Below are 57671 nucleotides of genomic sequence, written 5' to 3' on the forward strand. Positions count from 1 at the left end.
CGCCGACCCAGCGCTGCTCCTCCGCCTCCGACATCCGGGCGGGGATGAGGACGATCGTGCGGTCGCCCTCGCGGTACGCGGAGACCGTTCTGCTGCGCCGGGCGCTTCTGCGGACCTCGACCGCACTCGTCACCGATGCGCGGGACTGGTGGGCGGCCGCGCTGCGCTGGTGGCGTCCGGCGCTGCGCACGGGGGTCTCCCCGGCGAGGCCGGGTGAAGAGTCGGCGGACACGCCATGACGTTACCCGCTGTCGGCGGGGGAAGTCCTGCCTCCCGGACGGTTCGGCGTTGATCCACTTCGCGGCGTGCACCATTTGAACGACTAATACCCCAGCCTGTGGATAACTTTCCGCACGTTTCTCCACCGCGTTGCATTCTGACAACGGATCCGGGCGCCGGCCGATACCGACCGGCGCAGCCCGACACCGACCGGGGAGAAGTCATGCATCCGATGTTGAAACCTGCGCTGCGCCGGGCCTGGCGCGGACGCAACACCGTGCAATTCGGTGTGACGCCCGCGCATGCTGTGACGCTGGGTCCGATGGATATCGCAACCGGGAGTTTTCTCGAACTGCTCGACGGAACACGCGGACTCCCGCTGCTGCGCGAAGAGGCCGGAGCACTGGATCTGTCGGACCGTCATGTGGACATCCTGGTATCACGCCTGACGGAGGCGGGGCTGCTCGACGACTTGAGTGCGGGCGGCCCGGAGGCCGACGCATTACGCCGGCGGGCAGAGACCCTGGAGCGGCAGCGCCCCGACGCCGCGTCACTTTCCGTCGTCCATCCGGAACCCGGGAGCGGGCTGCGCAGGCTCGCGGCCCGGCGCGCGATGCGGGTCCAGGTACGGGGCGCGGGCAGGGTCGGCGCCACGATCGCCGCGGTGCTGTCCGGGGCGGGAGTGGGCCGGGTCGAGGTGCTCGACGGTGGCCGCACCGAACCGTGGGACATCGCGCCCGGCGGTCTTCCCGCGGCGGCCGTCGGGGAGCGGCGGGATTCGGCGGCCCGGCAGCTGGTCCGCCGCTCCGCGGCCGGCGGACCTCCCCGGCCGGCGGAGGCAGCGGGCGCTCCCACGAGCGGCGAGCCCGCACTGTCCCTGATCGTGGTGTCTCCGCGGGACGGCCTCTCGGTCTACGCCCCCGATCCGGATACCGCCGCACCATGGATCTCCTCAGGTACGCCGCATCTCTACGCGGGAGTGATCGAAGCCACCGGCGTGGTCGGTCCTCTGGTACTGCCGGGCGGCACCGGCTGTGCGGGCTGTCTGGCACTGCACCGTGCGGACCGGGACCCGCAGTGGCCGCGCATGCTGGCGCAGTGGAGGTCCGGGCGTCGCAGTACGGTACCGGCCTGCGATCTGGGGCTGGCGACGGCGGTGGCCGGTCTCGCGGCAGCCCATGCGCTGTCCTTTCTCGACGGGGAGCTGCCCGCTGTCACCGGTGCCCGCTGGGAGGCCGCGCTGCCTCTGCTGGAGTGGCGGGCCGAACGGCTGGGCGCGCACCTCGACTGCTCCTGTGGTGCTGCCGGGCAGACTGAGGGGGAGCTCACCTCCACGGCCTGCCCGGCACAGGACACAATGGCGGGGTGACCGCCGCCGACGGAGCAGGGCCGAACACTCACGCGGCACGGCAGTCTGGGACTTGGAGGGGCACATGTCTGATCTTCCCCGGAAGGCGGTCACCCGTACCGCGAAGCTGGCCGCGCTGCCGCTCGGCTTCGCCGGGCGTGCCACGTGGGGCCTGGGCAAGCGGATAGGAGGTAGGTCCGCCGAGATCGTCGCCCGTGAGGTCCAACAGCGGACTGCGGATCAACTCTTCAAGGTTCTCGGCGAGTTGAAGGGCGGTGCGATGAAACTCGGGCAGGCGCTGTCCGTTTTCGAGTCGGCGCTGCCCGAAGATGTCGCGGGCCCGTACAGAGCGGCACTGACCAAGCTTCAGGAGGCCGCTCCGCCCATGCCGACCCGCACCGTCCACGGGGTGCTGGCCGAGCGGCTCGGTGAGGACTGGAGGGAGCTGTTCCTCGAATTCGAGGACCAGCCGTCTGCCGCCGCGTCGATCGGGCAGGTCCACCGCGCTGTGTGGCACGACGGACGCGACGTTGCCGTGAAGGTGCAGTATCCGGGCGCGGGTGAGGCACTGCTCTCGGATCTGACCCAGCTCAGCCGTTTCGCGAGGCTGCTCGGTCCGCTGATTCCCGGGATGGACATCAAGCCGCTCATCACGGAACTGCGGGACCGGGTCTCGGAGGAGCTGGACTACGCGCTGGAGGCTCAGGCCCAGCAGGAACACGCGGCAGAGTTCGAGGACGACCCCGATGTGGTGATCCCCGGAGTGGTGCACCAGTCCGAGCAGGTGCTCGTGACCGAGTGGATCGACGGGATCCCCCTGTCGGAAGTGATCGCCGACGGCACGCAGGAACAGAGGGACCGGGCAGGTCAGCTGCTCGCGCGCTTCCTCTTCTCGGGACCGGCACGCACCGGCCTGCTCCACGCCGACCCCCACCCGGGCAACTTCCGGCTGCTGCCTCCGCTTGGCGCGGAGGCGGAGGACGGGGCGGCGGAGGACGAGGCTGCCGAGGCGGGCAGCACCGACGGATATGGCGACCGGTGGAGGCTGGGGGTCCTGGACTTCGGAACGGTGGACCGGCTGCCGGGCGGACTGCCGCGGACCATCGGCGACTCGCTGCGGATGACACTGGACGGTGATGCCGAGGCCGTGTACCAACTGCTCCGTGAGGAGGGGTTCGTCAAGGACTCGATCGAACTCGCACCGGATGCCGTACTCGACTATCTCCTGCCGATCATCGAACCGGCGCTGGTGGACGAGTTCACCTTCACCCGCTCCTGGCTGCGGAGTCAGGCCGCCCGCATCGCCGACCCGCGCTCCCCCGCCCACCAGCTGGGGAAGCAGCTGAACCTTCCGCCGTCCTATCTCCTGATACACCGCGTCACACTGAGCACCATCGGCGTGTTGTGCCAGCTCGGTGCCACAGTGCGTCTGCGGGACGAACTGGAGTCGTGGCTGCCGGGGTTCCTCCTGGAGTACGAGCCGGATCGAGAGAGCGAGGACGACCAGGTGGGTGTGGACGACCAGGTGGGCGTGGACGATCAGGTCGGCTTGGACGACCCGGAGGGCGTGGACGACCAGGAGAGCGCAACGGTCGAGGTCCGGAGCCTTTCCTGACAACCGCGGTCTCCCCCGTCACCACCAGGCGGAGTCCAGTCGGCCCTCGATCGCCCGGATATGGGCGCGGGAACAGTCCTCGCAGAAGTACTGGCGTCTGCCGTTCTCCACGGAACAGATCCAGGTCACGGGCGCCGATTCGCCATCGGCGACGACGCCGCACCGGGCACATGACACCTGCCCGGCACCCGGCCGCGCCGGGCGATCAGTCTCCTCGTCCACCTCGCGACGATATCCCCGTCGGTCCGGCGGGCTCGACACAAACGCACCGCGGGGCCGGCCTGTTCGGACCGGCCCCGCGGAAGGGGTAGGAGGCTGCGCGAAGGGCAGAGCGGTTGCCCCCGCAGCCGTGCCGCCGTCCAGCGGCGGTCACATCATGCTGTCGGCGGCGCTGTTAGTGCATGACCGCCATGGCGAGCGCACGGCGGGCGCGCATCGAGGCACGCTCCGCCCGGCGCTGCATCCGCCGGGCGGCCACCAGGCGCACTGCCTGGCGATCCACCTCGGCTTCCCTCAGGCGGTCGTGCATATGCGCACGTGCCAGGGCTTCTGGGATGAGTTGCATTTCGCGGGTCCTGTTCTGACGCGAGTCGTTCGCGCCGATGATGGTGACGTCCGGGGTCGCGGAGCCGACGGGCTCCTTCGTGGGGGTGATCATTGGTGCCTGGTTTCGGGGGTCATGGGTCTGGGGACGGTCGATGGTTCCGATGCGCCTTGTTCGTGTGGGGGACATGACCCCCAGGCCGGCGGTCACGCCGCGACCGGGTTCTTGCGCGGACGGCCACGCGGACGCTTGCGGGCGACGACAACGCCCTGGACGAAGAGCTCGCCACCCCAGACGCCCCACGGCTCGCGACGCTCTTTGGCGCCGGCGAGGCAGGCCTCGACGAGCGGACAGGTCCGGCAGAGGGACTTGGCGTACTCGACGTCGGCCGGCGTCTCGGCGAAGAAGACCTCCGGGTCGTACGAACGGCAGGGGACGGGTACGCCGAGGTTCTCGATGGCGTCGTCGAGCGCGGTGAGCGCGGTGAGCGGGGTCAAGGTGGAGTCCTCCGTGAGGCCGGGCGGGGAGATCGTGTCGGAAGGCGGTACGGACGGGGCGTGCGTCTCGGTTTGCACGGTGGTGTTGTCCTCGTCTGGTCGTGCCGGCCTGTTGGCCGGTTGGCGGCTGGTACCAGGTACTGCTTGTCCCGAGGCTCCTTCGTCTCGTCTCATCCGTTCGGACAAAACAAAAGGGCCGCGGATCCCGAGTGGGGTTCCGCGGCCCTGAAGGCGCCGGCCTGATGCTGGATCAGGCTGGATCACTCCAGGGTTCAGGCCCACGGAAGGCCCACATCGTGTGGTGCTGTGTCGTCTGCTTCTTGGCTCCGGCACCGACGGCCGCAAAGGCATAGGCGCGAGCCTGTCCCTTCGCTACTGCTGCTGCCGGTGCCTCGGTCGGTCGCTCATTGCGCTCCCGAACGGGCAGGCTCGCCAGAGACAGAGGGCTGCCGACGGAGATGCCGGACACACCGGTGACACGAAGCGAAAGTTCCGAAGAGCAGGCGAAGCCGAGCGAGCAGGCGGAGGCGACCGACGGATCGGTCATTTTGATGGTGTTGATGATGCTGATCACAGGAATCGCCTCCTCTCGGCGTCTCAGGGGACCGGCCGGGGCCGGTCCTGCGTATTCGGATAAGTACAGCACGGAATCAGGGCTTCAGAGAAGTCGCTGTTCCCGTGGTTAAGAACCTATGGTGATGACTGCTGCGGGCGCAAACTATTTTTTCGACGAGTTTTTCTCACATGTCGTCGTCGCCCGCTCCTGACTCCGGTTCCAGCGTCCGACCTGCACAGATGGCGAGCACATCGGCTCCGAAGCGGGTCAGCTTCCGGTTGCCGACACCGGCGATGACGACGAGCTCGCCCTCGGTGTCCGGCACCGCCTCGGCGATCGCCATCAGCGTCTTGTCGGTGAACACGCAGTACGCGGGCTGGCCGATCTCCTTCGCCCGGTCCGCACGCCACTGCCTCAGCCGCTCGTACAGCCCCTCGTCCATGTCGGACGGGCAGTCCTCGCAGCGCATCAGCTTCATCTCGCCGGCTTCGGTGAGCGTCTTGCCGCAGACCCGGCACAGCACCGGCCCGCGGCGCCTGGGCCGGGCCGCCCCGGAACCGCCGCTGCCCGTGGCCGTACCCGTACCCGTACCTCGGTCGATGCCTCCGCCTCCCCCTGCGCCGCCCCGTGCGCCGAAGGCGGTCGAGCCGGGCCGCAGGCCGTTCAGGAAGCGCGTCGGCCGACGGCCGCCGCGACCGCCGGGCGAGCGGGACAGGGCCCAGGACAGCGAGAGGTGGAAGCGGGCCCGGGTGACACCGACGTACAGCAGCCGGCGTTCCTCCTCGACCTGCTCATCGGTCTTGGCGTACGCGATCGGCATCATGCCCTCGGTGAGCCCGACCAGGAAGGCCGCATCCCACTCCAGCCCCTTCGCCGAGTGCAGCGAAGCCAGCGTGACGCCCTGGACCGTGGGGGCGTGCTGGGCGGCGGCCCGTTCGTCGAGCTCCGCCACGAGGTCGGAGAGCGTCGCTCCCGGCTTGGCCTGTTCGAAGTCCTCGGCCAGACGCACCAGGGCGGCCAGCGACTCCCAGCGGTCCCGGACCGCACCCGAACCGTTGGGCGGTTTGGAGGTCCACCCCTTGGTGGAGAGCACCGCCCGCACCTCGGAGGGCAGTCCCTCGGCTCCGTCGAGCAAGGAGTCGTTGCCCCCGGCGCGGGCGGCGCCGCGCAGGGCGACGCCCGCTTCACGTACCTCCGCACGGTCGAAGAAGCGCTCGGCGCCGCGCAGCTGGTAGGGCACACCGGCGTCGGCGAGGGCCTGCTCATAGACCTCGGACTGGGAATTGACCCGGTACAGCACGGCGATCTCGCCGGCCGGAACACCCGCGGCGATCAGGTCACGGATACGCCGGGCGGTGCCCTCGGCCTCCGCGGGCTCGTCCGCGTACTCCGTGTAGGAGGGCTCGGGGCCCTTCTCGCGCTGCGACACCAGCTCCAGCCGGTGCTCTGCCGCCCTGCCGCTGGCCTGCCTCAGCAGTCCGTTGGCCAGATGGACGACCTGAGGCGTGGAGCGGTAGTCCCGCACCAGCTTGACCACCGTCGCGTTCGGGTGGCGGGTACGGAAGTTCAGCAGGTGGTCGGGGGTCGCCCCGGTGAAGGAGTAGATCGTCTGGCTGGCGTCACCGACGACGCACAGGTTGTCCCGGTCGCCGAGCCAGAGGTCGAGGAGCCGCTGCTGGAGCGGGCTGACGTCCTGGTACTCGTCGACGACGAAGTGCTGGTACTGGGTGCGCACGTGCTCGGCGATGTCGTGCCGGTCCTGAAGGATGCCGACGGTGAGAAGCAGCACATCCTCGAAGTCGATCACCGACCGGTCGCGCTTGAGCTGCTCGTACATCGCGTAGATCTGTGACAGCTCGGCAGGATCGCGCGGGGCGTCGCGCTGGGTCTTGGCGACCGCGGCCGGGTAGTCGGCGGGCACGGTCTGGGTGACCTTGGCCCACTCGATCTCGCTCGTGGCGTCCCGCAGCTCATTGCGGTCGAGCCGGACGCCGCAGCGCGCCGCTGCCTCGGCGACCAGCTGGACCTTGCGCTCCACCAGGCGCGGCAGCGCACCACCGACTGCTTTCGGCCAGAAGTACTGGAGCTGGCGCAGGGCGGCGGAGTGGAACGTCCGCGCCTGCACACCGGTCGCGCCGAGCTGGCGGAGCCTGCCCCGCATCTCGCCGGCGGCGCGGTTGGTGAAGGTGACGGCGAGCACGGTCGTCGGCTGGAGAATCCCGGCCCGCACCCCGTAGGCGATGCGATGCGTGATGGCTCGCGTCTTGCCCGTACCGGCTCCGGCCAGCACGCACACGGGTCCGGCGAGGGCCAGCGCGACCTCGCGCTGCTCCGGGTCGAGCCCGTCGAGGACGGCGTCCGCGGACTCGGGAACCTGCGGGAAAAGGGTGGAATGCGTTGCTGCTGTCACCCCGCCATGCTGCCAGGTCGCAGGGGGCGGGTGCGGAAGTTGTCCACAGGGGGTGCCGTTTGTCGTACTGATACGGGTGCGATCGCGGGAATGGCGGCCGGGTCCCGTACGTTCCCTGCATGCGGGAAGGTACGGGAACGTGTTCTTTCCGCCTTCCAGCGAGACGGACGAGACAAGGGAGCACCAGCGACATGCCGGGCACTGTGACGATGTACAGCACCACGTGGTGCGGCTACTGCCGCCGGCTCAAGGGCCAGATGGACCGCGAAGGCATCGCGTACACCGAGGTCAACATCGAGCTGGACCCCGATTCGGCAGCATTTGTCGAGAAGGCGAATGGCGGAAACCAGACAGTGCCGACCGTGCTCTTCCCCGACGGTTCGACGCTGACGAATCCCTCGCTGGCCCAGGTCAAGCAGGCACTCGCCGCAGCCTGATCTCTCTTGTGCGTACAGAGTGGCCCTCGCTCCGGCGGGGGCCTTCTGCATCATCTCGGACGGTCGGCGTACCGGTCGACGCGCGCCTGAGCCGTGACCGGCCGTGCCGTCGCACCTCACATACTTCCGTCGTGTCTCCCCTTGTCCGGGCAGGAGAGACGGCACGTCCCTGCGCACGTATCACGGGGTGCCGCACCCTGCCGCCGCACCCCGCCCGCGTACCCGCCGTCAGCCGGCGCTGCCCGGCCTCGGGAGCGGCTTGCCGTACCAGAGCTCGATCAGACGCGCCGCGATCGAGATGCCGAACGGGGGCAGGACCTCGCCCGATGCGAAGGCCGCTGTCAGGTCCTCGCGGGAGAACCAGCGGGCCTCCTCGATCTCCTCGCCGTCCACGTTGATCTCCGAGGAGGTGGCGCGTGCCATGAACCCGAGCATCAGGCTGGACGGGAACGGCCAGGGCTGGCTGGCGATGTACTCGACCTCGCCGACGGTGACGCCTGCCTCCTCGAACACCTCGCGGGCCACGGACTGCTCGATCGACTCGCCCGGCTCGACGAAGCCCGCGAGCGTGGAGAAGCGTCCCTCCGGCCAGTGCACCTGGCGGCCCAGCAGGGCGCGATCCTGGTCGTCGGTGACCAGCATGATCACCGCGGGGTCGGTGCGCGGGTAGTGCTCGGCGCCGCACGCCTGGCAGCGGCGGATGTGACCGGCTGCCGCGATGACGGTGCGCTCACCGCAGCGTGAGCAGAAGCGGTGCAGGCGCTGCCAGTTCTCCAGGGCCACGGCGTGCACCATGAGCCCGGCGTCCCGCGCGCCGAGGAGCAGCCCCGCCTCGCGCAGGCCCGCAGGGCGCGCGGACTGGTCCATGCGGCCCGGCAGGGAGTCCTTCTGGAGGGCGAAGTAGCGCACTCCCTCCTCGTCGGTGCCGAGGAAGTAGCGGTGGGTCTCGGTGAGCGGCGCCTCGAAGGACGGGGTCATGACGAGCTCGGTGCCGCCGTCCGGGGTGTCGTCGATCAGCGCCTGTCCGCCCGATACGACGAAGACTCTGGTCGTCGGGTGGCTCCAGGCTGCGGCGAGCCAGGCCTCGTCGAGACGGTGGTGCGCGGAGCGGTCGATGCCGCTGGGCGCGGTGAGGCCGATCGGACGGTCAGCGGTGGCGTTGTCGAAGGTGCTCACAGGTGCTTCCTACTCCCCCGGGGGTGGATCGGGTGATCAGAGATTCAGCGTGGTGCCGCGGCCAGTTCGCCCCACAGGTGGGCGGCGGTCTCCACGCCCTTGAGGAGGAGGTCGATCTCGACCTTCTCGTCGGGGCCGTGCCAGCCGTCGGACGGTACGGAGATGCCCAGGAAGAGGACGGGTGCGCCGAGTACGTCCTGCAGGTCGGCGGCGGGGCCCGAGCCTCCTTCGCGGGTGAAGAGGATCTTCTTCCCGAAGGCCCGTCCCATGGCACGGGCCACTGCCTGGAGTGCGGGGTGGTCCAGCGGGGTGAGGCAGGGGCGGGTGGCGGGGGCGAAGGTGATGCGGTGGCGGATGCCGGCCGGGATCTGTTCCTCGGCCCACTTGCGGACCGTGTGCTGAACGCGCTCCGGATCCTGGCCGGCGACGAGCCGGAAACTCAGCTTCACCAGGGCGGACGAGGGGATGACCGTCTTGCTGCCCGCTCCTTGGTAGCCGCCGCCGATGCCGTTGACCTCGGCGGTGGGACGGGCCCAGATGCGTTCCAGGGTGGTGTACCCGGCCTCGCCCGCGGTGGCCTGCGAAGCGGCGGTGCGCAGCCAGGTGGCCTCGTCGAAGGGCAGTTCGGCGAAGAGGGCCCGCTCGGTGTCGGTGAGTTCGGCGACGCCGTCGTAGAACCCGGGGACCGCGACCCGTCCCTGTGTGTCGTGGAGCGCGGCGACGAGGCGGGCCACGGCGGTCGCGGGGTTGGGTACGGCGCCGCCGAACGATCCGGAATGGATGTCCTGGCCCGGGCCGTGCAGCTCGATCTCGCACTCGGCGAGACCGCGCATTCCGGTGCAGACGGTCGGGGTGTCCTCGTCCCACATGCCGGTGTCGGAGACGATCACGACATCGGCGGCGAGGCGGCCGGCACGCTGTTCGGCCAGGGCGCGGAAGTGCGGGGAGCCGGACTCCTCCTCGCCCTCGACGAGGAGTTTGAGGTGCACGGCGGGGGTGGTGCGGCCGGTTGCCGCGAGGTGCGCCCTGACGCCGAGTGTGTGGAAGAACACCTGGCCCTTGTCGTCGGCCGCGCCACGTCCGTACATCCTGCCGTCGCGGATCACCGGTTCGAACGGGTCGGTGTGCCAGCCGTCCTCGCGGGCCGCGGGCTGTACGTCGTGGTGGCCGTAGACGAGGACGACCGGTGCGTCCGGGTCGTCGGAGGGCCACTCGGCGAAGACGGCCGGGGCGCCCGGCGTCTCCCAGATCTCGGTGACGGGGAACCCGGTCCGGGTGAGCTTGTCCCTGAGCCACTCGGCACTGCGCCGTACGTCTCCGTCGTGCTCCGGCTGTGCGGATACGGACGGGATGCGCAGCCACTCGGCGAGGTCGTCGAGGAAGGCTGTGCGGTGCTGCTCGGTGTACGTACGGACGGCGCTGTCCGGGGTGTCGCTCATGGTCCTGAGCCTAACGGCCCTGCGGAGGTGACTCGTCCAGCAGGAGCTGCTCCAGCTCTGCTCTGCCCGGCAGCCGGGCGGGGCTGACGGTCTCCCCGGTGCGCACGTACAGGAACGTCGCGGCGACGGCCTCCGGCGGAAGACCGTGCAGTTCCGCCCAGGCCAGGCGGTAGACGGCGAGCTGGAGGGGGTCGGCCGTGCGGTGGTGGCCGGTCTTCCAGTCGACGATCTCGTAGGTGTCGCCCGTGCGGTAGACCGCGTCGATCCGACCCCGGATCACCCGGCCGGCGAGGGTGATCTGGAACGGGGTCTCGACGCGGTACGGGGTGCGCCGGGCGTACGCGCTGCGCTCGAAGGCTTCCTTGAGGGCGGCGAGGTCGCGTTCGTCGGCGATCTCCGTGTCGTTGTCCTCGCCCCCGGGGAGCTCGTCGGGCCCGAGCATGGGCAGCGGCAGCTCTTCGAACCTGGACTCCACCCAGGCGTGGAAGCGGGTCCCCCGTCGGGCGGCGAGCTGTGGGGGCCTGGGCATGGGGCGGGCCAGTTCCCGCGCGAAGCTGTCGGGGTCGTCGGCCAGGTGCAGGAGCTGGGTGGCGGAGAGCGAGGCGGGTACGAGGACGTCCCGCACGGATGCGCGGGCACGGCGGAGTTCACCGGCGAGGGCGTCGAGATCGCGGTCCCAGGAGCCGAGGGTGCGCGATTCCTCCGGGGTGAGTTCCGCGTCCGCGGGGGTGCGGGCGGCGGGAACCTGGGGGGCGGCCGGGGCCTGCGACGGGGCCCCGCGGGAGGGCGCACCGTCGGGGAACGGGTCGCCGTACGGTGCGTCGGACTCGTCGTACAACTCATCCCCGTCGTCGTACGGAGGTTCCGGATCCTCGTCGTAGGGGGGCTCCTCGTAGGACAGCGCGGGGTCCTCCTCGTACACGTCCGGTACGGGGGTGGCGGCCAGGGCCTCCAGGTGGGCCAGCACCGTGTCCCTGGCGGCGCGACGGCGGGCCATGGACGCATCGTCCAGGGGGAGCGGCCAGGCCTGATCGGCGTCCTTCTCCTGGAGTGCCGGGTTCTCCTCGTCCTCCCCGGGCTCGTCGGCCCAGGCCTCGATCTCGCCGTACCCGGCGGCGCAGTGCTCGTACAGCGCCTCGAGGAAGGCGGACGGGCCGCGTGTCTTCTTCTGCGACGGGCCCCACCAGTGGCCGGAGCCCAGGAGCAGGCTGCGGGGGCGGGTGAAGGTGACGTAGCCGAGGCGGAGCTCCTCGGTGTGCTGGTGCTCCTTCATCTCCTCCTTGAACGCCTTGAGGCCCTTGGCGTCCCAGGAGTGGATGACCGGGAGGGTGGCCGCGTCGCCGCGCAGTGCGTGCGGCAGCACCTTGGACTGCGAGGTCCAGGCGTCCCGGGACTGTCCGCTGGGGAACTGACCGGTGACCAGCCCCGGCACGGCGACGACGTCCCATTCCAGGCCCTTGGACTTGTGCGCGGTGAGGACCTTGACGGTGTTCTCCCCGCCGGGCAGGGCGTTGTCCAGGCCCTTCTCGTACTGCGCGGCGGTGCGCAGGAACCCGAGGAAGGCGAGCAGGGAGGCCTCCCCGTCGACTGCCGCGAAGCCCGCGGCGACGTCCAGGAAGTTGGCGAGGGTCTCGCGGCGGCGGGCGGCGAGGGCGTGCGGCGACGCGGAGAGTTCCACTTCGAGCCCGGTGGTGCCGAGGACGCGGTGCAGTACGTCCATGAGGGGGTCGGCCAGTGAGCGGCGCAGGTCGCGCAGCTCGGTGGCGAGGCGGGCGAAACGGACGCGTGCCTCGGCCGAGAACGGCAGTCCGTCGTCCTCGGCCCCTCCGGACTCCAGGAAGGTGTCCAGGGCGTCGGCGAGCGAGATCACCTCGGCGGGGTCGATGCCTTCGACCGCTTCGGCGAGACGGCGGTCGGGGTCGAAGTCGTCGTCCTCGCCAAGAGAGGCACGGTGGACGAGGAGTCGGGCGCGGCGGCCGAGGAGTGCGAGGTCCCGGGCGCCGATCCGCCAGCGCGGCCCGATGAGCAGCCGGACCAGCGAGGCGTTGGCCCCGGGGTCCTGGAGGACCTCGCAGACGGCGACGAGGTCCGCGACCTCGGGGAGGTGCAGCAGCCCGGACAGACCGACGACCTCGACCGGGATGTCCCGGGCGACGAGGGCGGCCTGGATCAGGGGAAAGTCTCCGGCGGTCCGGCACAGGACGGCGATCTCCCCGGGTGCGGTGCCGGTCCGTACGAGGTGGGCGAGGGAGTCGCCGAGCCAGTCGATCTCTTCGGCGTGGGTGCGGAGCAGCGCGCATCGCACCATGCCGTCCCGCTCGGCTCCGGGCGCGGGCCGCAGGGCCTCCACGCCCTCGTGCATGGCGCGCAGGGGGTCGGCGAGGCCGTTGGCGAGGTGAAGGAGACGGCCGCCGCTGCGGCGGTTCTCGCTGAGGGAGTAGCGGGTGGCGGGGGTGCCGTCGGCGTGCGGGAAGTGGTGTGGGAAGTCGTCGAGGTTGGCGACGGAGGCGCCGCGCCAGCCGTAGATCGCCTGGCACGGATCTCCGACGGCGGTGACGGCGTGGCCTCCCGCGGCTTCGCCCGACCCGCCGAAGAGGCCGGCGAGCAGGAGGCGCTGGGCCACGGAGGTGTCCTGGTATTCGTCGAGCAGGACGACCCGGAACTCGTCGCGCAGGATGGCGCCGACCTCGGGGCGGGTCAGGGCCAGCTCGGCGGAGAGCGCGATCTGGTCGCCGAAGTCGAGGAGATCGCGGCTGCGTTTGGCCGCCCGGTAGCGCCGGGTCAGCTCGAGGAGCTCGCGGCGGGCCTCGGCCGCCTCGGGGATCTTGCGCAGCTCGGCGTTGGTGAGCCTGGCCGTTCCGAGCGTGTGGAGCAGCTCGGTGTCGTACTCCGCGAGCTGTTCGGGGCGCACGAGGTGTTCGGCGAGCTCGGCGTCCAGGGCCAGCAGGTCGCTGACCAGCGTGGGGAAGGACCTGGTCAGCGCCGGGAAGGGGCCGGGGGCCTCGCGCAGCACCCGGGCGGCGAGCTGGTAGCGGGTGGCGTCGGCGAGGAGGCGGGTGGTGGGTTCGAGCCCGATCCGCAGGCCGTGATCGGTGAGCAGCCGGCCGGCGAAGGCGTGGTACGTGGAGATGCTGGGCTCGCCCGGGGGGTTGTCCGGGTCGATGACGTCCGGGTCGGTGACCCCGGCTGCGACGAGGGCCTTGCGGACCCGCTCGGCGAGCTCGCCGGCGGCCTTGTTCGTGAAGGTCAGACCGAGGACCTGCTCCGGGGCGACCTGCCCGGTCCCGACGAGCCACACCACGCGGGCCGCCATCACCGTGGTCTTCCCCGAGCCGGCTCCGGCCACGATCACCTGCGGGGCGGGCGGCGCTGTGATGCAGGCCGTCTGCTCCGGGGTGAAGGGGATCCCGAGGAGCTCCTTGAGCTGCTCGGGGTCGGTGATACGCGAGGACACTCCAGAGAGGCTAACCGGAGACACCGACAAAGCCGTCCTGCCCGCACAGCGCCCGTACCTGCGCCCGTACCTGCGCCCGGTCCCGCGCCCGGACCTGCGCCTTGGACGTCACCGGGAGGCTCCTCCGAACGTCACTCGATGATCTGACGGCCTTCGGGCTGCGCGCTGCACGAGGCCCGGAAGGTGCAGTGGGTGCAGTGCTGGCCGGCCGTGGGCGTGAAGCGTTCGTCCAGGACGCGGCCGGCGGCCGTGGCCAGCAGGTCGGAGACCCACTCCCCGGACAGGGGTTCCTGGGCCTGCACCTTGGGAAGGGCGTCGCCGCCCTCCTTCTTCGGGGCCGGCTGGCGCAGCTGGACGAGTTCGGCACCGCCGGAATCCGGGCGTCGGCCGTCGAAGACGTCGTCGACGGCGCCTTCCCTGACCGCCAGCTGGTACACGGCGAGCTGGGGGTGCGCGGCCACCTCGTCCTTGGTCGGTGCCCCCTTGCCGGTCTTGAAGTCGACGACGTAGGCCCGGCCCTCGGTGTCCTGTTCGACCCGGTCCATGGAGCCCCGGATGCGCACCGCGTACTCCCCCGCTTCCAGCGTCACGTCGAAGTCGTGCTCGCTGGCGGCCGGGGTGCGACCGGTGCGGTCCATGACGTGCCAGCGCAGGAAGCGCTCCAGGGCGGCACGCGCCTGGTCCTTCTCCTGCTGGGACTTCCAGGGAGCGTCGAAGACCAGGCCGTTCCAGACGGAGTCCAGGCGCTCCATCAGGACGTCCAGGTCGGCGGCGGTACGGCCGGAGGCCACTTCGTCGGCGAGTACGTGGACCACGTTGCCGAAGCCCTGCGCGGCCGTCGCCGGGGCGTCGGCCTTCACCTCACGACCCAGGAACCACTGGAGGGCGCAGGTGTTGGCCAGCTGGTCGAGCGCGCTCCCGGACAGCGCGACGGGATGGTCCCGGTCGCGGAGCGGGACCTCGGAACGGGTCGGCTCGTTCAGTCCCCACCAGCGGTAGGGGTGGGCCGCGGGCACGAGTGGCTGGCCCTCGTCGTCGGCCAGCGCGGCGAGCCGGGCGAGCCGGTGGGCGGCGGCGTCGCGCAGGGCGGCCGAGGCGGCGGGGTCGACTGTCGTCGCCCGCAGTTCGGCGACCAGCGAGGCGACCGCGAGCGGACGGCGAGGCCGGCCGGTGATATCGCGGGGTTCGACCCCGAGTTCGGTGAGGAAGCGTGACGGCTGGTCGCCGTCGTCGGCGGGGGCCTTGACGGCCGTGACGACGAGACGTTCCCGGGCGCGGGTGGCGGCGACGTAGAAGAGGCGGCGTTCCTCGGCCAGGAGCGCCCCCGGGGTGAGGGGTTCGGCCAGGCCGTCACGGCCGATCCTGTCCGCCTCGAGGAGCGAACCGCGGCGGCGCAGGTCGGGCCAGAGCCCTTCCTGCACCCCGGCGACGACGACCAGCCGCCACTCCAGTCCCTTGGAACGGTGCGCGGTCATCAGCCGTACGGCATCGGGGCGCACGGCACGCCGGGAGAGCGTGTCGGCGGCGATGTCCTGGGCGTCGACCTCTTCCAGGAAGTTGAGCGCACCTCGTCCTCCGGTGCGCTCCTCCGCGCGGGCCGCTGTCTCGAAGAGGGCGCACACGGCGTCGAGGTCCCGGTCGGCGTTCCTGCCACCCGCGCCGCCGCGCAGTGCGGCCCGCTCGAGCCTTCCGGGCCAGGGGGTGCCGTCCCAGAGGGCCCACAGGGCCTCCTCGGCGGTGCCGCCGCCCTCCAGGAGTTCGCGGGCCTTGCGCAGGAGCGCACCGAGGCGCTGGGCGCCGCGGGCGTACGCCGGATCGTGCGCGACGAGGCGTTCGGGCTCGGCGAGGGCCCGGGCCAGCAGCTCGCCGGACGACGGCGGCACGCGGTTGCCGGCGGCACGCTCCTCGTCGCGCAGTGCACGGCCCAGGCGCCGCAGATCGGCGGCGTCCATGGAGCCGAGCGGGGAGGTGAGGAGCGTGAGGGCGGTCTCGGTGTCGAGCCTGCCCGCATCCGTGGCACTACCGGTGTCGCCGTCACTGCCGGTGTCGCCGTCATCACCGGTGCCGCCGTCACCGTTGCTGTCTCCGTCCCCCTCGCTGCCCGTCCCGGCATCCTCGTGCGGCTCGGGCACGGCACGGCCCACCGCCGCCTTCGCCACCGTCCGCAGCGCGGTCAGCAGGGGCGCGACCGCCGGCTCATGACGCAGCGGAAGGTCGTCGCCGTCCACCTCCAGGGGCACACCGGCGGAGGTCAGGGCCCTGCGCACGCCGGGAATCGAACGGCCGCCGGCACGCACGAGTACCGCCATGTCCTTCCACGGCACGCCCTCCTCCAGGTGCGCACGCCGCAGCAGGTCGGCGATGTTCTCCAGCTCGGTGGAGGCGGTCGGATAGGTGTACGTCTCCACGCGCCCGCCTCCGCGTACGGCGGACAGCTCGCGGTGGGCCCGGACCTTGTCCGACGGCAGACGGGTGAGCGGCATCCGGCGGGTCAGCAGCCGGGTGGCGGCGAGGAGCTGCGCACCGGAGCGGCGCGAGGTGGTGAGGACACCGACGGGGGCGGGCGCGCCGTCGGCGCGGCGGAAGGTGTCGGGGAAGTCGAGGATGCCGTTCACATCGGCGCCCCGGAAGGCGTAGATCGACTGGTCCGGGTCGCCGAAGGCGATCAGCGTCCGGCCTCCCCCGGTGCCCGGGGCGCTCCCGGAGTTCCCCGCCAGCGCGTGCAGCAGCCGCACCTGGGCCGGGTCCGTGTCCTGGTACTCGTCGACGAAGACCGCATCGTAACTCCGCGCCAGCAGGGCGCCGACCTCGGGACGCTCGGCGAGCAGGACAGCCCGGTGGACCAGTTCCGCGTAGTCCAGGACGCCCTGTGCGTCGAGGACGTCCAGGTATTCGGCGAGGAACTGCGCGGCGGCGCTCCAGTCGGGGCGGCCGGTGCGGCGCGCGAAGGCGGCGAGGGCGTCCGGGCCGAGACCGAGTTCGCGGCTGCGGGCCAGCACCGCGCGCACCTCGTCGGCGAAACCGCGCGTGGTCAGACAGGCCCGCAGCTCGTCGGGCCAGCGGACATGGGCGAGTCCTGCCTGTTCCAGGCCGACCTGGCCTGCGAGGAGCTCGCGGACGGTGACGTCCTGCTCGGGTCCGGAGAGCAGACGCAGCGGATCGGCGAACAGGTCGGCGTCCTGGTGTGCGCGGACCAGGGCGTAGCAGTACGAGTGGAAGGTGGTGGCCTGCGGGCCCCTGGGGCCGCCGAGCCTGGACGCCATTCGGTCGCGCAGTTCCACGGCCGCCTTGCGGCTGAAGGTGAGGACGAGGATGCGGGCCGGGTCGGTCCCCGCGGCCACACGGGCGGCGACGGCCTCGACGAGCGTGGTGGTCTTGCCCGTGCCCGGTCCGGCGAGGACCAGCAGGGGGCCGGTCCTGTGGTCAACCACCGCGCGTTGTCCCGCGTCCAGGAGAGGGGGGTCCACGGATCCGGGAGGGGTGCGCACCAGCCGGTAGGCGCCCGGGGTCCGCCGCCGTGCCTGACGGTGCGGACTGTTCCGGGTGGTGAAGGAGGAGCTCACGTGGATCGCCGGTCCTGGTGGGTGTACTCGGTCTGCTCGGGTGTACTGGGAACGAAGGAGCGGAGCGTGCCGCGCGGGGACGACGCTACGCCAGCGGCGGGCCGATGCGCACAGACTGGGCTGCGTCCCTCGGAACCGTCTCGCGTCCCGTACCGGCCCGGCGCATGTCTCCGGGGCGTGCGATGGCCGAAGCTGTCAGATGTGAGCTTCCTCGCCCCCGGCCGGACCGTGGTCCGGACCGCTGCCCGGACGGCCCGTCGCGTCCGTGACTCCGTCCCACCTGGCGCGCTTCATGTCGAGGCGCGGGAGATGCCCGTCCGCGCTGCGCGAGGCTTCGCGCAGCGGTGTGCCCTCCTCGCGGTAGTGGTGGAGCGCCCGCAGCTCGTGTCCCGGGAGCAGTGCCCCGTCGGCTCTCACGACACGCCACCACGGCACCGCGGAGCCGTACAGCGCCATCACCCGGCCGACCTGTCTCGGTCCGCCGTCGCCGAGCCACTCCGCCACGTCGCCGTACGTCATGACGCGGCCGGGCGGGATCAGGTCGGCGACGTCCAGGACCCGCTCCGCGTACTCGGGCAGCTCGGCGCCCACGGGGTCCTGCGGTGCCGCACCGGCGGCGCCGCCGCTCGTCCGGTCTTTGCTCATCCGACACATCCTGCCGTACACCACCGACAGTCGTGCCGGTTCGGTGTCGTCCTGATCACACAGCGTGCACGTGGGGGCGAAGGAGCGTATGTTGCGCATCGCGCGCCCGTGCAATGCACCCTGATGCCCCCCTCTGTCTGCAGGCCGTGCCACCATCATGCGGGCGGTGACCGGTGATACGAGAACACGAAGACCAATCAGAGGCGACGAAGGAGCAGGGCGTGCAGCCACCGAAGGCGGCCGACGCCTCTGATGCGGAGCCGCGCCCGAACGCGCCCGACGCCCCGGATGAGCAGACCGCCGCCGCGGACGCCCGGAAGACTCCCGGAACCGAGGGGGAGCACCTCACGGGCTCGACCCTCGCCACGGCCGACGCGGGGCTGACCGACCGCGTATCGGGTGACGAGCCACTGCTGCCCGCCCGTGTGCACCGCCCCTCCGATCTGCTGCGGCTCCTCGTCGGTGTCCTCGCGATCGTCCTCCTCTTCTCCATCGCCGCCTTCGCCCAGGGCACCACCACCGGCCTCGAGGACGACATCTCCAAGGGCACCGACCAGGCGCCCGACCTGCTGATCAAGATCGCCGGACTGGTGTCCAGTATCGCTGTGCTGCTCGTACCGGTCGCCTTCGCGATCGAGCGTCTGGTCAAACGTGACGGGCTGCGCATCGCGGACGGCGTGCTCGCCGCCGTGCTGGCCCACGGGGTCACGCTGGCCACCGACCTCTGGGTCGCGAGATCGGCGTCCGGGACCATCCGGGACGCGCTGACCCAGCCGCAGCCCGGTGACGCGCTCACCGATCCCGTACACGGTTACCTCGCCCCCGTCATCGCCTACATGACGGCGGTGGGCATGGCGCGCAGACCGCGCTGGCGGGTCGTGCTGTGGGTGGTGCTGCTCCTGGACGCGTTCGCGATGCTGGTCGGGGGCTACACCACACCGTTCTCGATCATCCTGACCGTGCTGATCGGCTGGACCGTGGCGTACGGCACGCTGTACGCGGTCGGCTCGCCGAACGTCCGTCCTACCGGCCAGCACCTGATGGCCGGTCTGCGCCACGTCGGCTTCCACCCGGTCGCCGCGATGCGCACCGAGGACGCGGTCGACAACGCCGACCAGAGCGACCGCGGCCGCCGTTATCTGGTCACCCTGGAGGACGGTCCACCGCTCGATGTGACGGTCGTCGACCGGGAACAGCAGGCACAGGGCTTCTTCTACCGGGTGTGGCGCAGGCTCACCCTGCGCAGCATCACCCAGCGCCGCTCCATCCAGTCCCTGCGCCAGGCTCTGGAGCAGGAGGCGCTTCTCGCCTACGCGGCGATCGCCGCCGGGGCGAACGCACCCAAGCTGATCGCGACCTCCGAGCTCGGCCCCGACGCCGTGATGCTGGTGTACGAGCACATCGGCGGGCGCTCGCTGGACTCGATGGAGGACGAGGAGATCACCGACGACCTGGTGCGCGGCGCCTGGCGGCAGGTCAAGGCGCTCCAGTCGCGGCGGATCGCGCACCGCAGGCTCACCGGCGACGCGATTCTGGTGGATCGTTCCGGCACGGTGTTCGTCACGGATCTCCGCGGCGGTGAGATCGCCGCCGGCGACCTGATCCTGCGCATGGACGTCGCCCAGCTGCTGACCACGACGGGGCTCCGGGTAGGCGCCGAACGGGCGGTGGCCGGGGCGCTCGCCGTGCTCGGTCCCGACGCCGTCGCCGACAGCCTGCCGCTGCTCCAGCCGATCGCGCTCAGCCGCTCCACCCGGGCGACGCTGCGCCGGATCGCCCGCGAGCGCTCGCAGCGCGAGCGCGAGGCGGTGCTCGAGGCCTCCCAGTCGGCCAAGCAGGCCAGGGCGGAAGGGCAGGACGAAGCGGCGGCCGGCGACCGCAAGACGGCACGCAAGTCGCTGCGCACCGAGAAGCAGGCCGAGAAGCGGGCGATCGACGATGCCCTGGACGAGGCACGCGAGGAGGACCTGCTCGCCCAGATCCGCCGGCAGGTGCTGCTGATCCGGCCGCAGGCGCCGGTCGAGCCGGTGCGGCTCGAACGCATCAAGCCGCGCACCCTGTTCAGCTTCATCGCAGGTTCGATCGCCGCGTACTTCCTGATCTCGCAGGTCACCGAGGCCGACTTCGGGACGGTCGTCGAGCAGGCGGAGTGGGGCTGGGTGGCGGCGGCGCTGGGCTTCTCCGCCCTCAGCTACATCGCGGCGGCCATGAGCCTGCTGGGCTTCGTGCCGGAGCGGGTGCCGTTCGGCAAGACGGTGCTGGCGCAGGTGGCCGGGTCGTTCGTGAAGATCGTCGCACCGGCGGCGGTCGGAGGCGTGGCCCTGAACACCCGCTTCCTGCAGCGCGCCGGAGTACGTCCGGGGCTCGCCGTGGCGAGTGTCGGCGCCTCCCAGTTGTTCGGGCTCGGCTGCCACATCCTGCTGCTCGCCCTGTTCGGTTATCTGACCGGTACGGAGAAGACGCCGGACTCGCTCACCCCGTCGAGAACGGTCATCGCCGGGCTGCTCACCGTCGCGGTGCTCGTCCTGGTGGTGACCGCGATCCCCTTCATGCGGAAGTTCATCGTGACCCGGGTGCGGTCGCTGTTCGCCGGGGTCGTGCCGCGCATGCTCGACGTCGTGCAGCGCCCGCAGAAGCTGGTCACCGGAATCGGCGGCATGCTGCTGCTGACGGGCCTGTTCGTGCTCTGCCTGGACGCGTCGATCCGCGCGTTCAGCGGTCCCGACGTACCGCAGCTCAGCTACGCGAGCATCGCGGTGGTCTTCCTCGCGGGCAACGCCCTGGGATCCGCGGCGCCCACCCCGGGCGGTATGGGCGCGGTCGAGGGCGCTCTGACCCTGGGGCTCATCGCGGTGGGCCTGCCGAAGGAGGTCGCGGCGCCGGCGGTGCTCCTGTACCGCGTGATGACGCTGTGGCTGCCGGTGCTTCCCGGCTGGATCTGCTTCAACCAGCTGACCCGGAAGGGCGAGCTCTAGAACGCGTTTCAGGACACGCTTCGGAACAAACCGCACCGGGCGCGTACCACCCGCATGGACCGTGCCCCGCGCGCTGACCCGTGCCCCGCCGCACCATGGGGTCATGAGGACCTCTCCCGCCCTGCGTGTCGCTGCCCTCGCCGCCACCACCGTCGTGCTGCTGCCGCTGGCCGCCTGTTCCGACGACGACAGCGGGAGTACGGACCGGGCGAAGCCCTCCACGGCATCGACCGCCTCCCCCACGGCGACGGCGGAGGAGCTGTCCTCCCAGAAGCTCGACTGGCAGCCCTGCCCGGCCCCGAACGAGGCCCAGGGCACTGGGGCCTCTCCCTCCCCGCTGCCGGGCGGGACGGTATGGGAGTGCTCCTTCATGGACGTGCCGCTCGACTACGCGGAACCGGACGGCAGGACCATCGAACTGGCGCTCGTCCGCGCCAGGGCCAGGAACCAGGACCGCAGGATCGGCTCCCTCGTCTTCAACTTCGGCGGACCGGGCGCATCCGGTGTCGCCACCCTGCCGTCCTTCGGAACGGAGTACGAGACGCTCCGTACCCGCTACGACCTGGTGAGCTTCGACCCGCGCGGGGTGGGCCGCAGCGAGGGCGTCGCCTGTTCGGACGACGAGGAACTCGACGCGCGGTACGAGATGGACGGCACTCCGGACGACGCCGCCGAAGAGAAGGCCTTCGTCGAGGACCAGGAGTCCTACATCGCGGACTGCGAGGACAACTCCGGCGAGGTGCTGCCCTTCGTCGGTACGACGAACGCCGCCCGGGACATGGACCTGCTCCGCGAAGTGCTCGGCGACGACAAGCTGTACTACTTCGGGATCTCGTACGGAACGGAACTGGGCGGTGTCTACGCCCACCAGTTCCCGAAGAAGGTCGGCCGCATGGTCCTGGACGCCGTCGTCGACCCGACGGAGAACTCCAGGCAGTCCTCGCTCGGCCAGGCCGAGGGCTTCCAGCTCGCCCTGGACAACTTCACCGCCGACTGCGCGGAGCGCGACGACTGCAGGCTCCCCGGTAACACGTCGCAGGAGGTCCAGGAATGGATCGCCGCCCTCCTCGCCAAGCTGGAGAAGGAGCCCGTCCCGGGGCTCGGCGAGCGCGAACTGACGCAGACCCAGGCCACCACCGGCATCGCGTCGGCCCTCTACTCCGAGGAAACGTGGCCATGGCTCGAACAGGGTCTCGACGAGGCGGACGGTGACAACGGCGGGCTGCTGCTCACGCTCGCCGACTCGCTGAACGGCCGCACCGAGGACGGCCACTACGACAACTCGAACGCCGCCAATGCGGCCATCAACTGCGCGGACTCCAAGGCGCGGTTCACCCTCGAGCAGACCAAGGCGGCACTCCCCGAGTTCCGCGAAGCCTCCCCCCTCTTCGGCGACTACCTGGGCTGGGGACTCATGGCCTGCACCGGCTGGCCCGTCGCGGGCGCCTGGGACACTCCCGACGTCAGCGCCCCGGGTTCGGCACCCATCCTGGTCATCGGCAACACCGGGGACCCGGCCACACCGTACGCGGGCGCCAAGGCGATGGCGGCCGAACTCGGCAAGGGGGTCGGGATCGCGCTCACGTACAAGGGCGAGGGGCACGGCGCGTACAACGGCGGCAGCGTCTGCGTGCAGAGGGCCGTGGATGGCTATCTGCTGAACGGGAAGGTACCGGCCACGGGCACGGTCTGCGAATGACAGCCCTTAGCATGACGCGGGCATCTGTAACGCCCGCATGCGCCGGCCGCCTTCGCGGGATCGGCCCTCGGGCAACGGGGAGGAACGCACATGCGTGTACGCGGACGGGCCGCCAGGACCGCTGCCCTGGCCGGGGCGGCCCTGCTGACGGCAGGAGCGCTCGCAGGGTGCGACAGCCCCGCACCCCCGCAGCCGACGCCCCCGGAAACCGCGTCCGCGCGGCCCGGTTCCCCGCCGTCCTCCTCACCCGCCCCCCAGAAGCCGAACTGGAAGCGCTGCGAAGCCCCGGAGGGCGGCCGAGCGCCCGGTCCCGCCTGGCGGTGCGCCACCGTCGACGTCCCGCTGGACTACGCACGCCCGGACGGCGACACGATCGGCATCGCTCTGATCCGCAAGCAGGCCACGGAGAAGAGCCGGCGCGTCGGCTCCATGCTCTTCAACTTCGGCGGCCCCGGGGGCTCCGGCGTCGACATCCTGCCGCGCGCCGCCGCTTCGTACCGGAAGCTCAACACCCGCTACGACCTCGTCGGCTTCGATCCCCGCGGCGTCGCCGGCAGCTCCGGGGTCCGCTGCCGCACCGACGAGGAGCAGGAAAAGGCCTACCGCGAGATCGACATGACCCCGGAGACGGCTGCGGAGGAAACCGCGTTCGTCGAGGACGGTGCGGACTTCGGCGCCGGCTGCGAGCGCCGCTCCGGCAAGGTGATCCCCCACGTCGGCACGACGAACGCGGCCCGGGACATGGAGGTGATCCGCAGGACGCTCGGCGACGCAAAGCTCTCCTACTTCGGCATCTCGTACGGTACGGAGCTCGGCGGAACGTACGCCCATCTCTTCCCGGAGAACGTGGGGCGGGTCGTGCTGGACGCGGTCGTCGACCCGACGGCGGACGCGGTGGGCCACGCGCGCAACCAGGCGACGGGCTTCCAGCGGGCGCTGGAGAACTACCTCGAGGACCGTGGCCAGGACCCGGAGGCGGGCACACGGCGGATAGCGGCGCTGCTGCGGCGTATCGACGCCGACCCCCTGCCGACCTCCTCGGGCCGCAGGCTCAACGAGACGCTCGCCATCACCGGCATCGTGACGCCTCTCTACTCGAAGAGCGACTGGCCGACCCTGACGGACGCGCTCGACGAGGCCCAGAACAGTGGCACGGGCGACAGGCTGCTCCGGCTGGCCGACTCCTACAACGGCCGTGACGAGAACGGACATTACGACACGCAGAGCCATGCGCAGCGGGCGATCTCCTGCGCCGACACCACGTCCAGGCCGACGGTGTCCGAGGCGCGGGCACTGCTGCCCGAATTCCGCGAACTGTCGCCGGTCTTCGGCCCGTTCCTGGCGTGGGACACGGCCGGATGGTGTGCCCGGTGGCCGGTCGAGGGGGAGCACGACACGCCGGAGGCGAGTGCTCCGGGCGCCGCGCCGATGCTCGTCATCGGCACGACAGGCGACCCGGCGACACCGTACGAGGGTGCGCAGAAGATGGCCGACGAGCTGGGTGAGGGGGTCGGCATCATGGTGACCAACAAGGGTGAGGGGCACGGCTCGTACGACGAGAGCAGGTGCGTGACCTCGCTCGTCGACGCCTACTTCCTGGACGGGAAGGTCCCGGCGGACGGCCGGACCTGTGGCTGACGGCACCGTGCGAAAGGGGCCGGCTCCTCACCGGAGCCGGCCCCTTTCGTACAGCGGAAGACCTAGTAGACCGGCTTCTCGGGCTCGATCTGGTGGACCCAGCCGATCACGCCGCCGCCGACGTGCACCGCGTCGGCGAAGCCCGCCGACTTGAGGACCGCGAGGACCTCGGCGCTGCGGACACCCGTCTTGCAGTGCAGGACGATGCGCTTGTCCTGCGGAAGGTCCTGGAGCGCGTTGCCCATCAGGAACTCGTTCTTCGGGATCAGCTTGGCGCCCGGGATCGAGACGATCTCGTACTCGTTCTGCTCGCGGACGTCGATGATCTCGATCTTCTCGTCCCCGTCGATCCACTCCTTGAGCTGCTTCGGAGTGATCGTGGAGCCGGCCGCCGCCTCCTGCGCCTCCTCGGACACGACGCCGCAGAAGGCCTCGTAGTCGATGAGCTCGGTGACGGTGGGGTTCTCGCCACAGACCGCGCAGTCCGGGTCCTTGCGGACCTTGACCTGGCGGTACTGCATCTCCAGGGCGTCGTAGATCATCAGCCGGCCGACCAGCGGGTCACCGATACCGGCGAGCAGCTTGATGGCCTCGTTGACCTGGATGGAGCCGATGGACGCGCAGAGCACGCCCAGGACACCGCCCTCGGCGCAGGACGGGACCATGCCGGGGGGCGGCGGCTCCGGGTAGAGGCAGCGGTAGCAGGGACCGTGCTCGGACCAGAAGACGGACGCCTGGCCGTCGAAACGGTAGATCGAACCCCAGACGTACGGCTTGTTCAGCAGGACCGCGGCGTCGTTGACGAGATAGCGGGTGGCGAAGTTGTCCGTGCCGTCCACGATCAGGTCGTACTGGGCGAAGATGTCCATCACGTTCTCGGCTTCGAGCCGCTCCTCGTGAAGGACGACGTTCACCAGCGGGTTGATCCCCAGCACCGAGTCCTTGGCCGACTGGGCCTTGGACCGGCCGATGTCGGCCTGGCTGTGGATGATCTGGCGCTGCAGGTTCGACTCGTCGACCTCGTCGAACTCCACGATGCCGAGCGTGCCGACACCGGCCGCGGCCAGGTACATCAGGGCCGGCGAGCCGAGCCCGCCGGCGCCGACACACAGCACCTTCGCGTTCTTCAGCCGCTTCTGTCCGTCCATCCCGACATCCGGGATGATCAGGTGGCGGGAGTACCTGCGGACCTCGTCGACGGTGAGCTCAGCAGCTGGCTCGACCAAGGGTGGCAGCGACACAGGAACCTCAACAATGCAGGTGGTCGGTTTCTACGTACTTCATCTACGTACGGTTGTTCTGCCGTAACACTGCCACGCCGCTCCTCATTCCGAGATACCGGGTCCGATCCGCGAGACGAATTCGTCCCAGTAGCTGGGCAGTGCCGCGAATGGGTCGTTTTGTCCTCGCCGGGCGTCACGATCCGTGAAGAAGATCGTGCCCGCGCCCTGCCAGCGTGCGACGCGCATGGCCTCCTCCAGGTGGGTCCGCGGAACCCCGTGGACGAAGTGGGCGAAGCGGCCCGGCTCGTACGCGGCCGTCCACTCGGCCACCTGTGACCAGCGGTAGTCGGTCCACGGCCCGCGGAAGGTGACCAGCTGGTCGGCGGCCTCGGCGTAGCCGGGATGCGGGTGGGTGCCGTGCCCCAGGACCAGCATGCCGCCCCCGCCCGCGCTGTCGCTGTCCTCCAGGAGCGCACCCAGGGTGCCGGTGAGCCTGCGGACCCCCGGCAGGCCGGCGCGCTCGGCCGGGCAGCGGTCGAGATAGAAGCCGCCGACCCGGTACCAGTCGAGGAAGGACTGGGCGTCGGCGACCAGTTCCCCGAAGGGGCGGCTGCCGAAGGCCAGGTCGAGGTGGCCGAGCAGCCGGCCGCCCGCCGCCCGGACGGCGTCGTCGGGAGCATCTCCGTGCAGGGCTCGTTCCCGGGCGTTGCGGAGGCGACCCGCCGCCTCCAGACAGTGCGGGTCGGGTCGGGCACCCGGCCCGTTGTCGATGTTGAGGACCGCCCAGTGCAGGGGCGTGCCGGGGCGATTGAGCTCGGCCCACTCGGTGGGGGCGAGCAGTGGATGGGCGTAGCCGGGGACACCGACGCCGAGCCCTTCGGCGCCGCTGGTCCGCAGGGTGACGTCGGTGCTGGTCAGATACGGCATGCCGCCTCCATCCAGATGTCGGCCAGGGACTCCTCCAGATTGATCCGGGGGCGCCAGCCGAGCCGGTCCCTGGCGGTGCGCACATCGGCCTGCTGCCACGCGCCGCAGCCGTCCGGATAGGGGGACGGGGTCGCGGCGAGATGCTCGACGACGGACTCCGCGGAGGTCCGGGGGGCGCCGATCGGGAGCCGGGCGGGCGGCGTGTCGAGCTCGTGGAGGGCGCCCGCGTATCCGGCGACCCTGGCGAGGACCGCCGCAGCGTCACGCAGCCGTACGGCTCGGCCGGTGCCGATGTTGACGACGCCCTGGGCGGCGGACAACGAGGCGGCATGGACGGCTCGCGCCACGTCCCGTACGTCGACGAAGTCGCGCTGTACACCGAGGCCGCTGAGCTTGAGCTCGGGGTCCCCGGACTGCATGGCCCGGCGCATCGTCTCGGCGAGCCTGCCGAGCGGGGAGCCCGCCGGGGTGCCGGGCCCGACCGGCGAGAAGACCCGCAGGACGACCGCGTCCAGGCCGGAGCCGAGGACGAGTTCGGTGGCGGCGAGCTTGCTGACGCCGTACGGACCCCCTGGACGGGGCACGGCGTCCTCGGGGGTCGACGAGCCGGGCTGCGAGGGCCCGTACTCGGATGCGCAGCCGACCTGGACGAGCCGGGCGCTGCAGCCGCTGCGCCGCATGGCTTCGCAGACGGTGGCGACGGCGACGGTGTTGTGGCGGGTGAGGTCGCGTGCGCCGCCGCGGGTGGCGCCCGCGCAGTTGACGACGACTCCGGGGTGGACCGCGTCCAGGAAGCGGGTGAGCGCTCCCGGACTTCCACCGGCGAGGTCGAACCGTACGTCGGCGTCGTCGCCGCGGCCGAGCGCCGTGAGGTGCACGGCGGGGTCGGCGAGCAGGCGGTCGGCGACGAAGCGACCGAGGAATCCGTTGGCTCCGAGCAGCAGAACCCTCATCGCGCGCCCCCTGAGTGCCGACGGCGGGCTGCCGGTGCGAGGGATTGGGGGGTCATGTCCGGTGTCTCCTTGAGGAAGGTGTGTTGCGGGAGGAAGGTCCGCGGCGTCGGCTCCGCGGATGGGCGGTCTCTGGTTACGCCGTGGCGTGGGCGGAAGCCCGGGAGAGCGCGACCGAGGCGTGGATCAGCAGGCCGAGGGCGGCGACGCCGCAGGCCAGGATGGGTACGCCTCCGGCGCCGGCCGCCATGACGAGGGCTTCGACGGGCCGGGCGAGGAGGTCGAGACCGGGCAGCCGCCCGGCCAGGATCAGGAAGGGAGCGGCCACTTCGACGGCGCAGGCTGCGGCGAGTCCGGTGGCGGCGGGTTCGGGGAAGCCGTGGACGGCCAGCAGGCGGGCGAGGAAGAGCAGGGCTCCGAGCGCGGCCGGGGCGAGGGGAGCTCCGCCGCCCCCGTAGCCGAGACCGGCGAGGACCAGCAGAGCGGCCAGCGCGCACAGGAAGACGGCGACGAGACCGAGGAGCAGGGGGCGCACACCGGCGCCGAACTCCGCCAGTCCGTGGCTGCCGGCGAGTCGCCGGCGGGCGTGTACGGCGAACAGGTGCGTGCACCAGGCGGCGGGGGCCACGGACAGCGCCAGTCCGAGCACAGGGGCGGGCGCCGCCGTCCAGTGCCCGTCGGGACCACCGCTGATGACCTGGCCGAGCAGGTCGTCGCCGTACACCGCGTAGCCAAGGAGCCAGCAGACGTACAGCGCCACGCCGCCGACGCCGGCCGGGGCGCGCAGGGGGCCGGTCCGCAGGCAGAGCCGGAGCCCGAGGACGACGAGCAGCGCCCCGACGGCGGTCACCGCGAACCGCGACTCCCCGTCGAGCACCCCTTCGGTGGCCCGGAGCACCCCGACGGTCGCGAGGCACGCGGCGCCGGGCAGCAGCGCGAGCAGCGTCCAGCCGGCCCGCGTCTCGGTGTCGGGCCCCGGCTGCGGGAGGTCGGAGGGTGTGGGCCGCGCCGTGCCCGGTACGCGGGCGTAGAGCTCCTCCGCGAGCGAGAAGACGTCACGGTGCCGGTAGCGGGCGGCGGTGCGGTCGGTGAGCCCGTGGGCCTCCAGGCCGGCTGCGATCTCCAGGGGGTCGACGGCCCGCTCGCAGAGGTCCCTGTGCCGGTGCATGAGCAGCTTCACGGGATCGGCGGGGCCGCGCCGCTCGGCGAGCCTGCGGGCGGGGTGGTAGGCGATCTCGGGGGCGCGGACGCCGGGGGCGGCCTGGTCCGTGGCATCGCCGTCGGCCGACACGGTCGTCCCACCCTTCGCGTCGTCGGTGGCGGACAGCGAGTCGGTCGCGGTGGCGGTGGCGGACAGCGAGTCGGTCGCGGTGGCGGTGGCGGACAGCGAGTCGGTCGCGGTGGCGGTGGCGGACAGCGAGTCGGTCGCGGTGACCTCCGGAGCACGTTCCGGCAGCGCGGCGGTTCCGTCCCGGACGTCGGTCGGTCGGCCCATCGTGGGTCCTCCGTGGTCATGGCCGGTCAGGTCGTCACGCATCGCGGTCCCCCACTCGGCGTGCGCCCGCGCACACGCCCTCCTCGGCCCCGACGGCCCAGCTCGGCACCCGGGGGGCGCCCGAAGTCACCGGGGCTGAAGGCAGTTGGCCCAGCACATGGGCCTCCGGGGGTGTGGCGAAGGGGCGTGGTGGGCTGTCGGGGTCCTCAGGACCCGCTGTCGCCGCCCACGAGGCCGGGGAATGCATCACGAGATCCAGGTAGATGCCGCGAAATGCCGCAAGGTTCTGCTCGACGGTGAAGAGTTCGAGCGCCCGGGCGCGAGCCGCGGCTCCGAGTCGCGCTCGGCGCTCGGGGTCGCGCAGCAGCGCGACGCAGGCGTCGGCGAGTGCCCGGGGGTTGCGCGGGGGCACCACGAGCCCCGTACCGCCGATCACTTCGACGACGGCGCCGACATCCGTCGAGACGGTGGCCCTGCCGCAGAACATCGCCTCGACCAGGCTGATGGGGAAGCCCTCGACAACGCTGGACAGGACGACGACCCCGCCCGCGGCGTAGGCCTCCGCGAGGTCGGGTACTTCGGGACCGCCGATCTCCTCGAAGGTGACCGGGCTGTCGCCCACGGCGTGCGCGTCCGTCGCCTCGTCGGGGAAGAGGTGGGCGGCGAGCGCACGGCAGTGCGCGAGGTAGGTGTTCCCCTCGTCGCCCTGGGCCGGGGCCCCGAAGATGCGCAGCCGCGCGCCCGGTTCGGCCCGGCGCACCTCGGCAAAGGCGTGCAGCAGGGCGATCAGATCCTTGGCGGGTTCGATCCGTCCGATCCAGACGAGCGTGTCCGGACCGGCGCCGTCGTCCCCCTCCCCGACGGCCCCGAAGCGCTCCGCCTCCATGCCCGGGTAGACGGTGCGCAGCTTGGAGTGGTCGGCCCCGCACCGCTCCTGCCAGCGGCGGACATGGGTGTTGCCGGGCGTAATGACCGTGGCCTGCCGGTACACCTCGGAGGCCAGCTGCCCGTGGAAGTTGGCCAGCAGGGCGCGCACCGGCGCACCGAACGGCGCCTCGGGCGCGGCCAGATAGTGCGTCCGCAGCGGTACACCGTGTTCCGTGACCAGCAGCGGCACTCCGAAGAAGCGTTTGGCCAGCAGCCCGGGGAGGGCCGCGGCGCCACCGGAGGCCGCGTGGCAGAGGTCGACCGCCCCGAGGCTCTCCTCGTCGTACCAGTCGAGGGAGAGCGGGCGCAGGGCGCGCTCCAGTTCGGCGGTGAAGGCGAGGTAGTCGGGAACGGTCGCGCCGTGCAGGGTCCGTCCGGTTCCCGGGGCGCGGCACGCCGACTCCACGATCCCTGCGGTCACCTCGGAGCGCAGTGCGGTGTGCAGGCCACCACGCTCCCGGGCCAGTTCGGCCAGACCGTAGAGGCCGTCGGTGAAGCGGTCCGCCGATGTGGCGTACGCGCCCGCCCGCCCGGTGTCCTCACCGGTCTCGGCGGCGGCGTCGCCTCCCGCGCAGACGGCGTCGACGAGCGCTGTCACGTGCGACGTGAAGCGCCGCCGGTCGCGCCGCCCGTACGAGCGCCCCAGACCGGTGGCGAGACGGCCGGGCAGCCCTCTCGGACGGAATCCGTGCCGGGCTTCGTCGTCATGCGTCCACAGCGGCGCCGTCCGCACCCGCACGACCCGGTCCGGGAGCCTCACCCAGCCCTGTTGTTCCTGGTGGGCGGAGCGGCTGAGCGCGAAGAGGTCGAACTCGTGCTGGGGCAGACCGCGCACCAAGCGGTCGCACCAGAGTCTGGACTCACCGGTCGCATACGGATAACCACCGTCCGTGAGGAGTCCGATCCGCACGAGCACACCCCCGATCTCCCTTGTGGGCGGCCGCCGTTGATCGGCGACTCACAGCGGGACGACCGTAAGCGGATACGCCGGTGGCACGCCGGACGGTTGTCCGTCGCACCACCGAAAGGGGTGAACCACCGTAACTTTCCCGCCCCCGTCGCGTTCTGTCGCGATAAGGTGCCGTTCGGTTACAGGGCGTCAGGCTTCGGCCAGCTCCTTGCGGGCGGCGCGGCGCACGGCCGCACGTGCCGGATCGAGCACCGGAACAGCCGCCAGGAGCTATTTCGTGTACGGGTCCCGCGGGGATCCGTACGCCTCGTCGACACCGCCCTGTTCGACGGTCCTGCCCGCCCGCACCACCGCCACCCGGTCGCTGCCCTGCCGTACGACCGCCAGGTCGTGGGCGATGAAGACCAGGCCGATGCCCAGCTCGCGCCGGAGCTCGGCGAGGAGCGCGATCACCTGCGCCTGGGTCGTGACGTCGAGCGCGGAGACCGGTTCGTCACACACGATCAGCTTCGGCTCCGCCGCCGGTGCGCGAGCGATCGCGATCCGCCGGCGCCGGCCCCCGCTGAACTCGTGCGGGTAGCGCTCGTACCGGTCGGCGTCGAGTCCGACCCGCTCCAGCAGTTCGCGCACCCGGTCCCGGATCCGTGTCTCGTCACTCCCGCCCGCCGCGCGGAGCGGATCGGCGACGGACTCACGATCGAGCGGCGCGGGTTGAGCGAAGCGACGGGGTCCTGGAAGACCATCTGGAGCTCACGGCGGTGCGGGCGGAGCGCCTTCTCCGCGAGTGAGCCGATCTCCTTGCCCCCGTACCGGAGCCGGCCCGCCGTCGGGTCGAGCAACCGCACGAGCATGCGGCCTGGCGTCGTCTTGCCGCTGCCGCTCTCCCCCACGATGCCCAGGGTCTCGCCACGGCGGACGGTGAGCGAGACACCGTCCACGGCCGTGACCCGGCGTGCGCCCCGGCCGAACTCCCGCCGCAGGCCGACGTCTTCGAGCAGTGGTTTCGCCACGTGCTTCCGTAGCCCTTGGCCCCGGGATCCGCGGCACGCGCTTCACATCCGCCCGGGGCACCGGCGCGAGCAGTTCACGGGTGTACGGCTGCCGGGGCGCACCCAGCACCTCGGCGACCGGGCCGCGCTCCACCGCACGCCCGTCCTGCTTCACCAGTACGCCGTCCACGCTCTCCGCCGCGACGCCCACGTCGTGCGTGACGAGCAGCAGCCCCATGCCCGTCTCGCGGTTCGGCGGCGGCTCAACTGCCGGGATGCACCCACGGATTGGGCTTGCACTTGATGTCGTCCAGCTCCAGCGTCTTGGTCTGCTGCTGCATGACGGGCGCCAGGGCGCCGGGAGTTCGGCAGCTCACATGGTTGTGTCCGAGCCGGTGCCCGACCTCGTGGTTGATCAGCATCTGACGGTAGGCCAGAAGATTGTCCGGACCGAAGGTCGAGGCGCCTTGGGCCCAGCGGTAGGCATTGATCATGACGCGGTCCGTGGCGGCGGAATCGCAGGAGACGTTGTCCTCCGTGGTGTCCAGACCCGATTTCTCGCACCAGATCCCGGTGGTGCCCGGGCTGGCGAGCGTGATCACGAAATCGGGCTCGCCGGAGGAGATCCGCTCGAAGGTCATGGCGCCGTTGTGCGCCCAGCTGCGGTCGTCGTTGAGCGTCTTCTGCACGGCCTCGGCAAAGAGGAGCGCATCGAGACCGAGGCCCTTCTCGACGTCGATCCGGTAGCGGTACTTGTGCCCCTTGCCGGGTGCCTTCGCCAGCCCGGGGACGGCTTCGAACTTCCCGGACCCCTTGAGCGTCGGGGTGAGCGGATAGGGCGCGGCCATCTTCTCCGCGTACGTCAGGGGCTTGGCCTCCACCTGCTGAGGCTGCGCCCGGGGGGTCTGCCGCTCCACGGAGCGTGAGGTGTCCTCGGGGCCCAGCCGGTCGACACCCGCGGCCTGCGACGCGACCGAGGAGTCACCCCCCGAGCCCTGTGCGACCTGTCCGGCCACCACGACCGCGAGCACCGTGGTCACCGCGGCGGCCGCGATCCCGGTGAAGGCGCGGCCCTTGCCTCCCTTGCCCTCCCGGGCGCCTGTGCCCGGGGCGTCCCCGGATCCGTCGGACCCTTCGGCCTCGTCGGGCGGCGCGGTGGGCCTGTCCGAATCGTCGAACGCGTCGACGAACTCCCTGCGCGGGCCCGGTATCAGCGGCGTCCCACCGGTCTGCGGCCCTGCGGTCGGGCGCCGGTCGGCCGCGCGCTGCGCCGCCTGCTGGGCCGTCAGCTGCCGCGCCACGGCCTGCCGGGCGTAGGTCTGCTGGCCGGGACCGAGCCCCTGCCAGTCGCCGTACCGCTGCTGGGTGCCGGTGCCCCAGCCGCCGCCGGGCTCGCGCTGCTCGGGATGGCCGCCGCGTGCCTGCGGGACATCGTGGAACGGCGTGTGGCCGCCCCCTGCGGAAGGTGCGGCGGAGTCCAGCCTGCGCCGACCGGTGCCGGATTCGGAGCGGGCCGTGCCGCGTTCGCCGCCGACCGCGGCAGCGGCAGCGGCCCCGGTATCGCGCCCTTTGGCCACCGGGCCTTTTCGACTGTGTCGTCCCACGCCCCGGATCAGCTCCCGCCGCACTCGTCGAGCAGTTCCCGGAACGCCTGGGCGACCGCCTCCGGGTACTCCATCATCGCCACGTGCCCCGCGTCGGGCAGTGTCAGCAGCCGCGAGTCGCGGAAGGCCGCGGACGCTCTGCGTGCCATCCGGTACGAGACGAGCTGGTCCCGTCCGCCGTACACGAGCTGGGTCGGTGCGAGCACCCGCTCGGCCTGGCGCCACAGCCCGTGCTGTCCGCCCAGAGTGTAGGCATCGACGATGCCACGTGCCGAGCGCGTCATGACGTCCCAGAAGTACGGCAGCTCCAGCCGTCTCTCCATCTCGGCCACCGCGTGACGGAAGGCTTCCTCGGAGATGCGTGCCGGATCGCCGTAACAGAGTGCCATGACACTGCGGGTGCGCTGTTCCGCGGTCCACTCCCGGGTGAGCCGGGAGAACAGGGAAGCGACGCCCGGGAGTGCGAGCAGCCCGGTCGGCACGGCCGGCCGCTGCACCCGGATCTCGGGCAGGGCGGGCGAGATCAGCGTCAGGGTGCGCACCAGATCGGGGCGGACTGCCGCGACCCGGGTGGCAACGGCGCCGCCCAGAGAGTTCCCGAAAAGGTGAACGGGTCCACGCTGCCCCACGTCCAGCAGCCGGATCACGGCCCGGGCGTGTCCGGTGACCGAGTAGTTGCCGTCGTCCGGCGGCGGGGAGTCCCCGAAGCCGGGCAGGTCGACCGCCTCCCCGTCGACCACGTCCGCGAGCATCGGCATGAGCGCCGACCAGTTCTGGGACGAGCCGCCGAGCCCGTGCACGTAGAGAGCGGGAGCGAGACCCGCCGTCGCCCCGGGGCGGGCACGGACGGTCAGCGTGAGGCCGGGCAGCGGGACGGAGCGAAGCTTCTCACCCTCCGCGACTCTCACAGCACTGACCGTGGGAGCCAGCGCGGCGGCGGCGCGGGTACCGGGCAGCTCGGTCGAAGACATGCGGCAATGTTACGAGATGATCACGCGCTGGTTCATGTGTTCGCCGTCACAGGCCGCATAGCGCCCCCGAAGGGTTGCTCCTAGGCTTCAAGGGAAGGAAGGGAGCCACCATGACGGTCGACCCGAGCGACCCGGAGACCTTCGAGGACACCCAGTCCGACGAACCGGACCAGGAAGCGTCCGAAGCCGACGCCGCGGAACAGCACGCCGACATCCGGCAGGAGCGCGACGAACCGCTCACCGACATCGACCGGGACGCGGCAAACGAAGCGGATGCGGCGGAACAGGCCCGCGTTGTCGCACAAGATGAGGACGATTACCGGTAATACGACCTGCTTTGCGGCATCACCTGGCACATCTGTGGCTACCGCAGCAGTCCGGTCCGTGAAATTCTGCGTCCGCGCCGCGCACACCCGGGTTACTCAAAAGTACGATGGCTGCACGGCGCAGCGTGTACTGAACGGCTGTGCTTGATCACAAATTTGGGAGGCGGCGTGACAGCCATCGAGCAGACAGAGGCAGCGCGCCCGCGGGGCACTCGCCTGCCCCGCCGCGCCCGACGTAATCAGCTGCTGGGCGCTGCGCAGGAGGTCTTCGTCGCGCAGGGCTACCACTCCGCCGCCATGGACGACATCGCGGAGCGGGCCGGTGTCAGCAAACCGGTGCTCTACCAGCACTTCCCCGGCAAGCTGGAGCTCTACCTGGCCCTGCTCGACCAGCACTGCGAGTCGCTGCTCCAGTCGGTCCGCACGGCCCTTGCCTCGACGACGGACAACAAGCTGCGCGTCGCGGCCACGATGGACGCCTACTTCGCGTACGTGGAGGACGAGGGCGGCGCCTTCCGCCTCGTCTTCGAGTCCGACCTGACCAACGAGCCCGCGGTCCGCGAACGGGTCGACCGGGTCTCGCTGCAGTGCGCCGAAGCGATCTCCGACGTGATCGCGGGTGACACGGGTCTGTCCAAGGACGAGTCGATGCTGCTCGCGGTCGGCCTGGGCGGTGTCTCCCAGGTGGTGGCGCGCTACTGGCTCTCCAGCCGGTCCGGCATTCCGCGTGACACCGCGGTACAGCTGTTGACCTCGCTCGCATGGCGGGGCATCGCGGGATTCCCGCTGCACGGCACCGATCAGCACTGAGTCCCCGGCGCGGCAGGTGCCGGTGTTCGCTGCGGGCGTTGCCGGTCGACCCGTGATCGCTCCCTTCACCGGGCTAATGTGTGCTGCGTACGGCGCGGTTCACCGCGCAGAGACGGACCGTCGGAGGGACATAGCCGTGGAGGTCAAGATCGGGGTGCAGCACACGCCCCGGGAGATCATTCTGGAGAGCGGGCTTTCCGCCGAAGAGGTCGAGAGCGCGGTCGGCGAGGCGCTCAGCGGCAAGGCGCGGCTGCTCAGCCTCACGGACGACAAGGGCCGCAAGGTTCTGGTGCCGGCCGACCGGATCGCGTACGTGGAGATCGGCGAGCCCAGCACCCGGCGGGTGGGGTTCGGCGCGCTGTAGGTCGCGCGACCCGAAGACAGCGGAAGAGGCCCGGCGGACAACATCCGCCGGGCCTCTTCCGCTGTCCCCGTTTTCCCGCCCCAACCGTTTCACCACCGGTTTTCCCCCGGAAGGGTTTCCCGGGGGCAGGGGAGGGTTGCATTCCGCGGCCCCGGGTAATACCGCCTACGACCGATCTGCCCGCCGCGCAAGCAAGCGAGGTGACACTCTGTGCTCTGGGAATCCATCAGCTCCGTCGTGCTCGGACTCGCGCTGTCCTGGGTCGCGCTCCGCCGGCTGCCCGGCCGGCTCCCGTCCCACCGCACCGTGCTCGTCACCGGGGCGCTCGGCGCCCTGTTCGGGGCGTATCTGACGCACTCGGCGCTGGGCTCCGGCCATGTCCTGGCGACACCGGTCGGCGCGGTGCTGGTCGGGGCGGTGACCCTGTCGCTGCTCATCCGCCCGCGCGGCAGCAGGCCGGTCCGGTCCGCTGCGGCCCAATAGGGGCGTCGGTCAGGCCGCCAGGCCGAGTGCGGCCATCCGCTTGGTGTGGGCCTCGGTGATCCTGGAGAACATCCGGCCGACCTCGGCCAGGTCGAAGCCGTCCGCGACTCCGCCCACGAGCATCGTCGACAGGGCATCGCGGTCGGCGACCACCCGCTGGGCCTGGGAGAGCGCCTCCCCCATCAGCCGCCGGGCCCAGAGCGCGAGCCTGCCGCCCACACGGGGTTCCGCCTCGATGGCGGCCCGTACCTTCTCGACCGCGAAGTTCCCGTGCCCCGTGTCGTCGAGCACGGACAGCACGAGGGAGCGGGTGTCGGTGTCGAGGCGGGCCGCGATCTCACGGTAGAAGTCGCTGGCGATCGAGTCGCCTACGTAGGCCTTGACGAGGCCCTCGAGCCAGTCCGAGGGGGCGGTCTGCCGGTGGAAGTCGTCCAGCGCCTTGGCGAACGGCTCCATGGCCGCCGTCGGCTCCTCCTCGATCGCGGTGAGCCGGTCCGTCAGCTGCTCGAAATGATGGAACTCGGCGGACGCCATCTTTGCCAGTGCCGCCTTGTCCCCGAGTGTCGGCGCGAGTTTCGCATCCTCGGCGAGCCGCTCGAAGGCCGCCAGTTCGCCATAGGCGAGCGCGCCCAGCAGGTCCACGACTGCGGCACGGTACTGCGGGTCGGTGGACGCGGTGGCCCAGTCCTGGGCAGCGATCCCGGTGGGTGCGGGTGCTTCGTCGGATGCTTCAGTGGCGTTGTCAGGCGTCTCCATGGAGCGCAGAATAGCCCGCCCGCCCCAGGACGGAAGGGCCTGGTCAGCCGGAGACATCACACCGTTCCGATGAATTCGCCCAACACACATGCGCGAATCCGGGGTACAGTGGTATTGCGCTTACTGAGCATTTTCATGTGCCAGAAGCGCGACCTTGAATGAGGATGCCCGGTCGGTGGCCCGATCGGCTCCGACCCGACAGCCCTCCACGCGGTGTGTGCGACACGTACGACCGCAGATGAGGGGCCCCCTCAGCGGCACGAGCGCTCGAGCGACGGCAGTGGTCCCGCGCCACCCGGCCCATCCACGGCCGGATGACCAACCCCGGCACGGTACGACCCCCATCGTTCGCCTCGGACCGCGTCTCACAGAAGAGGCAGCACCCTGACTACCTTCCGCGACCTCGGAATCCTTACCGAGACGGCCGAAGCCCTTGAGGCCGTCGGCATCACGTCCCCCTTCCCCATCCAGGAGATGACGCTCCCCGTAGCGCTCTCCGGGTCCGACGTCATCGGCCAGGCCAAGACCGGCACCGGCAAGACGCTCGGTTTCGGTCTCCCGCTCCTGGAGCGCGTGACCGTCCCCGCCGACGTCGAGTCGGGCCGTGCCGCGCCGGAGAAGCTGACCGACGCGCCGCAGGCCCTGATCGTCGTCCCCACCCGCGAGCTGTGCCAGCAGGTCACCAACGACCTGCTCACCGCCGGCAAGGTCCGTAACGTCCGCGTTCTCGCGATCTACGGCGGCCGGGCGTACGAGCCCCAGGTCGAGGCCCTCAAGAAGGGCGTCGACGTGATCGTCGGCACCCCGGGCCGTCTGCTCGACCTGGCGGGCCAGCGCAAGCTCGACCTGTCGCACATCCGCGTCCTCGTCCTCGACGAGGCCGACGAGATGCTCGACCTGGGCTTCCTGCCCGACGTCGAGCGCATCATCACGATGCTGCCGCCGAAGCGCCAGACGATGCTGTTCTCGGCCACCATGCCGGGCGCCGTCATCTCTCTCGCGCGCCGCTACATGTCGCAGCCGACGCACATCAACGCCACGTCGCCCGACGACGAGGGCACGACCGTCAAGAACACCGCGCAGCACGTCTACCGCGCGCACAACATGGACAAGCCGGAGATGCTCTCCCGCATCCTCCAGGCCAACGGACGCGGACTGGCCATGGTCTTCTGCCGTACGAAGCGCACGGCCGCCGACATCGCCGACCAGCTGGAGAAGCGCGGTTTCGCGTCCGGCGCGGTCCACGGCGACCTCGGCCAGGGCGCCCGTGAGCAGGCGCTGCGCGCGTTCCGCAACGGCAAGGTGGACGTCCTCGTCTGCACCGATGTCGCCGCGCGCGGTATCGATGTCGAGGGTGTGACCCATGTCATCAACTATCAGTCGCCGGAGGACGAGAAGACCTACCTCCACCGCATCGGCCGTACCGGCCGCGCGGGCGCCAAGGGCATCGCGATCACGCTGGTCGACTGGGACGACATCCCGCGCTGGCAGCTGATCAACAAGGCCCTGGACCTGAAGTTCCCGGACCCCGTCGAGACGTACTCCACCTCGCCGCACCTGTACGAGGACCTCGACATCCCCGCGGGCACCAAGGGTGTTCTGCCGAGGACCGAGCGGACCCGTGCCGGGCTGCGGGCCGAGGAGCTCGAGGACCTCGGCGAGACCGGCGGCCGCGGCCGCAAGTCGGCCGCGACCGCCCCCGCACCTCGTGAGGAGCGCGCGCCGCGCACCCCGCGTCAGCGTCGTCGCACCCGGGGCGGCAGCGCCTCCGAGGAAGGCGCCGTCACCGTGCCCGCGCCGTCCACGGAGGCCGGCGAGGAGCAGACGGAGGCGCGTACCCCGCGCCGCCGTCGCCGTGCCCGCGTCGGCGCCCCCGAGGGCGTCGTGGAGTCCGCGGTGGCCGTGGCCGAGGCTCCGGCCGCGCCTGCTGTCGTCGAGACCGCCGTGGCCGCACCCGTGGCCGAGGCCGAGCCGGAGACCGACGCGAAGCCGCGCCGCCGCCGCGCCCGGACCACCACCGCGAAGGCGGTCGCCGAGACGGTGACGGTGGCCCCGGCCGCCGAGTCCGTGGTCGACTTCCAGACCGTGGCCGTCGCCGCACCGGTGGCGGAGTCCGTCACCAAGCCCCGCCGCCGCGCCCGTGTCGTCAGGCCGGTCGTCGACGAGGTCGACTTCCAGATCGCTCCGGCGTCCGAGCCCGTGTCCGACACCAAGGCCCGCCGTCGGCCCCGTGCCGCCGCAAAGCCGAAGACCGAGGCGGTGGCCGCTGCTCCGGCCGCCACCGAGGACGCCGCGGAGACGAAGCCGCGCCGTCGTCGGCCGCGTGCCGCCGTGAAGGCGGAGGCCGCAGTCCTCGAGACCGTCGCGAGCGCTGCCACGTCCGAGGACGAGGCACCTGCGAAGCCGCGCCGTCGTCGTGCCCGCGCGACAACGGCCGCCGCCGAGGCGGCGACGACCGAAGGCTGATCACTCAGGCCCGTCCCGTACGGCCTCGGTTCCCGCAGCTGCGGGGACCGGGGCCGTACGCGTTCCCGGGCACGGTGCCGCCACCGGCGATAACCTCGGCCCATGAGCCGGCCGCCCACCTTCACCCCGCCCCCCTGTGCCCGTGCCCGCATGCTGCGTACCGCGCGCGGGGACTTCGCCGTGCTGGACGCCGCACCGCGTACCGGAGCGCACTCGACCGCCCTTCTGCTGCCCGGGTACACCGGCAGCAAGGAGGACTTCATCGCCCTGCTCGAACCTCTTGCGGATGCCGGGTTCCGGGTGGTGTCCGTCGATGGCCGCGGCCAGTACGAGACCGAGGGGACGGACCGTCAGGAGTCGTACGCACAGGCGGAGTTGGCACGTGACGTGCTGGCCCAGGCCGCTGCGCTCACCGTCCCCGACGACGCCACCGCGACCGGCGCGATCCATCTGCTCGGGCACTCCCTGGGCGGCCACATCGCCCGCGCCGCGGCGCTGCTCGACGCCTCGCCGTTCCGTTCGCTGACCCTGATGTCGTCCGGACCGGCCGAGATCGCCCCCGCCCAGCAGAAGAAGGCGCAGCTGCTCAGCGACGCCCTGACCCGCTGGAGCATGGCCGACGTCTGGCAGGCCATGCGCGCCCTCGATCCGCCCGAGGACGCGGACACCGGCGACGGCGAGGACCTGCGCCGCCGCTGGATGCGCCACCACCCCGCGCAGCTGATCGCCACGGGCGCCCAGCTCTCGGCCGAGCCGGACCGGGTGGCCGAGCTCGCCGCCCTGCCCCTGCCGGTACACGTGGTGTCGGGCGAGACCGACGATGTCTGGCCCGTGCCGCTGATGGACGACATGGCGCGGCGGCTGGGTGCGCGGCGCACCGTGATCGAGGGAGCCGAGCACTCCCCCAACACGGCCAGGCCGGACATGACGGCGGCGGCGCTCGTCTCGTTCTGGAACAGCATCTGATCTTCCGGGGCAGCCCCCGGCAGGTGTCAGTACTGCGCCTGCAGGTGCTGCCAGAAGCCGTCGCGCAGCGCTCGCCGCAGATGCGCGTGGCCGCGCAGTGAGTGCTGGAGCAGCCGCTCGGCCTCGACGAGCAGGTCCTGGTCGACGGAGCCCGGCAGATAGGGGTGCCCCGGCAGCAGGTCGGCGAGGGATTCCCGGCCGCGCGAGGAGAGCCAGGTGGCGGCGATCTGCGCGCCGACGAAGCGCACGTCCTCACGGGCCGGTGCCGGGCTGTCGTCCTCGTACATCGTGACGGGGCGCCGGGTCACGTACGGGCGGCAGAAGTCGAGGTCGAAGGTGCGCTGGCTGTCGACCTCCCAGAGCAGCGGCTCGGCCTGGTTGCGTCCTTCGCCGGCCTCGATGCCCCAGAGGTGGACGCGCGCCCCGTAGCCCTGTGCAGCCTCGACGGCCGAGACCAGGTCCTCGTCGCCGCCGACGAGTGCCGCGTCACTGATGGCCCGGTGCCTGGCCAGCGACTCGAGGTCGGTCCGGATCAGGGAGTCGACGCCCTTCTGCTGGTTGTTGGCGTTGAGGTTGCCGAGCCTGACCTTGACGTCGGGGAGCTCGGCGATGGACTGCTGCTCGACGGTATGGATCCGGCGCCTGGCCCCGTCGTACCAGTAGACGCGCAGCAGCCTGCTGTCCGCGAAGATCGTGCGGGCCTTGTCGATGAAGGCCTCGATCAGCCCTTCCGCGTCGAGATCGAAGGAGCGGCGGTCCTCGGTACCGGTGACGAGCAGCCCGGCCGCGGCGTACACATAGCCCGCGTCCACGAAGATCGCGTGGGTGGAGGGCGTCTTGGACACCTCCGCGAGCACGCGCTGGAGCAGCTCGTTGGTGCGGTCCAGCTGCTCGCGGATGCCCGGTCCTTCGTCCGGCTGTGTGTCCGCGTGGTTCATGCGGTCCTCATCGTCTGCGCATGCTCAGTTACTGAAGGGTACTTAGACATCCAAAAAATTTCCTTAGCGTAGGGAATGTTTGTAGAGGGCAAGCCGTTGTACCCCCTGTGGAGCGCGAGACGCAGACGCCTTGCGCTCTTCATCCTTGCGGACGGCCAGCCCGTCCTGCCCAGTAGTTCTCCAGCAGGAGGATCAGACGAAGGGAAGCCATATGCGCTTCGAGATCATGCGACTCGACGATGTCGACGGTACCGCCGTGGACAGCACCGTCGTGGACGCCGCCTCCGTCAACCGGTTCGTGCAGCAGGCCGCGGCAATAGGCCAGCGCATCTACATCCGGCCGGCCGACAGCTCGGCTTCGTAACGCCTCACACCGCTTTGCGCCGCTGAAGAGAAGCGCCCCCGCACGGAAGGTCTGTGCGGGGGCGCCGTGCTGTCCGGGGGTCAGGAGTTCTGGATGACCTGGGTGACCCCGTTGATGATCTGCTGGACGGCGATGGCCGAGAGCATCATTCCGGCGAGCCGCGTCACCAGCACCACACCGCCGTCCTTGATCACACGGATGATCAGCAGCGAATAGCGCATGGTCACCCAGAGCACGACGTGCATGGCGATGATCGCCGACCAGACCGAGAGCCGACCGGCCGCGTCGTCCGCGTGCTGCACCGCCAGAATCACCGACACGATGGCGCCGGGCCCGGCGAGCAGCGGCATTCCCAGCGGGACGAGAGCCACGTTGACGTCCTTGGTCTGCGTCGGCTCGTCCGTCTTGCCGGTGAGCAGGTCCAGCGCGATCAGCAGCAGGAGCAGGCCGCCCGCGATCATCAGCGCGGGGACGGAGACGTGCAGGTAGTCGAGGATCTGCTGACCGAGCAGACCGAAGACGGCGATCACCCCGAAGGCGACCGCGACCGCCTGCAGGGCCATCCTGCGCTGCACCTTGGCGGGTCGGCCCGCGGTGAGGGCCAGGAAGATCGGGGTGATTCCGGGGGGATCCATGATCACAAAAAGGGTGAGAAAGAGGGATCCGAAGACAGCGACGTCGAACACGGTGAGCCTTGCGAGAGAAGAGCGGGCCGAACAGAGGTGCGCATGTCCGGGGCCGCGAGGACGGCCGGACGCTGCGAGGGGGCGGCAGGGGTGCCGCCGGAAACAGGAATGAGTAGCGTGCGGGAGGCGCGTTACGCCCGGCGGGGTCCACCGGCTCCCGGCACCGGGAAGGCTCCCGTGGCGCGCCGGGTGATCTCGCCGTAGATCTCCGGATCGGTCGTGTACTCCCCGAGCCGTACGGTCTTGCGGGTGCCGTGGTAGTCGCTGGACCCGGTGGGCAGCAGCCCCAGGTCGCCCGCGAGGCCGCGCAGCCGGGCCCTGGTGGGCTCGTCGTGGTCCATGTGGTCCACCTCGATGCCGTCGAGCCCAGCGGCCGCCAGACGGGCGATCGCCGCCTCGGGCACCACGTCGCCGCGCTTGACGGCGAGCGGGTGCGCGAAGACCGTGACGCCGCCCGCGGCCTTGACCAGCCGGATCGCGTCGAACGGGTCGAGCTCGTGCTTCTCCGCGTAGGCACGTCCGCCGTTCGCGAGCCAGGCCGGCGTGAAGGCGTCGGAGACCGTGTCGACGACGCCGAGGTCCACCAGCGCGGTGGCGATGTGGGGACGGCCGACGGAACCGTCCCCGGCGATCCGTGCGACCTGCTCCCAGGTGACCGGTACGCCGAGTTCCCTGAGCTTGGCCACCATCGTCTGCGCGCGCGGCACCCGGTCGTCCCGTACGAGCTCGCGCTCGCGCGCCAGTTCGGGCTCCGAGGGATCGAAGAGGTACGCCAGCATGTGCAGGCCGATGCCGTCGACGCGGCAGGAGAGTTCGGCGCCGGTGACGAGCGTGAGGCCCTCAGGAAGGGCCGTGACCGCTTCCGCGTGGCCGCCCACCGTGTCGTGGTCGGTGAGGGCGACGACGTCCAGGCCCGCCGCCGCGGCACGGGCCACCAGTTCGGCGGGAGTGTCCGTGCCGTCCGACGCGGTGGAGTGGGTGTGCAGATCGATGCGCACGACGCGTACTCCAGGGCGGGCTGCGGACAGGGGGACGGTCAAGGATAACCGCCGGGTACGGTGCGCCCGGCCCCGTCGCCGCGGCCCCGGTCAGGGCGGCGTGAGCAGCCGGGGCGTGAGCGCGCCGCACGGAAGGAGGTCCACCTCCGCGCCGGCGTCGCGCAGATCGGTCAGCACCAGCTCGTCGTACATCAGGAGGCCGGACTGTTCGGGCCAGATGATCGCCCAGAGCCACAGACCGCGCGCCTCGCCCGCGAAGACCGCCCGGTCGTCCGGGGCGTCCTTGACGTGCCAGAGCGGGGTGGGACGCCCTGCGGCGAGCACCTTGGCGTCCGGGGCGTCATCGACACCGAATCCGGCACCGGGGTCCAGGCCGTCGATGCCCGCGTGGCGCGCGCCGAGTCCGACGCCGAGCTCCTCGGCGACGAGCAGCAGCTCGCCCATGCCTCCGAGCGGACCGGGGCCGGAGCAGGCCACCGCGGTCGCCCGGCCACCGCTGCGGTCGTCACCGGCGTACGCCACGCCCGTGAACAGCCAGCCGACCGGGAGCGGCCACGGCATCCACACCGGCACCTGCGATCGGTGCACCACCACGCCCAACGCCTCGACACTGGGTGGGATCACCGGCTGCATCGGGTGCACCTGGCCGTGCACAGGGCACTGCCAGGAATCGGCGAACAGACCGGGCGCCCTGACCCGGCCACCGCACTTCGGGCAACTGGGTTCGCCCCTCATAGGGCCCAACGGTCCTCCCCGGTCGTCGCCGCGTCAAGGACGATCACCCGTCCGCAGCGCGGCGAACCGGTGGTCCCGATCAGTCCAGGGGTACCGAGGAACGCAGCGGGTCACGCAGATCCGTCCCCTGGGACAGCCAGCGCTCCTGCAGTTCCTGGGCCCCCCTGACCCGCTTCCAGGCCGCCTCGTTGTGGGTCATCGGCAGCAGCGGCAGAAAGCGCACCGGGTCCATCGGATCGTCCAGCTCCAGGTCCTCGACCAGGCCGCCCGGCTCGGCGACGAGCACGGAGCTGAACGGCGCCCCGGACCACAGCGGTTGACCGAGGTCCAGCGACGCGCCCGGTGCCACGATCAGTCCCTCGACCTGCGGGGAGGCGGCGAGCACGGCGAGCGGCCGCAGCACCTGGTCGGTGTCGGCGAGGCCGGCCCGTACCGAAAGGACCAGTTCCGCACGCGGGCCCTTCACCGGGTCGGCGAGGGGCGAGGTGGGGTCGGCCATCGGTTGTCCGGACATGCCGAGCGTGGCGTAGCGCACCACGTCGCCGTCGATGAAGCGGAGCACCTCGATACGGTCCGTGCCGAGGAACGTCACATCGGCGCGTGCGTCCGGTTCGCCCAGGGCCGTACGGAGCCGGGCCTCGACCAGAGCAAGAATTTCTCCCATGCCGCGAGCATAGAACGCGTTTCGAACGGGCAAAGGTACGGATTGGCCCCGGGGTGGCTGATAGCCTGGGCCGTCGGCCGGGACAGCACGCAGAAGCGTTGCTCTCAGTCCCGGCACACGTGATCCCCCACGGGGGACCGGCCGGAGGAGGTGGGGCTGCGGTGGATCCAAGTCGACCGTGCAGTACCAACCGTTCTTCCGCACGACGCCTATCTTCTGTGATCTGACGCCCTACCAGGACGTCCTCGCGGCAGTTCGCGCAACGGAAGAGCCCCTCGTTTTTGCCTGTCTGTAGCGAACGCCGTCATCGCGCCTGCGCGGTGCCGCCCGCTTTGCGGACGTGAGCGCACGTCCCCATTCCGGGCTGTTCCACGCCCCCGCCGACGGCCCTCCGTGAAGGAGCCAGCCTTGTCGATGATCCGCGACCTGCGCGCCGCCGTGCGCCCGTCCCTGCGCAAGAGCAACACGCCGTACAACAGCTACGACACCACCCGCGACCCGACCGTCTCCAGCGCTGTCGTCGACTGCGCGGTCTACCGGGGCGGACGCCGGCTCGCGGCCGACGCCTGCCAGACCCCGCACGAGGCGATGCTGCGCGTGCGCGAGGAAGGCGGATTCGCCTGGATCGGCCTGCACGAGCCGACCGAGGAGGAATTCGCCGGTATCGCGAGGGAGTTCGGTCTCCACCCGCTCGCCGTCGAGGACGCCGTCCACGCCCACCAGCGGCCCAAGCTGGAGCGGTACGACGACACGCTGTTCACCGTCTTCAAGACCATCCACTACGTCGAGCACGCCGAACTGACCGCGACCAGCGAGGTCGTCGAGACCGGTGAGGTGATGTGCTTCACCGGGCGGGACTTCGTCATCACCGTCCGGCACGGCGGACAGGGCTCGCTGCGCGCCCTGCGCCACCGGCTCCAGGACGACCCGGAGCTGCTCGCCAAGGGCCCGTCCGCCGTGCTGCACTCCATCGCCGACCATGTGGTCGACGGGTACATCGCGGTGGCCGCTTCGGTGCAGGACGACATCGACGAGGTCGAGATCGATGTGTTCTCCACCCCGGCGAAGGGCGGTCCGCGCGGTTCGGACGCGGGCCGGATCTACCAGCTGAAGCGCGAGGTACTGGAGTTCAAGCGTGCCGTGTCGCCGCTGCTGCGGCCCATGCAGCTGCTGAGCGAGCGTCCTATGCGGCTGATCGATCCCGACATCCAGAAGTACTTCCGCGATGTCGCCGACCACCTCGCCCGCGTGCACGAGGAGGTCATCGGCTTCGACGAGCTGCTCAACTCGATCCTTCAGGCCAATCTGGCGCAGGCGACGGTGACGCAGAACGAGGACATGCGCAAGATCACGTCCTGGGCCGCCATCATCGCCGTACCGACGATGATCTGCGGCGTGTACGGCATGAACTTCGATCACATGCCGGAGCTGGAGTGGACGTACGGCTATCCGGTGGTGATGGGCGTCATCGGAATCGTCTGCTTCACCATCCACCGCAGCCTCAAGCGCAACGGCTGGCTCTAATAGAGTTCGGGCATGACTGCTGCTGACGTGTTGCTGGGCCGGGCTCTCGTCGAAGAGGCCACCAAGAAGTCCGGCCTGATCTGGGTGCGGGGCACCGGCCCCGCCCGGGCCCTGTGGCACGTCTGGCACGAGGCCGCGGCCGTGCTCGTCGGCGACGGGCCCGGGGAGCAGCCGCTCCCCGGGGGCCTGGAGGACGGCGGCGCCGCCGAAGTGACCGTGCGCAGCAAGGACAAGGGCGGCAGGCTCGTCGCCTGGACCGCCGCGGTCGCCGTGCTGGAACCGCACTCCGAGGAGTGGGAGGCGGCGGTCGCCGAGCTCAAGGGCAAGCGGCTGAACGCACCGGACGCCGAACAGATGACTGACCGGTGGGCGCGTGAGTGCCGGGTGGTACGGCTGACGCCGGGCGCCTCCCGTACGGAGCTGCCGGACGGCTCCCTGGCCGCTGCCCCGCTGCCCACCGGGGCGACCACGCGACGGCCCGCGCCCGCCGCGCTTCCCCGGCTGCTGCTCAAGCGCCGCAGGAAGAGCTGACCGGCCGGCAGCCCCCGGGCCGGGTAGGCCTGCGGACCGCGCTCAGCCGGACGACTTGGGGAGCTGGCCGCCGTAGTCGACGGTGGCGCTCTCGGGCGGCGCCTCCAGCGTGAAGGCCTTGCCCCAGTCGGCGAGGGTGACGATGCCGCCGCCCCCGCCACGCGCCACGCGCAGCGGATACGGGGTGCCCTCCAGGGAGACGTCGAGTGCGCCGCCCTCACCCTTTCCACCCATGATCTGCACGGTGCGTACCCCGCCGATGGTGTCGCGGTCGCCCTTGTTGATCTTCCCGTGCAGTGCGAGCACTCCGTCGAGCAGGGTCTTCTTCTCGGTGAAGCCGCGCAGTTGCTTGTACGTCGGGTCGTCCTGCGGGACCTTCACGTACTTGCCCTGCAGCTTGTCGGCGGCGGCCCGGTCGCCCTCGTTGTCGCTGTCGCCCGTGTCCTCGTGGTTCCAGAAACCGGCGTCTGCCTTGAGGAAGAGCTCGTCACCGATCCGCAGCAACGCGAACGTGCTCCGTCTCGAGGTGACCGATCCGGTGCCGCCATCGGCGCTGAGCTGCATGTTCAGGGTGTACGTGCCCCCTTTGCTGACCAGCTTGCCGGCGAGCCGCACCGCGTCCGCGGCGTCCGCCGCCGCCCGTGCCTTCTGGTCGATCCGGGCCGCGGTCAGCTTGCCGACGCCGTTGGTCCCCTTGTCCGGGTCCTCTCCGGCGCAGGCCGTGAGCGCGGCCGTCAGGCCCGCACAGAGCACCACGGCGAGAGCGGTCCGGCGATGGGCCCGGACGGCCGGGGCGGAAGAGGTCACGGGCGCACTGCCTCTCGTCTGTGTGTCGGGGGGTGGCAGACGGCAGCGTACCTGTGCCGCGTACGCCATTCGGCAGTGCGCCGTACGGACGGGTCCACCGGCGCACACCGTCGCGGTACGGGCTAGCCTGATCACGCAAAGGAGGGCGTGAGGGACTTCAGGGAGGCGCACACGATGGCAGCAGGCGCTCCCCGGGTCTTCGTCTCACACCTCTCCGGTGTGCCGGTCTTCGACCCCAACGGCGACCAGGTCGGCCGTGTCCGCGATCTGGTGGCCATGCTGCGCGTCGGCGGCAAACCGCCGCGGCTGCTCGGGATGGTCGTCGAAGTGGTGAGCCGGCGGCGGATCTTCCTGCCGATGATCCGGGTGACGGGCGTCGAGTCGGGCCAGGTCATCACCACCGGAGTGGTCAACATGCGGCGCTTCGAGCAGCGCCCGACCGAGCGACTCGTTCTCGGCGAGATCCTTGACCGGCGGGTGCACCTGGTCGAAACCGACGAGGAGGTCACCGTCCTCGACGTCGCGATCCAGCAGCTGCCCGCCCGCCGCGACTGGGAGATCGACAAGTTCTTCGTGCGCAAGGGGCGCGGCGGCGCGCTGCGCCGCAGGGGCGAGACGCTGACCGTGGAGTGGTCGGCGATCAGCGGCTTCTCGCTGGACGAGGACGGCCAGGGTGCCGAGAACCTGGTCGCCACCTTCGAACGGCTGCGTCCGACGGATGTCGCCAACGCCCTGCACCACCTGTCGCCCAAGCGCCGTGCCGAGGTCGCCGCCGCCCTGGACGACGACCGGCTCGCGGACGTCCTGGAGGAGCTCCCCGAGGACGACCAGGTGGAGATCCTCGGCAAGCTCAAGGAGGACCGCGCGGCGGACGTCCTGGAGGCGATGGACCCGGACGACGCGGCCGACCTGCTCTCGGAGCTGCCGGAGGCGGACAAGGAACGACTGCTGGCACTGATGCGGCCGGACGACGCCGCCGACGTACGGCGCCTGATGTCGTACGAAGAGCGGACCGCGGGTGGTCTGATGACGACCGAGCCGATCATCCTGCGGCCCGACGCGACGGTCGCGGACGCGCTGGCCAGGGTCCGGCAGCAGGACCTCTCCCCGGCGCTGGCCGCGCAGGTGTACGTCTGCAGGGCACCGGACGAGACCCCGACCGGCAAGTACCTGGGCACCGTGCACTTCCAGCGGCTGCTGCGCGATCCGCCGTTCACGCTGGTCAGCTCGCTCGTCGACAGCGATCTCGTGCCGCTGACGCCGGACACCCCGCTGTCGGCCGTGACCAGTTTCCTGGCCGCGTACAACATGGTCTCCGTTCCCGTGGTGGACGAGACCGGGTCGCTGCTGGGCGCGGTGACCGTCGACGACGTGCTCGACCACCTGCTGCCCGAGGACTGGCGCGAGACCGACTTCCAGGGCGAGGAGGGGATCGCCGGTGACCGGTGAGGACCGCCCCAGAGCCGGGTCGACCGGCTCGTCGGGCATCGTGCGCCCCCCGCGGCCCCGGCTCGACCAGCCCAAGGCCCAGCGGCGCCGGCTGCTGCCGGAGTACGACCCCGAGGCGTTCGGCCGCTTCTCCGAGCGCATCGCCCGGTTCCTGGGTACGGGACGGTTCATCGTCTGGATGACGCTGATCATCATCCTGTGGGTGGTGTGGAACATCTTCGCGCCGGAGAAGTTCCGCTTCGATCAGTACCCGTTCATCTTCCTGACCCTGATGCTGTCCCTCCAGGCCTCGTACGCGGCCCCGCTGATCCTCCTCGCGCAGAACCGCCAGGACGACCGCGACCGGGTGACCCACGAGCAGGACCGCAAGCAGAACGAGCGGTCGATCGCGGACACCGAGTACCTCACCCGCGAGATCGCGGCGCTCCGGATGGGGCTCGGCGAGGTCGCCACCCGGGACTGGATCCGCTCCGAGCTGGAGGCCATGGTGAAGGACATGGAGGAGCGCCAGGTCCTCTTGCAGGTCGAGAGTGACGAAGGCGACCGCTGAGGGGCTACCCGCGCGTAGGCACCGGCGCCGTACCATCGTCCTATGGCTACGGAAGACGCGGTGCGTGAAGCACTGGCGACAGTGAACGACCCGGAGATCCACCGACCGATCACCGAGCTGGGCATGGTGAAATCGGTCGAAATCGATCCTGACGGTGTGGTCGCTGTCACCGTGTACCTCACGGTCTCCGGCTGCCCGATGCGAGAGACGATCACCAAGAACGTGACCGACGCGGTGGCCCGTGTCGAGGGCGTGTCACGGGTCGAGGTCACTCTTGACGTGATGAGCGACGAACAGCGCAAGGAGCTCGCCTCCTCGCTGCGCGGCGGCACGGCGGAGCGTGAGGTGCCGTTCGCCAAGCCCGGGTCGCTGACCCGGGTCTACGCGGTCGCGTCCGGCAAGGGCGGCGTCGGCAAGTCCTCGGTGACGGTGAACCTCGCCGCGGCGATGGCGGCAGACGGACTCAAGGTCGGCGTCGTGGACGCGGACATCTACGGTCACAGCGTGCCCCGGATGCTCGGCGTGGACGGCAAGCCCACCCAGGTCGAGAACATGATCATGCCGCCGTCGGCGCACGGCGTGAAGGTGATCTCCATCGGCATGTTCACCCCGGGCAACGCCCCGGTGGTGTGGCGCGGGCCCATGCTGCACCGCGCGCTGCAGCAGTTCCTCGCCGATGTGTACTGGGGCGACCTGGACGTCCTGCTGCTCGACCTGCCGCCGGGCACCGGTGACATCGCGATCTCCGTGGCACAGCTCGTGCCGAACGCCGAGATCCTCGTCGTCACGACCCCCCAGCAGGCCGCTGCCGAGGTCGCCGAGCGGGCCGGCTCCATCGCCGTGCAGACCCACCAGAAGATCGTCGGCGTCGTCGAGAACATGTCGGGGATGCCGTGCCCGCACTGCGACGAGATCGTCGACGTGTTCGGCTCGGGCGGCGGCCAACGGGTCGCCGAGGGGCTGACGAAGACGGTGGGCGCCGAGGTACCCGTCCTGGGCACCATCCCGATCGACGTGCGCCTGCGCGAGGGCGGCGACGAGGGCAAGCCCGTCGTGCTGTCCGACCCGGACTCCGCGGCCGGCGCCGCGCTGCGGTCCATCGCGGAGAAGCTGAGCGGCCGTCAGCGCGGCCTGTCCGGCATGTCGCTGGGGCTCACCCCGCGCAACAAGTTCTGAGCGGTCCACGGGTAAGGGTCGGCACCTCCGAGGAGGTGCCGACCCTTACCGCTGTCGCGCTACGGCTGTTCGCTCGACGCCGCGCATCCGCTCGACGCGTCGCGCTCGCTCAGTTGTCGTACGCGGCGATGTCGCCCACCACGGCGAAGCCCAGGCCGTACGCGCTCATCCCGCGTCCGTACGCGCCGATGTGCACCCCGTCCGGCGCCGAACCCGCCAGCACCCAGCCGAACTCGGACTCGCGGTAGTGGAACTCCACCGGCACGCCGTCCACCGGCAGGGAGAGCGTCGACCACGGCGCCTCGCCCAGGTCGTCGGCGAGTACGAACGCGGTCTCGGTCTGCTGGTTCAGCCATTCGTTGCGCAGGGTGTGGTCCATCTGCGGGGGCCATGTGTAGGCCAGCAGACCGGAGCCCGCCAGCCAGGCCGCCGAGGATACGGTGGTGGCGTCCAGCACCCCGGTGCCGTCACCACTGCGCCGTACCGGACTGCTGGCCACCGTCACGACCACCGCGAAGCGAGCCTTCTCGGCGCCCGCGTCGGCCCGCACCACGGGCTCCTCGCCGTGCCCGGTGGAACCGTGCTGCACGGTGCCGTCCGCCGAGGCGGTGACCTGCATCAGCCAGCGCGGACCGGTGAAGGCCCCGTCCAGCCCGTACCAGGGGAACGGCGCCTTGAGATAGCCGTCGACAGTACGCCGGGTCGCCGGCACCCCCTCTGCGGTGACTGCGCTGGGCGCATCTTCCGCCCCTACCCGACTCGTCGTCTCCATCTGTCCGGCCGCCTCCTCGATCTTTCACTGATCCGGAGCGGCCCTCCCCCCGTGGGCATGGGCAACCTCGCAACCGGACAGATGGAGAATAGCCATACCGTCCGGACGAGTCGGGATTGACGGGTCTCAGGTGGCGTCTGCGTCGAACGGCGGACGCTCGTCCTTGGCGGGCTGAGCGGGCTTCTTGAGCAGATCGGGCGCGGAGCCCCCGGCCGACGCGCCGGCGGCGGACGCTGCCGCAGCACCGGCGCCGGATGCGGAGGACGCAGTCTCACGGCCGTTCACCGCGTCGGTGACGTCGGCCATTTCCTTGCGCAGGTCGAAGCTCTCGCGGATCTCCTTGAGCCCCAGGTCGTCGTTGCCGTCCATGAGCTGCTTGCGGACGAAGGTCTTGGGGTTGAGATCCTCGAACTCGAAGTCCTTGAACTGCGGGCCGAGCTCCGAGCGGATGTCTTCCTTGGCGCTGTCCGAGAACTCACGGATCTTGCGGATGGTCCGCGTGACGTCCTGGATGACCTTCGGCAGTTTCTCCGGACCGAATACGAGCACGGCAAGAACCACGAGCGTCAGGAGCTCGAGTGCGCCTATGTCATTGAACACCTTGCTGCTCCTCGTGTTCTCTGCGTGTTCTCCGCGGTTCTCCGCCACCAGGTCGTCAGGGGCCCGGACCGGCTCCACGGTACCCGGCGAAGCTGTCCGGGCGGTACCTGCCGGTGGCCGTCAGGTGCCGCTCGCCGAGCCGAGCGTCAAGGTCATGGACAGCTCTTTGCCATCCCGGGTCAGCCGGAGGTCGAGCCGGTCGCCCGGCCGGTGGGCACGGATCTTGACGATCAGTTCCTCGCCGCTGTGCACGCGCTCGCCCTCCACCTCGGTGATGATGTCGCCCGTCTTGATGCCGGCCTTGTCGGCGGGACCGTCCGCGGTGACCGCGGACCCGCCGTCGGCGCCCTTCCCGCCGACCTTGGCTCCGTCGCCGGTGAACTTCATGTCCAGCGTGACGCCGATCACGGGGTGGGTGGCCTTGCCCGTGTTGATCAGCTCCTCGGCGACGCGCTTGCCCTGGTTGATCGGTATCGCGAAGCCGAGGCCGATGGAGCCGGACTGCCCGCCGTCGAGGCCGGAGCCGCTGTCGGCGCCGCGGATGGCGCTGTTGATGCCGATGACATGGGCCTCTGAGTCGACGAGCGGGCCGCCGGAGTTGCCGGGGTTGATCGGGGCGTCCGTCTGCAGGGCGTCGACATAGCTGACGTCCGAGCCGTCGCCCTTCTCGCCGCCCGCGGTGATGGGCCGCTGCTTGGCGCTGATGATGCCGGACGTGACCGTGTTGGACAGGTCGAAGGGGGCGCCGATGGCCACCACGGGATCGCCGACCTGCACGTTGTCGGAGTTCCCCAGAGGCAGGGGCTTGAGGCCCGAGACACCGGTCACCTTGACGACCGCCAGGTCGTAGCCGCTGTCCTTGCCGACGATCTCGGCGGGCGCGGTCTCTCCTCCGCTGAAGGTGACGGTGATGTCCCCGTTGGAACCTGCGGGGGCGACCACGTGGTTGTTGGTGAGGATGTGGCCCTTTTTGTCGAGGACGAAGCCGGTGCCCGTACCGGACTCGGCGGATCCGCTGACGTGCAGGGTCACCACGCTGGGCAGCGCGCTGGATGCGATGCCCGCGACGCTGTCGGGCGCCCTGCCTCCGCTGTCCCGGCCGGCCTGCGGGAGCTCGACCGTGGTGAGACCTCCGTTGCGCTCGGCGTAGGCGCCGATGCCGCCGCCGATCCCGCCGGCGACGAGAGCGAGCAGCGCGGCACCGATCAGGGCGGATCCACGGCGGCGCCTGCGGGGCTGCCGGTCGGCCCCGAGGGGCGGGCCGGCGTGGGCGAGTGGCTGCTGGGGCGCACCCCACGGGTCGTAGCGCAGCCACTGGGAGGCCTGGGGCTGGAGCTCGTGCTGGGCGGGGTGGGGTTGCTGCGGGGGCGGGGGCGGGGTGGCGCTGTGGTGATGCTGCTGCGGCACCGCATGCGGCTGGGGCGCGGCTGCGTACGCCCCACCGGGGCTGCCCTGGGCGGCAGGGGCCGGGGCGTGGACGGGTACCGGTGCCGCGGCCTGGACGGCCGTCCCCTGCCCGTTCGTCCCCGCGTAGGGCGGGGGTACGGGAGTGCCGTGCGCCGGGGTCGGCACCGGGCGCTGCACGGGCGGTGCGGGCGCCCACGGCCCCGGGCCTCCGTAGGGCGGGGTGCTGTACTCGTCGGGAGCGTGCAGTGGCTGTGCACGGGGGGCGGGCGGCTCGGCGAGCGGAGGCGCGGGCGGCTCGGCGGTTGCGGGGGCGGGGGCGGGCCGGGGTACCGGTTCCGCCGCCGGCACCGCTGCCGGTGCCGCCCCGTGGACCGCGGTGTCCTCGGCCGCGTCCGCGACGGACGTCGAGTCCTCCGGCCCGGCAGGGACAGCACGTCCCGTCGAGGGACGGCTCCACCACTTCGCCTTCGGCCCGCTGGGCTTTCCGTCGTCCATGCTCTCCCCGCAACTGGCCTCTGCACGCCCCCACAGGGGCGTCCCTCCCGGAATTCAACCAGGTTTGCGAATCCGCGCGCAGGGTCCCGGTCAGCGCAGGGGAGAAAGCGGCATCGCGTGGTCACGGAGCTGCGGCGCGGCCGCCGCCGGCTTCGGGTCCGCTCCCCCGCCGAGCGTGGCCGAGAACAGCGGGCCGGCATCGGTCGGGCGTATCAGCGGCGGCACGGTCACGTTCAGCACCGGGTACGCGTACGAGTGCCCGCTCAGCATCGTGGTGCTGAGCAGCGACGGCGCGGCGGCGAGCACCGGCCGGGCGGACGAGGACGGGGCGGGGTGCGAGGGCGTGACCGTGGCCCGGCCGTCGCCGACCGCGAGAGCACCGCCGCCACCGCGGCTCGCCGCAGCACCGGCACTGCCCGTCCGTGCGTCGGCGTCGAGCGGCGTCACGCTGCTTCCCGCGCCCTCCGCGCTGAGCGGCGCGTCAGGACCCTGGTCAAGGGGCAGGGCGCCGCCGAGCGCAATGGCTGCCAGCGAGACGGCACTTGCCGCGGCGAACGCGAAGCGCCGGGCACGCCACGGCGAACGGTCGGCCTCGCGGCCCACGTCGTGGATGCGGAAGGCCGAGCCGGTCGGGCCGCCCGGCAGCACGGCGGTGGAGCCGTGCGCGGTGGGGAGGTAGCCGAATCCGTCCAGCGGTGAGGGCCCGGAGGTCGTTCCCGGGCGTCCGCCGGGGTGCTGCAGTTCGGGGAAGAGACCCTCCCCGAAGCGCCGTCCACCGCCGAAGGGGCGGCTCGGGCCGTCGTCATCGCTCCCCGGGCCCCCGGGAAGGCCCTGCAGGCGCGCCAGGAACCCCTCGGAGGGGGAGGGAGGGGTGGCGGTCGCGAAGGCGCTCTTCAGCCGCCGCTGGGCGTCGGCCTCGGCCTTGCACCTGGAACAGGTCGCCAGGTGGGCGAGGACCCGCTCCCGGGCGTCGTGTTTGAGCTCGCCGTCGACGAGCGCGGCGAGCCGGTCCCCCAGATGGTGCTCCGCGGGGGTGGGGCCTGTGGCACTCACGCCGATCCGCCCTCCCCTGCCAGGACCGCGTCCGCCAGCGAACGCTGCTCGGCGCGGGCTTCCGGCGAACGGTGCTGCAGCGCCTTGCGCAGGTGCGAGCGGCCCCGGTGGATACGGCTGCGCACGGTGCCGAGCTTCACGCCGAGCGTGGCGGCGATCTCCTCGTACGAGAGGCCCTCGATGTCGCAGAGCACGACTGCGGCACGGAACTCGGGCGCGAGGGTGTCCAGCGCCTGCTGGACGTCCGCGTCGAAGTGGGTGTCGTTGAAAACCTGCTGCGGGGACGGCTCCCGGCTCGGCAGCCGCTCCGCGGCGTCGTCGCCCAGGGAGTCGAAACGGATCCGCTGCTTGCGGCGGACCATGTCCAGGAAGAGATTCGTCGTGATCCGGTGCAGCCAGCCCTCGAAGGTGCCGGGCGTGTACGTCGACAGCGATCGGAAGACACGGACGAAGACCTCTTGGGTGAGGTCCTCGGCGTCGTGCTGGTTTCCTGTCAGCCGGTAGGCAAGGCGGTACACGCGACCGCTGTGCGTGCTGACGATCTCTTCCCATGAGGGCGGGGTCCACGCCTGAGAATCCGCATCTGAGGCGAAGGTCGCGGTCGGTGCGGAATCGTTGGAAGAACGGTCAGCAATGTTGGTCACGGATTTCGGCTCACCAGCCGACCTGAGAAAGCGCCGCAGCACTCCTCCCCGATCCACAGGCGCAGCCGCACCTCCCCTATCGGCTCTGGTGGTGTCCAGTGGAGCCCCTACCATAGCCACCTCGCCCGTTAGCTCCGGATAAGCCTTTTCACCTGCTGACGCCCGGGCCCACCCGGGAACAAGGGCCCATGTTCCGGGCCCGCCGAGCGGGTCCGATCCACGCGTTTTCCCCTGCCTCTACCTAACGCCCGGTCCCATCTGCGGGTTCCCGGCTCCAGCGGATACAGTCACCGTTGCGCCAACTACGGGGACAGGAGAGGGTCATTACCGCCAACCGGCAGGCAAGCTGGGCGTTCGCCGACGCCTTTGTCGCCGAGGACGCAGCTCTGCGCTGGGCCCGTGACCGGGCCCGCGAGGCAGGGCTCCGCTCGGTGTCCCCAGGCACCGGAGCTGCGCTGCGCCTGCTCGCTGCCGCCGCGGACGCCAAGGCGGTGGCCGAAATCGGCACCGGTACGGGCGTGTCAGGCATCTATCTGCTGCACGGGATGCGCCCCGACGGCGTACTGACCACCGTCGATCCGGAACCGGAGCGCCAACAGTTCGCGCGCGAGGCGTTCCGGGCTGCGGGTTTTGCCACGAACCGGGCGCGGTTCATCCCCGGGCGCGCCCTCGACGTACTGCCGCGACTCGCCGACGGCGGCTACGACCTTGTTTTCTGCGACGGTGACCGGCTGGAGAGCCTGGACTGCCTCGCTGAATCGTTGCGCCTGCTGCGGCCCGGCGGTCTCGTCTGCTTCGAAGGCGTCTTCGCGGACGGCCGCACCATCGATTCCGCCGCCCAGCCGGCCGAGGTGCTGCGCCTGCGTGAGCTGCTGCGTGCGGTGCGGGAGAGCCAGGAGCTGATGGCGACACTGCTGCCGGTGGGCGACGGTCTGCTGTGCGCGGTGCGGCGCGGCTGAGGGCCGCGCCACCTGATCCGTGACGCACCACTGCCCCGGCACCGAATCGGTGCCGGGGCAGTGGTGAAGTGTGGGCGCGTCTACGTCAGCCGACGACCTTCTTCAGGGCATCGCCGAGTGCATCGGCCTCGTCCGGAGTCAGCTCGACGACAAGCCGACCGCCGCCTTCGAGCGGAACGCGCATGACAATGCCCCGCCCCTCCTTTGTCACCTCGAGCGGGCCGTCGCCCGTCCGCGGCTTCATGGCCGCCATGCTCGTTCCCCTTCCTGAAACCAGCTCATCCCAACCGGCGGCCCCATGACAGGCGCTGCCTCACCGGCGTCGAACACATTGCTTCCTTCGCATTATCCCGCATGGGAGACCCCGATGACCAACATCGGTCTGCATCGCTTGCGCAACGCACTCTCTCAAAACCACCTATTTCGGCGATCCGGCTGCGATACTGCGCCGCCACCGGCCCCCAGCCGAGAGCCAATTGTTAGACGCAGGTCACATCTCCGGCCCGTCCGAAGTCGGCCATGCTTGCCTGGACAGGCACAATGCCGGAGCCGTAAGGGGACCCAGGAATGGCCGACACCATGGCTGACGCCGTGCTCACGGACGTCAGCGACGGGCTCGCGACGATCACGATCAACCGACCCGACGCGATGAACGCCATGAACACCGCGGCCAAGGACGCGCTCCGCGACGCCCTTCGAGCCGTCGCCGAGGACACCGCCGTACGAGCTGTTCTGCTCACCGCCACCGGGCGCGCCTTCTGCGTGGGCCAGGACCTCAAGGAGCACGTCTCCAAGCTCGCCGAGGCCCGCGAGTCGGGCGGCGGCAACGCGCTGAGCACCGTGAAGGAGCACTACAACCCGATCGTGCGGGCCATCACCGAGATGGAGAAGCCCGTCGTGGCCGGGGTCAACGGGGTCGCCGCGGGCGCGGGGTTCG

Annotated in this window: 51 protein-coding genes and 1 pseudogene (2 of these 52 only partly in view); 20 read left to right on the plus strand and 32 right to left on the minus strand. The window is 71.2% G+C overall.

Annotated features, from left to right (window positions below):
• A protein-coding gene (locus OG844_RS21245) for a M48 family metallopeptidase (RefSeq protein ID WP_406392289.1) crosses the window boundary here: on the minus strand, nt 1–232 show its 5' portion. Its footprint begins 392 nt before the window's first position; only the first 232 of its 624 coding nucleotides appear in the window; the start codon lies at nt 230–232; its stop codon lies beyond the left edge, outside the window.
• 210 nt (nt 233–442) lie between these two features.
• Between OG844_RS21245 and OG844_RS21250 the strand changes: the two genes are divergently transcribed.
• Complete coding sequence (locus OG844_RS21250; protein WP_406392290.1) at nt 443–1588, plus strand: ThiF family adenylyltransferase; 1146 nt, start codon at nt 443–445, stop codon at nt 1586–1588.
• 64 nt (nt 1589–1652) lie between these two features.
• Nucleotides 1653–3182 carry an ABC1 kinase family protein gene (locus OG844_RS21255; protein WP_406392291.1) on the plus strand — a complete coding sequence of 510 codons (1530 nt, stop codon included), beginning with the start codon at nt 1653–1655 and terminating at the stop codon, nt 3180–3182.
• 18 nt (nt 3183–3200) lie between these two features.
• On the opposite strand, the gene OG844_RS21260 is transcribed toward OG844_RS21255, so the two are convergent.
• The 5 genes from OG844_RS21260 to OG844_RS21280 form a co-directional block, all read right to left on the minus strand.
• Entirely contained in the window at nt 3201–3404 is a 204-nt protein-coding gene (locus tag OG844_RS21260; protein ID WP_406392293.1) for a hypothetical protein, read from the minus strand.
• A gap of 172 nt (nt 3405–3576) precedes the next feature.
• On the minus strand, nt 3577–3936 hold the full coding sequence (locus OG844_RS21265; RefSeq protein ID WP_406392294.1) for a hypothetical protein: 360 nt from the start codon (nt 3934–3936) through the stop codon (nt 3577–3579).
• Nucleotides 3933–4301 (minus strand): WhiB family transcriptional regulator, encoded by a 369-nt coding sequence (locus OG844_RS21270; protein WP_406392296.1) that lies wholly within the window; start codon nt 4299–4301, stop codon nt 3933–3935. Before OG844_RS21270 ends, OG844_RS21265 begins: the two co-directional genes overlap by 4 nt.
• 172 nt (nt 4302–4473) lie before the next feature.
• The gene (locus OG844_RS21275) at nt 4474–4797 is read right to left on the minus strand and encodes a hypothetical protein (protein WP_406392297.1); all 324 of its coding nucleotides are present in this window, start codon (nt 4795–4797) and stop codon (nt 4474–4476) included.
• Nucleotides 4798–4963: 166 nt separating this feature from the next.
• Complete coding sequence (locus OG844_RS21280) at nt 4964–7189, minus strand: ATP-dependent DNA helicase UvrD2 (protein ID WP_406392299.1); 2226 nt, start codon at nt 7187–7189, stop codon at nt 4964–4966.
• 191 nt (nt 7190–7380) lie between these two features.
• Here OG844_RS21280 and OG844_RS21285 point away from each other — a divergent pair, with 191 nt between their 5' ends.
• A complete protein-coding gene (locus tag OG844_RS21285; protein WP_406392300.1) occupies nt 7381–7626 on the plus strand; it encodes a mycoredoxin in 246 nt (81 codons plus the stop codon).
• Between the two features lie 228 nt (nt 7627–7854).
• On the opposite strand, the gene nudC is transcribed toward OG844_RS21285, so the two are convergent.
• The 5 genes from nudC to OG844_RS21310 all read right to left on the minus strand — a co-directional run bounded on the left by nudC (nt 7855) and on the right by OG844_RS21310 (nt 17903).
• Nucleotides 7855–8802, minus strand: coding sequence for an NAD(+) diphosphatase (nudC, locus tag OG844_RS21290; RefSeq protein WP_406392302.1), 948 nt, complete (start codon nt 8800–8802; stop codon nt 7855–7857).
• A 44-nt stretch (nt 8803–8846) separates the two neighbouring features.
• Nucleotides 8847–10241, minus strand: a complete 1395-nt coding sequence (locus tag OG844_RS21295; RefSeq protein ID WP_406392304.1) for a dipeptidase — start codon at nt 10239–10241, stop codon at nt 8847–8849.
• Nucleotides 10242–10251: 10 nt separating this feature from the next.
• Nucleotides 10252–13695 carry a UvrD-helicase domain-containing protein gene (locus OG844_RS21300; protein ID WP_406392305.1) on the minus strand — a complete coding sequence of 1148 codons (3444 nt, stop codon included), beginning with the start codon at nt 13693–13695 and terminating at the stop codon, nt 10252–10254.
• Nucleotides 13696–13826: 131 nt separating this feature from the next.
• Complete coding sequence (locus tag OG844_RS21305; RefSeq protein WP_406392307.1) at nt 13827–17258, minus strand: ATP-dependent helicase; 3432 nt, start codon at nt 17256–17258, stop codon at nt 13827–13829.
• 195 nt (nt 17259–17453) lie between these two features.
• Nucleotides 17454–17903, minus strand: coding sequence for an MGMT family protein (locus OG844_RS21310; protein WP_406392309.1), 450 nt, complete (start codon nt 17901–17903; stop codon nt 17454–17456).
• 221 nt (nt 17904–18124) lie between these two features.
• On the opposite strand from OG844_RS21310, the gene OG844_RS21315 reads away from it, so the two are divergent.
• The 3 genes from OG844_RS21315 to OG844_RS21325 all read left to right on the plus strand — a co-directional run bounded on the left by OG844_RS21315 (nt 18125) and on the right by OG844_RS21325 (nt 24215).
• Nucleotides 18125–20878 (plus strand): lysylphosphatidylglycerol synthase domain-containing protein, encoded by a 2754-nt coding sequence (locus OG844_RS21315; RefSeq protein WP_406392310.1) that lies wholly within the window; start codon nt 18125–18127, stop codon nt 20876–20878.
• 103 nt (nt 20879–20981) lie between these two features.
• Nucleotides 20982–22577, plus strand: coding sequence for an alpha/beta hydrolase (locus tag OG844_RS21320; protein WP_406392312.1), 1596 nt, complete (start codon nt 20982–20984; stop codon nt 22575–22577).
• 90 nt (nt 22578–22667) lie between these two features.
• A complete protein-coding gene (locus OG844_RS21325; RefSeq protein ID WP_406392314.1) occupies nt 22668–24215 on the plus strand; it encodes an alpha/beta hydrolase in 1548 nt (515 codons plus the stop codon).
• A gap of 62 nt (nt 24216–24277) precedes the next feature.
• On the opposite strand, the gene moeZ is transcribed toward OG844_RS21325, so the two are convergent.
• The 8 genes and pseudogenes from moeZ to OG844_RS21365 all read right to left on the minus strand — a co-directional run bounded on the left by moeZ (nt 24278) and on the right by OG844_RS21365 (nt 34211).
• The gene (gene moeZ, locus OG844_RS21330) at nt 24278–25456 is read right to left on the minus strand and encodes an adenylyltransferase/sulfurtransferase MoeZ (RefSeq protein ID WP_406392315.1); all 1179 of its coding nucleotides are present in this window, start codon (nt 25454–25456) and stop codon (nt 24278–24280) included.
• 84 nt (nt 25457–25540) lie between these two features.
• Nucleotides 25541–26365, minus strand: coding sequence for a spherulation-specific family 4 protein (locus OG844_RS21335; protein WP_406392317.1), 825 nt, complete (start codon nt 26363–26365; stop codon nt 25541–25543).
• Nucleotides 26353–27318 (minus strand): NAD-dependent epimerase/dehydratase family protein, encoded by a 966-nt coding sequence (locus OG844_RS21340; protein WP_383185669.1) that lies wholly within the window; start codon nt 27316–27318, stop codon nt 26353–26355. The genes OG844_RS21335 and OG844_RS21340 overlap by 13 nt, the downstream gene beginning before the upstream one ends.
• Nucleotides 27319–27451: 133 nt before the next feature.
• Nucleotides 27452–28810, minus strand: coding sequence for a hypothetical protein (locus OG844_RS21345; RefSeq protein WP_406392319.1), 1359 nt, complete (start codon nt 28808–28810; stop codon nt 27452–27454).
• 34 nt (nt 28811–28844) lie between these two features.
• Nucleotides 28845–30647, minus strand: a complete 1803-nt coding sequence (locus OG844_RS21350) for a DUF3492 domain-containing protein (protein ID WP_406396208.1) — start codon at nt 30645–30647, stop codon at nt 28845–28847.
• A gap of 189 nt (nt 30648–30836) precedes the next feature.
• Nucleotides 30837–31883 (minus strand): annotated as a pseudogene (locus OG844_RS21355) (ATP-binding cassette domain-containing protein); the annotation flags it as partial.
• A gap of 16 nt (nt 31884–31899) precedes the next feature.
• Nucleotides 31900–33240 carry a DUF3152 domain-containing protein gene (locus OG844_RS21360; protein WP_406392320.1) on the minus strand — a complete coding sequence of 447 codons (1341 nt, stop codon included), beginning with the start codon at nt 33238–33240 and terminating at the stop codon, nt 31900–31902.
• An 8-nt stretch (nt 33241–33248) separates the two neighbouring features.
• Nucleotides 33249–34211 (minus strand): alpha/beta fold hydrolase, encoded by a 963-nt coding sequence (locus OG844_RS21365; protein WP_406392322.1) that lies wholly within the window; start codon nt 34209–34211, stop codon nt 33249–33251.
• A 110-nt stretch (nt 34212–34321) separates the two neighbouring features.
• Between OG844_RS21365 and OG844_RS21370 the strand changes: the two genes are divergently transcribed.
• From OG844_RS21370 to OG844_RS21385, 4 genes are all read left to right on the plus strand, one after another.
• The gene (locus tag OG844_RS21370) at nt 34322–34537 is read left to right on the plus strand and encodes a hypothetical protein (RefSeq protein WP_406392324.1); all 216 of its coding nucleotides are present in this window, start codon (nt 34322–34324) and stop codon (nt 34535–34537) included.
• Between the two features lie 168 nt (nt 34538–34705).
• Entirely contained in the window at nt 34706–35347 is a 642-nt protein-coding gene (locus tag OG844_RS21375) for a TetR/AcrR family transcriptional regulator (protein ID WP_351167902.1), read from the plus strand.
• Nucleotides 35348–35483: 136 nt separating this feature from the next.
• Nucleotides 35484–35711 (plus strand): DUF3107 domain-containing protein, encoded by a 228-nt coding sequence (locus OG844_RS21380; RefSeq protein WP_406392325.1) that lies wholly within the window; start codon nt 35484–35486, stop codon nt 35709–35711.
• A gap of 210 nt (nt 35712–35921) precedes the next feature.
• Nucleotides 35922–36194 carry a hypothetical protein gene (locus OG844_RS21385; RefSeq protein ID WP_384612104.1) on the plus strand — a complete coding sequence of 91 codons (273 nt, stop codon included), beginning with the start codon at nt 35922–35924 and terminating at the stop codon, nt 36192–36194.
• A 9-nt stretch (nt 36195–36203) separates the two neighbouring features.
• Here the strand turns inward: OG844_RS21385 and OG844_RS21390 are convergent, their stop codons facing one another.
• Nucleotides 36204–36950 (minus strand): ferritin-like fold-containing protein, encoded by a 747-nt coding sequence (locus tag OG844_RS21390; protein ID WP_384612102.1) that lies wholly within the window; start codon nt 36948–36950, stop codon nt 36204–36206.
• Nucleotides 36951–37424: 474 nt separating this feature from the next.
• On the opposite strand from OG844_RS21390, the gene OG844_RS21395 reads away from it, so the two are divergent.
• Together OG844_RS21395 and OG844_RS21400 are read left to right on the plus strand one after the other, a co-directional pair.
• Nucleotides 37425–39416: a DEAD/DEAH box helicase gene (locus tag OG844_RS21395; RefSeq protein WP_406392326.1), complete on the plus strand. Its 1992-nt coding sequence runs from the start codon at nt 37425–37427 to the stop codon at nt 39414–39416.
• A gap of 102 nt (nt 39417–39518) precedes the next feature.
• Nucleotides 39519–40382 (plus strand): alpha/beta fold hydrolase, encoded by an 864-nt coding sequence (locus OG844_RS21400; protein ID WP_406392328.1) that lies wholly within the window; start codon nt 39519–39521, stop codon nt 40380–40382.
• A gap of 26 nt (nt 40383–40408) precedes the next feature.
• Here the strand turns inward: OG844_RS21400 and OG844_RS21405 are convergent, their stop codons facing one another.
• Nucleotides 40409–41320, minus strand: a complete 912-nt coding sequence (locus OG844_RS21405) for an NYN domain-containing protein (RefSeq protein WP_383187434.1) — start codon at nt 41318–41320, stop codon at nt 40409–40411.
• Between the two features lie 211 nt (nt 41321–41531).
• On the opposite strand from OG844_RS21405, the gene OG844_RS21410 reads away from it, so the two are divergent.
• Entirely contained in the window at nt 41532–41684 is a 153-nt protein-coding gene (locus OG844_RS21410; RefSeq protein ID WP_351167890.1) for a hypothetical protein, read from the plus strand.
• An 80-nt stretch (nt 41685–41764) separates the two neighbouring features.
• On the opposite strand, the gene OG844_RS21415 is transcribed toward OG844_RS21410, so the two are convergent.
• The 4 genes from OG844_RS21415 to OG844_RS21430 form a co-directional block, all read right to left on the minus strand.
• Nucleotides 41765–42370 (minus strand): MarC family protein, encoded by a 606-nt coding sequence (locus OG844_RS21415; protein WP_406392330.1) that lies wholly within the window; start codon nt 42368–42370, stop codon nt 41765–41767.
• A 131-nt stretch (nt 42371–42501) separates the two neighbouring features.
• Nucleotides 42502–43368, minus strand: a complete 867-nt coding sequence (locus OG844_RS21420; protein ID WP_406392331.1) for a PHP domain-containing protein — start codon at nt 43366–43368, stop codon at nt 42502–42504.
• 90 nt (nt 43369–43458) lie between these two features.
• Complete coding sequence (locus OG844_RS21425) at nt 43459–44103, minus strand: DUF6758 family protein (RefSeq protein WP_406392332.1); 645 nt, start codon at nt 44101–44103, stop codon at nt 43459–43461.
• A 79-nt stretch (nt 44104–44182) separates the two neighbouring features.
• Complete coding sequence (locus OG844_RS21430) at nt 44183–44767, minus strand: suppressor of fused domain protein (RefSeq protein WP_406392334.1); 585 nt, start codon at nt 44765–44767, stop codon at nt 44183–44185.
• Nucleotides 44768–45175: 408 nt separating this feature from the next.
• On the opposite strand from OG844_RS21430, the gene OG844_RS21435 reads away from it, so the two are divergent.
• A complete protein-coding gene (locus tag OG844_RS21435; protein WP_406392336.1) occupies nt 45176–46291 on the plus strand; it encodes a magnesium and cobalt transport protein CorA in 1116 nt (371 codons plus the stop codon).
• 12 nt (nt 46292–46303) lie between these two features.
• Nucleotides 46304–46822, plus strand: a complete 519-nt coding sequence (locus OG844_RS21440) for a hypothetical protein (RefSeq protein ID WP_406392338.1) — start codon at nt 46304–46306, stop codon at nt 46820–46822.
• A gap of 42 nt (nt 46823–46864) precedes the next feature.
• Here the strand turns inward: OG844_RS21440 and OG844_RS21445 are convergent, their stop codons facing one another.
• A complete protein-coding gene (locus OG844_RS21445) occupies nt 46865–47629 on the minus strand; it encodes a hypothetical protein (RefSeq protein ID WP_406392339.1) in 765 nt (254 codons plus the stop codon).
• 174 nt (nt 47630–47803) lie between these two features.
• Between OG844_RS21445 and OG844_RS21450 the strand changes: the two genes are divergently transcribed.
• The 3 genes from OG844_RS21450 to OG844_RS21460 are packed head-to-tail and all read left to right on the plus strand — an operon-like array spanning nt 47804 to nt 50804.
• Nucleotides 47804–49078, plus strand: coding sequence for a magnesium transporter MgtE N-terminal domain-containing protein (locus OG844_RS21450; RefSeq protein ID WP_406396210.1), 1275 nt, complete (start codon nt 47804–47806; stop codon nt 49076–49078).
• Nucleotides 49068–49628 (plus strand): DUF1003 domain-containing protein, encoded by a 561-nt coding sequence (locus tag OG844_RS21455; RefSeq protein WP_406392341.1) that lies wholly within the window; start codon nt 49068–49070, stop codon nt 49626–49628. The genes OG844_RS21450 and OG844_RS21455 overlap by 11 nt, the downstream gene beginning before the upstream one ends.
• A 42-nt stretch (nt 49629–49670) precedes the next feature.
• Complete coding sequence (locus tag OG844_RS21460; RefSeq protein WP_329207687.1) at nt 49671–50804, plus strand: Mrp/NBP35 family ATP-binding protein; 1134 nt, start codon at nt 49671–49673, stop codon at nt 50802–50804.
• Nucleotides 50805–50913: 109 nt separating this feature from the next.
• Here the strand turns inward: OG844_RS21460 and OG844_RS21465 are convergent, their stop codons facing one another.
• From OG844_RS21465 to sigE, 5 genes are all read right to left on the minus strand, one after another.
• On the minus strand, nt 50914–51576 hold the full coding sequence (locus OG844_RS21465) for a hypothetical protein (RefSeq protein WP_406392342.1): 663 nt from the start codon (nt 51574–51576) through the stop codon (nt 50914–50916).
• Between the two features lie 126 nt (nt 51577–51702).
• On the minus strand, nt 51703–52176 hold the full coding sequence (locus OG844_RS21470) for a sec-independent translocase (protein WP_406392344.1): 474 nt from the start codon (nt 52174–52176) through the stop codon (nt 51703–51705).
• A gap of 120 nt (nt 52177–52296) precedes the next feature.
• The gene (locus OG844_RS21475; protein WP_406392346.1) at nt 52297–54078 is read right to left on the minus strand and encodes a trypsin-like peptidase domain-containing protein; all 1782 of its coding nucleotides are present in this window, start codon (nt 54076–54078) and stop codon (nt 52297–52299) included.
• Nucleotides 54079–54168: 90 nt separating this feature from the next.
• Nucleotides 54169–55131 (minus strand): anti-sigma factor family protein, encoded by a 963-nt coding sequence (locus tag OG844_RS21480; protein ID WP_406392347.1) that lies wholly within the window; start codon nt 55129–55131, stop codon nt 54169–54171.
• Nucleotides 55128–55889, minus strand: a complete 762-nt coding sequence (sigE, locus tag OG844_RS21485; RefSeq protein ID WP_406392348.1) for an RNA polymerase sigma factor SigE — start codon at nt 55887–55889, stop codon at nt 55128–55130. Before sigE ends, OG844_RS21480 begins: the two co-directional genes overlap by 4 nt.
• 179 nt (nt 55890–56068) lie before the next feature.
• On the opposite strand from sigE, the gene OG844_RS21490 reads away from it, so the two are divergent.
• Nucleotides 56069–56734 carry an O-methyltransferase gene (locus OG844_RS21490; RefSeq protein ID WP_385617851.1) on the plus strand — a complete coding sequence of 222 codons (666 nt, stop codon included), beginning with the start codon at nt 56069–56071 and terminating at the stop codon, nt 56732–56734.
• Nucleotides 56735–56819: 85 nt separating this feature from the next.
• Here the strand turns inward: OG844_RS21490 and OG844_RS21495 are convergent, their stop codons facing one another.
• Nucleotides 56820–56987, minus strand: coding sequence for a DUF3117 domain-containing protein (locus OG844_RS21495; RefSeq protein ID WP_003966491.1), 168 nt, complete (start codon nt 56985–56987; stop codon nt 56820–56822).
• 314 nt (nt 56988–57301) lie between these two features.
• On the opposite strand from OG844_RS21495, the gene OG844_RS21500 reads away from it, so the two are divergent.
• Nucleotides 57302–57671, plus strand: partial view of an enoyl-CoA hydratase/isomerase family protein gene (locus tag OG844_RS21500; protein WP_406392350.1) — the beginning only. 443 nt of this gene lie beyond the right edge of the window; only the first 370 of its 813 coding nucleotides appear in the window; its start codon is at nt 57302–57304; its stop codon lies off the right edge, out of view.

This window comes from Streptomyces sp. NBC_00887, assembly GCF_045207585.1.

Excerpts from the sequence above, each read along its gene's own strand:
- OG844_RS21250 (WP_406392290.1), top strand. The coding sequence starts at position 443 with ATGCATCCGATGTTGAAACCTGCGCTGCGCCGGGCCTGGCGCGGACGC.
- OG844_RS21255 (WP_406392291.1), top strand. The coding sequence starts at position 1,653 with ATGTCTGATCTTCCCCGGAAGGCGGTCACCCGTACCGCGAAGCTGGCC.
- OG844_RS21285 (WP_406392300.1), top strand. The coding sequence starts at position 7,381 with ATGCCGGGCACTGTGACGATGTACAGCACCACGTGGTGCGGCTACTGC.
- OG844_RS21295 (WP_406392304.1), bottom strand. The coding sequence starts at position 10,241 with ATGAGCGACACCCCGGACAGCGCCGTCCGTACGTACACCGAGCAGCAC.
- OG844_RS21310 (WP_406392309.1), bottom strand. The coding sequence starts at position 17,903 with ATGAGCAAAGACCGGACGAGCGGCGGCGCCGCCGGTGCGGCACCGCAG.
- OG844_RS21320 (WP_406392312.1), top strand. The coding sequence starts at position 20,982 with ATGAGGACCTCTCCCGCCCTGCGTGTCGCTGCCCTCGCCGCCACCACC.
- OG844_RS21325 (WP_406392314.1), top strand. The coding sequence starts at position 22,668 with ATGCGTGTACGCGGACGGGCCGCCAGGACCGCTGCCCTGGCCGGGGCG.
- OG844_RS21335 (WP_406392317.1), bottom strand. The coding sequence starts at position 26,365 with ATGCCGTATCTGACCAGCACCGACGTCACCCTGCGGACCAGCGGCGCC.
- OG844_RS21340 (WP_383185669.1), bottom strand. The coding sequence starts at position 27,318 with ATGAGGGTTCTGCTGCTCGGAGCCAACGGATTCCTCGGTCGCTTCGTC.
- OG844_RS21345 (WP_406392319.1), bottom strand. The coding sequence starts at position 28,810 with ATGGGCCGACCGACCGACGTCCGGGACGGAACCGCCGCGCTGCCGGAA.
- OG844_RS21365 (WP_406392322.1), bottom strand. The coding sequence starts at position 34,211 with ATGTCTTCGACCGAGCTGCCCGGTACCCGCGCCGCCGCCGCGCTGGCT.
- OG844_RS21370 (WP_406392324.1), top strand. The coding sequence starts at position 34,322 with ATGACGGTCGACCCGAGCGACCCGGAGACCTTCGAGGACACCCAGTCC.
- OG844_RS21390 (WP_384612102.1), bottom strand. The coding sequence starts at position 36,950 with ATGGAGACGCCTGACAACGCCACTGAAGCATCCGACGAAGCACCCGCA.
- OG844_RS21395 (WP_406392326.1), top strand. The coding sequence starts at position 37,425 with ATGACGCTCCCCGTAGCGCTCTCCGGGTCCGACGTCATCGGCCAGGCC.
- OG844_RS21400 (WP_406392328.1), top strand. The coding sequence starts at position 39,519 with ATGAGCCGGCCGCCCACCTTCACCCCGCCCCCCTGTGCCCGTGCCCGC.
- OG844_RS21405 (WP_383187434.1), bottom strand. The coding sequence starts at position 41,320 with ATGAACCACGCGGACACACAGCCGGACGAAGGACCGGGCATCCGCGAG.
- OG844_RS21410 (WP_351167890.1), top strand. The coding sequence starts at position 41,532 with ATGCGCTTCGAGATCATGCGACTCGACGATGTCGACGGTACCGCCGTG.
- OG844_RS21425 (WP_406392332.1), bottom strand. The coding sequence starts at position 44,103 with ATGAGGGGCGAACCCAGTTGCCCGAAGTGCGGTGGCCGGGTCAGGGCG.
- OG844_RS21430 (WP_406392334.1), bottom strand. The coding sequence starts at position 44,767 with ATGGGAGAAATTCTTGCTCTGGTCGAGGCCCGGCTCCGTACGGCCCTG.
- OG844_RS21440 (WP_406392338.1), top strand. The coding sequence starts at position 46,304 with ATGACTGCTGCTGACGTGTTGCTGGGCCGGGCTCTCGTCGAAGAGGCC.
- OG844_RS21450 (WP_406396210.1), top strand. The coding sequence starts at position 47,804 with ATGGCAGCAGGCGCTCCCCGGGTCTTCGTCTCACACCTCTCCGGTGTG.
- OG844_RS21460 (WP_329207687.1), top strand. The coding sequence starts at position 49,671 with ATGGCTACGGAAGACGCGGTGCGTGAAGCACTGGCGACAGTGAACGAC.
- OG844_RS21465 (WP_406392342.1), bottom strand. The coding sequence starts at position 51,576 with ATGGAGACGACGAGTCGGGTAGGGGCGGAAGATGCGCCCAGCGCAGTC.
- OG844_RS21475 (WP_406392346.1), bottom strand. The coding sequence starts at position 54,078 with ATGGACGACGGAAAGCCCAGCGGGCCGAAGGCGAAGTGGTGGAGCCGT.
- sigE (WP_406392348.1), bottom strand. The coding sequence starts at position 55,889 with ATGGTAGGGGCTCCACTGGACACCACCAGAGCCGATAGGGGAGGTGCG.
- OG844_RS21495 (WP_003966491.1), bottom strand. The coding sequence starts at position 56,987 with ATGGCGGCCATGAAGCCGCGGACGGGCGACGGCCCGCTCGAGGTGACA.